This is a genomic window from Colwellia polaris, from assembly GCF_002104515.1.
In the GTDB taxonomy this organism is placed as follows: Bacteria; Pseudomonadota; Gammaproteobacteria; order Enterobacterales; family Alteromonadaceae; genus Cognaticolwellia; species Cognaticolwellia polaris.
This window is the reverse complement of the sequence record NZ_NBOE01000001.1, coordinates 1-57,671: the sequence shown is the minus strand read 5'-3', so window position 1 is coordinate 57,671 and position 57,671 is coordinate 1. Positions and strand designations below refer to the sequence as shown.

The following is a 57,671-nucleotide window of genomic DNA, read 5'->3' as shown; positions in this document are numbered from 1 at the left end:
AAACATGCCAAGAAAAGATGGCAGAGAAGCGCTAAAAGAGATTAAAGCAGATGAAGAATTGCGAAATATTCCCGTTGTTATACTCACTACTTCAGGGCAAGAAGAAGACAAAGTTAAAGGTTATAACTTAGGGGCTGCTTCGTACATTACTAAACCCGTTAATTTTGAAGGCTTAGTTGAACTCATGAAAGCATTAGGAAAATACTGGATAGAGTTTGTTGAATTACCGAATGAGTAAATTATAAAGCCAATAAATATGAACAAAAATCCTAAAGCAATTGCTCGTGTTTTACTTGTTGAAGATGACGAAGATGACTTCATTCTTACGAGTGAATACCTTAATCAGTTAACGTCCCATAGTTTTGAAATTGATTGGGTGACTAACCCCACAGAAGCACTTGAACAACTAAATTTAGGTAAGCATGATATTTGCCTACTAGATTATCAACTAGGTGCTTACAATGGCTTAACCGTATTAGAAAAGGCCTCAGAAGACGGCTGTTCAATACCCATTATTATGCTAACTGGACAATCAGACGAAGCGCTTGATCAATCTGCTTTAGCTGCTGGCGCTGTTGACTATCTTGTAAAAAGCGAAATGACCACAGCGAGGTTCGCTCGGGCTATAAGATATGCTTTGGCACGACAAGAAATAGAAAACGAGCGACTAGAACGCATAAACGCAGAAACACAAAACCAGTCAAAAGACCGGTTTCTTGCACATTTAAGTCATGAACTTCGAACACCATTAACCTCGATTCTGGGCTATACCGAAATATTACTAAACAGTAACAAAGCGCCACATGCAGAATCTGAACTTAACATTATTTTAAATAACGGCCAACACTTGCTCGGCCTATTAAATAATGTGCTCGACTTATCAAAAATTGCCGTGGGTAAACTCGAATATAATTTTTCTACTATCAATGTCGACAGCTTTATCGCCGATATTTTTTGTTTAATGCAAGTGCATGCCGCCGACAAAGGCTTGATATTAAAAATGCATGCAAAAAATGCCTTACCTTTGCAAATATATTCCGATCCTGTGCGCCTGCGCCAAGTGCTAATCAATTTAATTCATAACGGCATCAAATTTACCGAAACAGGTCAAATAACATTAACTATCTGGACTGAGTTTATCAATGAGCAAGAGCTAATAAAGTTTTCAGTTGCAGATACGGGCCAAGGTATTCCAGAGCAAATGTTAGGCAATATATTTAAACCCTTTGAGCAAGTTGAAGACTTTATATCAAGAAAAGAGCAGGGTGCTGGTTTAGGATTATCCATTTGTACTGAGCTAATTCAACATATGGGCGGCTCGATAACAGTTAACTCTGTGGTTAATCAAGGTAGCGAATTTATTTTTTCTATTGATCCTGGCGATATTGCTGATCAAGAACGTGTTCTACTGGCTTTTGAACAAGAGCATACAAGCCATGAGATTATCGCACTTACGCCACTACAAGGGCATGTGTTAGTCGTTGATGATATGGATGATATTAGGCAATTAATTGGTCAAATTTGTCAATCATTTGGCCTTAAGGTTAGCTATGCATCTAACGGCTTACAAGCAATAGAGCAATGTAAATCAGCCAAAGAAAACAATCATTGTTTTGATCTGATCTTGATGGATATTCATATGCCAACGCTTGATGGTAAACGTGCAATTAAAGAAATAAGAGCGTTAAAATTAGATAACGCTATTATTGCCGTTACCGCTGCAACCATGAAAGGTGTAAAGCAAGAGTTATTAGCTCTTGGCTTTAACCATATTGTTGCTAAACCAATCGACAAAAACGAACTTTACCAAGGCTTAGCTAATTACCTAAGCATAGAAAACCAGTCAAGTGCATTACAAAATAGTGTTCAGCGATTTTTAGTGGTTGAAGACGATGAAGATGCCGCAGATGTAACCGTGCTATTACTTGAATCTCTGGGTATTGAAGCTGTAAAAGCCCAAACGGCTCAAATATGCCAAGATCTACTTATCAAAGAGAATAATTGGACGACAATATTACTTGATCTGCACCTACCAGATGCAAGTGGCTTAGATTTAGCCCATTCGATAAAACAGTCCCACCCAAATATTAGGATAATATTAGTCAGTGGCGCCACGGTGGCTGAACCTTCCTTGAAACAAGCTGGCATTAATAAAGCGATACTTAAACCTATTAATCTAGAAATCTTAAAGAGCCTGATATAGCAAACGGCTTGTTAGGCTCATTCTCACAATCATAAAATAATTACTCACCGGCGTGTAAATATTGCTTCTTATTTAAAACAAATAAAATAGCCTACGATAAATACACCAAAAATTCACCCTAAAAACAACAACTTAACAATATTTACATTCTGGTATATATCTCGCTTATATCAAATCATTAATTTCTCCCTACTGTAAAAGTACAGTAGGCCTGTTAGATCACTTTACACAAAAAGCTAAGTTAATCACCGCGTTAGCAAAGCCTTGTTAAGTGATCTATTTAATAGTTTTTTGAGTATTAATAGTACTTAAAATAATGATGATAAAAGAGGGACACCATGGATATTTTTGCCGCACTAAGTAGTGATCATGAAAAACAACGTTTATTAATGAAAGCATTAGTAGAGACATCGGGTAACTCCGCAAGCCGAAGAGATTTTTTTATCGACCTAAAACACCAATTAAAACGTCATTCTGCTGCCGAAGAACGTCACTTTTACATGCCGCTAATGGAGCTTGATACAACCATAGAGCTTGCTCGACATGCTATTGCTGAACACCATGAGATAGATGAGTTTATTGCCAAGCTAGAAACAACCGATATGGATTCGCCTGTTTGGTTAAAAACCATGAAAGCATTACAACATAAAGTTACCCATCACTTAGCTGAAGAAGAAAGAGAATTTTTTCAACAAGCGGGTAAAAAACTAAGCGCTAGCCAAAAAATAGCCTTAGCAACTCAATATCAAGCAGAGATGTCAAATTGATTAAAATTTTAAAAAGTATTAAACCTTTACTAACAAGCGCTATTTTAATTATAAGCTTTAGCATGAGTGCAGAAGAAGTTTCTAATGACTTAGCTCAGCCTTCAATTTTAGACCAAAGATCGAAGGCTGTTAACAAAGCTATTGCTAACCCTTTTGCATTTTCACAGCATAGACTAAATTATATTTTGCCATTTTCCTATGCGAGTAATCCAAACACACTCAGCGCTACCGGTTTAAATACTGAAAATGTTGATAACATAGAAGCAAAATACCAAATTAGCGTTAAATTACCGTTATACCAAATGGAAAACAGCACATCTGGCTTATACATGGGTTTTACAGCTGTTTCATATTGGCAAGTATACAATGGTGAAGCTTCGAAGCCATTTAGAGAAACCAATTATGAACCTGAATTGTTTTACTCTTGGAGGAATGAACTCACTTTTGCTGGTTTCAAATTTAACCAAATTCGTCTTGGCGTAAGCCATCAGTCAAATGGTCAAAGTGGTTTACGCTCACGAAGCTGGAACAGAATTTTTGCTTCTGCCATGTTTAGTGATGAAGACTCATTTTATTACCTAAAAGCCTGGTATCGAATAAAGGAAGACCCAAAAGATGATCCTTTTGATTCTACTGGCGACGATAATCCTGATATCACCACATTTTTAGGCCATACAGAATTTGGCTATGGTACTAAACTTGGAAGTTTCAATCTCATTACCTTAATAAGAAACAACCTAAAAACCAGTGAAAATAAAGGCAGTGTTGAACTCAACCTTTCATATCCAATAAGTGAGAGATACGAGTTACTAATGCAATACTTTAATGGCTATGGCGACTCTTTAGTTGATTATAACCATCATCAACAACGAATTGGTTTTGGTATTCAATTAAAATTTATTTAAGCAACCCTACTTTAACTGACGTTGCTCAACTGAACTAACGATCTAAAATAGGAGAAAACTCATGTTTATCGTTAAATATTACCTTATAGCCGCTATTTTAGCTGTTGCAGTATTTCTATTGAGTAGCAGTTTGTTTATTAAGGTTATTTTCGCTTGGATTGGCTTGTCTTTAACACTTGTGAGTGTAGCCTATATTTTTGATTTACCTTGGATTTTCAGAAAAAAAAGTAATGGCAGCATACCTTTTTATATTAGGTGGCTTTTTATTCCTTTTTTATTAGGCTCTCAGCTATATAACGCATGGGCGAGAAAGTATGACAAGGTACCTGCTATTCAAAAAATTGAACATAATTTGTTTTTGGCCTGCCGACTTTTTCCGTCTGATATTCCTTACTTAAGACAACAAGGCGTTAGTGCAATATTAGACGTTACTGCTGAATTTGACGGCTTAGATTGGACAGCACAGAGCGAAGCATTAGATTATTACAATCTACCGGTATTAGATCATAAAAGCCCTAAAGCAGAAGAGTTACAAAAAGCGGTTCATTGGATTGAAAACCAACTTTCAAATACTCATGGTGTCGTTATCCATTGTGCTTTGGGGCGCGGCAGATCAGTTTTGGTGATGGCAGCATATTTATTAAGTAAAAATAAAAACTTAACCGTAGCTCAAGCTTTAGACAAAATAACCGGTATACGCACTACCGCAGGACTCAATAAAGCCCAACTACGCGCATTAGTGCAATTTAATAAAGATAGCCTTAGCTCGCAACAAAAGCATATATGGATCATTGCAAATCCGGTATCTGGTGGTGGCAAATGGTTAGAAAATAAAGCAGAAACTATTGAACGACTATCACCTTATTTTGTTTGCCATATTTTAGAAACAACTCAAACAACGTCAGCTAGAAGCTTAACCCAGCAAGCCATAAAAAACGGTGCAAAAACAATTATTGCCTGTGGGGGCGATGGTACATTAACTGAAGTTGCCACAGAACTCGTCAACACAGATATTACGATGGGAATTTTACCCATGGGCACAGCAAACGCCCTTGCGCATGTTCTTTACGGTATTAGCTCAAAATTTATTCCACTAAGTACAGCCTGTGACGTGATTATTGCCGGTAAAAAAACCAAAATTGACAGTGCAAAGTGTAACGACAACCTAATGCTACTGTTAGCAGGTTTAGGTTTTGAAAACAAAATGATTACTAGCGCTAACCGAGAAGAGAAGAATGCTGGTGGTCAATTCGCATACTTGCACGCTTTTTGGCAAGCCGTAAGCAGTAACGAAACATTACACTTGAAAGTAAAGCTAGATGAAGCGCCTGAACAAACCATTAAAACAACCAGCTTAGTTATCGCTAATGCCGCACCATTTACAACCATATTAGCGCAGGGAAAAGGAGCACCCAATATTAAAGATGGTTTACTTGATGTTACCTGGATACACCCTCAACAAGATATAACAAACAATGTGCTCAGCTTAGCTGAATTGGCTTTATCAGGGCTAACTCAACAAACACAGCCAATTCAAAGTAAGCATGCTTACGCTAAAAAAATCGTGATAAATGCAAATCATGAACTTAAATATGTCATCGATGGCGAGGTGTTTTCAAGCCAATGTTTAACTATAGAAGTGATGCAAAAATCATTAAATATATTTAGTAGCGAAGAATAAACACAATATTACGAGAAATAAACTCTGTTTTTATGCTGCTACCTCTGCACTTGCATGCTTAACAATTTACCCTGTAAAAATTACACAGTTACTTGCAACCATCTGCCAACAATAAAATATAAAACAATATTATCAAGTAGTTATGTAGTGGCATAACTCTTGATTATAAAAAGCCATTGTTAATTAAATTTTAAAGCGTACAGCATACAATGAGGTTGAAGATGAACAATATAACGATTCCGTTTGACTCTGATGACGACGACATTCAATAACACGGTCAAGTAACAATAAATAATGAGCACTAAAGCAAACAACATCAACATTAAGGAAAACAATGAAATTAATTGAGTTAGATAAATTCTGGCCACTTATCAACGAAAAGCTGCAACTTTGGTTAGAAACAGGCATTCAACACCTGCCCAACCTGGTTGTGGCAATTTTCATCGCCATTATATTTTCTATTATCGCCAGAATTGTCGGGAAAGTTACCCGCAAAGTGCTCAGAAAAGCACTCGACTCTATACAAATTGCCGACCTACTATCATCAATTATAAAAGTTGTGGTGTTACTTTCAGGTATTTTTGTCGCATTAGACTTTCTGGGTCTACAAGGCACTGTAACGTCTTTATTAGCCGGTGCAGGTATTATTGGCTTAGCCATAGGCTTTGCATTCCAAGACATGACAGAAAACCTGATTGCAGGTATTGCCATGGGCATTAGAAAACCATTTCAAATCGGTGACATTGTAGAAACAGAAGAAATTTTTGGTACCGTTAAAACCATTAATTTACGTAATACCTTGGTTGAAACCTTTTTCGGTCAATTAGAAGTAGTGCCAAACAAGATCATGTTTAGAAACGTACTGACCAACTACAGTATTAATGGTATTAGGCGCATAGAGGTTCCTGTAGGTATATCTTATGCAGACGATCCTGAAGTGGCTGCAGAGGTTATTGTAGAAACATTGAATAAATGTGACTTTGTTATCAAACAAGATGAAACCGCAGTTTTTGCTGAAAGTTTTGCTGATAGCAGTATCAATTTATTAGTTTGGTTTTGGATAGATTACCCAGGCGAAACTGGATTTATGCAAGCAAGGCATGAAGCGATAGTAAAAATAAAGTCATCGCTTGAACAAGCTGACATATTAATACCGTTTCCAATTCGAACGCTAGATTTTGGTGCTAAAGGTGGTGAAAAACTAAATACCATGTTGAGCCCAAAAGCGACTGAAAAAAGTGCAAATAAAGCGGAATCTAATGAAAGCAGTGCATAGCTCAGTTACTAGATAAAATAACAGCGAAAATATTTAATTACGCCATACTCAAATAACGAGAATAAATACGCAGCTTAATATTTATGATCATAAAAAGTTAACAACCTAGAAGGAAAGCAAAATGAAAGTTAAAACATACGTTTCAAATATCAAATCTATATTAACGGTATTGTTACTTAGCTGTGCTTTAGGTGCCTGTGCAACAATCGAAGGCGCCGGTAAAGACATAGAAAGCGCAGGTGAAGCGGTGCAAGATGCCGCTAACGGTTAACCGCTGATTAAAACAGTATTACACAATACAGAGCGCCACTTAACAACTGGCGCTTTTAATATTTTTAAATTATTTAACAACAATTTATCTGAAACTTTTTGCTACTTATATCGGTCTATACCTTAAGATTTAAAACGTTTAGTAAGCTATGTGCTCGCGTGAACTCATGTCTTCACATCAACTAATCACCAAAGATATTTATAGCAATTCACCCAAGGAAATTGAATATGAATGATAAAAAAACGGCTAGCGGAAAATGTCCTGTTATGCACGGTGGTGCAACCGAAAGTTCAATGACAAACATGCAATGGTGGCCAAAAGCATTAAATCTCGACATTCTTCATCAACATGACAGTAAAACGAACCCAATGGCTGCTGACTTTAATTATCGAGAAGCCGTTAAAAATCTTGATATTGCAGCACTAAACAAAGATTTACACGCATTAATGACTGACAGCCAAGACTGGTGGCCTGCCGACTGGGGTCATTATGGCGGTTTAATGATTCGTATGACTTGGCATGCAGCGGGTACCTATCGTATTGCTGATGGTCGCGGAGGCTCGGCTACCGGAAATCAACGCTTTACACCAATTAATTCTTGGCCAGACAATGCCAATTTAGATAAAGCACGTCGCTTACTTTGGCCAATAAAGAAAAAATACGGTAACCAACTTAGCTGGGCAGATTTAATTTCATATGCTGGCACTATTGCTTATCAATCTATGGGGTTAAAAACCTTTGGTTTCGCCTTCGGTCGTGAAGATATTTGGCACCCTGAAAAAGACACTTATTGGGGCGCAGAAAAAGAATGGCTTGCAACAAGTGACAGTGAAAACAGCCGTTATTCAGGTGAGCGTGATTTAGAAAATCCTTTAGCTTCAGTTATGATGGGGTTAATTTACGTTAATCCAGAAGGTGTTGACGGTAAGCCAGATCCTTTAAAAACAGCTCATGATATTCGAGTTACTTTTGAACGTATGGCCATGAACGATGAAGAAACCGTAGCGCTAACTGCTGGTGGCCACACCGTAGGTAAATGTCATGGTAATGGCGATGCATCAAAGCTTGGAAGAGAGCCAGAGGCTGCCGACATTTCAGAACAAGGCACAGGTTGGAACAATAAAACTAAGCGTGGTATTGGTCGTGATACCGTTACCAGTGGTATTGAAGGAGCATGGACTACAAACCCTACACAATGGGATAACGGCTACTTTTCAATGTTACTAGATCATGAATGGGCGCTTGAAAAAAGTCCTGCCGGCGCATGGCAGTGGCAACCAGTCGACATTAAAGAAGAAGATAAACCCGTTGATGTTGAAGACTCATCCATTCGCACTATGCCAATAATGACTGATGCAGATATGGCCATGAAGGTAGATCCTACTTACCGTGAAATATCAGAGCGTTTTGCTAAAGACCCTGAATATTTTTCAGATGTTTTCGCCCGTGCATGGTTCAAATTAACTCATCGAGATTTAGGACCAAAAGTACGCTATATCGGCTCAGAAGCACCACAAGCAGATCTTATTTGGCAAGATCCTGTACCTGCAGGTATGACAGATTATGATATTGAGTCTGTAAAAGAAAAAATCGCTGCCAGTGACTTAACTATTAGTGACATGGTTGCCACTGCTTGGGATAGCGCTAGAACTTATCGCGACTCTGACAAACGTGGTGGTGCTAACGGAGCACGCATTCGTCTTGCACCGCAAAAAGATTGGCAAGGTAATGAGCCATCGCGTTTGAGCAAGGTATTAAAAACACTTGAAGACATTGCAAGCAGCAGTGGTGTCAGTATTGCTGACGTTATTGTATTAGCGGGCAATGTCGGTATTGAACAAGCAGCAAAAGCTGCGGGTGTTGAAGTAAACGTGCCGTTCGCGCCTGGTCGTGGTGATACCACGGATGAACTCACTGATGTTGAATCATTCGAAGTGCTAGAACCTTTACATGACGCCTATCGTAATTGGCTCAAAGGCGATTATAAAGTTAGCGCTGAAGAGCTCATGCTTGACCGAACTCAATTAATGGGATTAACCGCTCATGAAATGACCGTTTTAATCGGTGGTATGCGTATGTTAGGTACTAACTTCGGAGGTACCAAACATGGGGTATTCACAGAAAACGAAGGTGCTTTAACAAACGACTATTTTGTCAACTTAACGGATATGAACTATAAGTGGCAGCCTGTAGGCGATAAGTTATATGAAATTCGTGAGCGAAAAACAGATAAAGTTAAGTGGACAGCAACTCGTGTTGACTTAATCTTTGGTTCTAACTCAATACTGCGTGCCTACAGCGAAGTGTATGCGCAGGATGATAATAAAGAAAAGTTTGTACACGATTTTGTTGCCGCTTGGGTAAAAGTGATGAACGCCGATCGCTTTGACTTAGCCTAATTAACGCCTGCATTTCCCCACATTAAATTAGCGAAGTGTGGGGGAGCGCAGTTAGTATCATCGTCATAAATTGCCTATAAAAAAGGCCTTAAAGGCCTTTTTTTATAACATTGTTAAAGAATTAACAATCTTCGTCTTCAGCATCTGCACTTTCTTTTGCTTTTTCACAAGCATCTTCAATAGCATTACCTGCATCAGTTTTCATATCACCAAATTTGTTGCTGATACTATCTTTCATATCGCCAATTTTATCGCCGGCTTTTTCCATTGCTTCGCCTGCATCATCTTTTAATGCCGATACTTTTTCGCCTGCGCTGTCTTTCATGTCACTAACTTTTTCGCCAGCACTTTCAAGGGCATCGCCAGCACTGTCTTTCATTTCGTTAACTTTTTCGCCAGCGGCTTCAAGTGCATTACCGGCACTGTCTTTCATTTTATCCATAGTGCTGCTGGCATCTTGTGCAACAGACTCAACTTTGTCACCCGCTTTTTCTGCTTCTTTTTCGCTACATGCTGTTAAACCAAACATAGCAACAGATAAAATAAGTGTGGTTGATAATTTTTTAATAAATGTCATTTTTATTCCCTAGATTTTTAGTTATTTTCCACGAATTGCATGCCCGATTAAAGACATAATCGGCAACCCTAAGAAAATAAAATATATTTTTATAATACCAATAACTGAATCAGCTATATCACTAAAACTAAATATTGCTGCAATAACTTAAAAATAAACCCTCTTCATTTAATGAATGATTTTCTCAGGTTAATTTTTTAGATATCTATAAACATAGTTTATTACTTATTTCATCTAAAAATCACTCATAACCTACTGAAAATTATTAATTAACGAGCGTTTATAAGTTTTATTATATATCAATAACAGCCAAAGCAAGTAAAATATTTACCGACTATACAAGAATAGCATTCATTTAAATAAACTAAAGGTTCACTAATATCAATACGCTTGCTTTTCAGGCAATAAAAAAGGCCTAGAAAGGCCTTTTTGTGTAACTACCAAGTGAGCACTTAAAAGTCTGTATCTTTCGCTTTATCACCATTTAATGCCGACAACCCTAATCAGGGTGTCTATGCGCAGCTTGTTATCTGCAGGTTTTAACACGTAGTTTTTAAGTGAATGATTTAACCGTTAATACGGCTTAAATTTTAAGAAAACCTACTATAATTTGACTTTAAAAACGCCCAACTTACATTGAGCATCTTGATTATAAATAAAACAATCTCGTGCTTCGTTATGATGTTGGTCTATTAATCATTATTGATTTAATATTAACGAATTCTTTTAAACCAAAACCACCATGCTCTCGACCATAACCACTGTTTTTCACTCCTCCAAAAGGTAGGTTTGGTTGCGATAAACCATAGCCATTTATGTTAACCATACCCGTGTTAAAGTGTTTCTGAGCAAGCTCAACAGCTCGTTCTTCGTTTTTAGAGAAAATACCACCGCCTAAGCCATAGCGAGAGTCATTAGCAATTCGCATTGCCTCTTCATCATCACTCGCCTTTATAAGCGCAGCAACAGGACCAAATAACTCATCATCATATGCCGGCATATTAGGTTTTACGTTTTCCAAAATAGATGCAGGGTAAAAGAAACCTTCTCCCTCAGGAATATCACAACCACAAACTACCGTTGCACCACGCTTAATAGATTCAGTAACTTGTTGGTGTAATTTTTCACGTAAGTCTTTTCTCGCCATTGGGCCTAAATCAGTTTCATCTGCCCAAGGATCGCCTAATCTTAGCTGCATCATCGCTTTTTTAAAGCCTTGTTTAAACTCATCATAGTTTTTTTCGGTGACAATAAAACGTTTTGCAGAAACACAGGTTTCACCATTATTAATAACTCGCCCTTTTACACAGGTTGCTATCGCTAGCGCAATATCTGCATCATCTAAAACCATATAGGCGTCATTGCTACCGAGTTCTAATACTGTCTTTTTACTATGTTTAGCTGCTTCTTCTGCTACCAACTTTCCAACTTCATCGCTACCGGTGAAAGTAACCCCTTGAATAGCATCATGACTAATTAACTTACTGGCAGTTTCACCATCAATAAGTAACGACTGGTAAACATACTTGGGAAATCCAGCTTGCTCATATAATGATTGAATTTTTTCTGCCATACCAAATACGTTAGAGGCATGTTTCATCACGGTAGTGTTACCGGCAACTACATTAGTAATGCTATATCTCATCACCTGATATAAAGGGAAGTTCCATGGCTGAATTCCTAAAATAACACCAATAGGTTGATAAGTGATCAGTGCTTTACCTTGTTCGTAATCGCGCTCTTCGTTAGCCAGTGCCTGTTCAGCAATGCTAGCCGTGTATTTACAGATTTCAACGCACAGCGCTACCTCTTGCTCACCTTGGGATTTAACTTTACCCATTTCGTCAACCATGAGTTGCACTAACTCGTGCTGATTGTCTTCTATCACTCGCGCTAGCGATAGCGCTAACTTTGCTCGCTCTGCAACGTCAACAAGCTTCCATTTATTGAAACTCTGATCGGCATTTTCTAAGGCAAGCTTAGCCTCGCCATGTGTCAGCAAGTTATACTCTTTAATCTTTTCCTCGGTAAAGGGGTTGATCGTCTCTATTGAATTACTCATTAGTTTTTTGACCTCTTTTCGCGTTAGATATACAGAGCATTGCAAGGCTAAAGCCACATTTAACATTAAAAAATACAGGTAAACCCTTGATTTAATGATAAATAAATATGGTTTATTTTGGCTTATTAATAAGTAAACCAATGAGCATGAAAAATATTCACGATGAAGTGTGAGATTTACAGGTTGGGATTGCACTAAAATTGCCAATAGGGCTAATGAGTCCCCATAACCTAAGCCCTAAATAGCAATAACGCGACTTTTTAGTCGCGTTATTGCTTAATGCTGATCTCAATCAATATAGCATCATAGTCATTTATATAAATTGAGCAGGGCTCAAAAATATTAAATGTCTATTTCATTACTTCATCAATGCTTTTACTACCATTAAATAGTTCTGTTACTGTGTTTGCTTTAGGTGAATTATTAACAATAAATAACAGTGCCTTAGCAACGTCATCTCGTGTAATAATTGCATCTTCTTTTTGCGCGGGCCTTGTTATTGTAAACTTTCCTTTAGCAGCATCATTGGTTAATGTGCCAGGACGAACAATAGAGTAGTGCAACCCGCTACGCATTAAATGTTCGTCAGCCATGTGTTTGGCAATTAAGTAAGGTTGCATACTTTCTGAGCCTTCTGACGGTGCATCAGCACCGATTGAACTGACTAATATAAAGTGCTCAATCGCATTAGCTTTTGCATAATCAGCCGCTCGGCATGCGGCCCATAAATCAATTAACATGGTTTTATCTGCTCCTGTATTACCACCAGATCCAGCGACAAAAACCACATTGGTACATTGCTTAAATGCCTTACCAAAATCTTTAGTGAGATCGGCTTCAACAATCGTTAAATTTTCATTATTAATAGCTGATAATTTACTTTTATCACGAACAAGCGCAACAACATGATTACCATCATCAAGCATAAGTTGGGTAAATTTTTTACCAATTTGGCCACTGGCACCAATAATTAATGTTTTTTTCATATTATCTGTTTCCTTATAGTATTTAAGATTTCTATTCGATTATGTAAATGAATAAAAAATTTAAAATGCAATTAACCTTAGTCCAATCATTACCAACATGGTGATATTGGCAACTACACCAATTAAAAAGAAATAAGTACGTGGGCTTGGGTTTTTCTCGGTTGCAATAGCATAGTACAACGCCATATGGATAATTCTCGCGGCAAGATAAACCCATACGCAAACAGCAAAAATAGGGCTTTGAAGGTTAAGAGCAAAAGCAAAAAGAACCGTGCCTACATATAGCGCACTGTTTTCTAGCGTGTTTTCAAAAGTGCGGTGTGATCTAAATACAAAACTATCGTGGGATAAATTTTCGTCAATTTTGCCAGGAATAGCATTGGGTTGCTTAGCTTTACTAAAAGTTGCTACTGCCCACTGAACAAGTACCATCAATAAGTATAAGTAAAATCCCAAATAGGCTGAGTTGCTTACTGTAATCATTATTACTTCCTTTTTATCTATTGTGAGCATTAAGTAGCAAGTATCGAGCCTAATTTAAGTTGTTGATATTTAGCCATTTAACTTTAAAAAATATCAATGGTGTATAGAAAGTACAAAGGCTATTGTAAAGGTTACTTATGCCAAGGTTGAATTTTCATTCAATGAAGATAACGCTTCAAGTTAAGTGCGGATCTGTAATTGATGCTTATTACCTGAATGTTAGTCGGTAGTAAAAGTTGAAAGATATTGCCAATGTTTTTATCGCTAACTTTATAAATTCGATGAAAAACAGTCACAAAAAAAGGCCTAGAAAGGCCTTTTTATTTCTTAACTGTAGATTAACAGTCTGTATCGTCAGCTTTTACACCTTCTTTTACATTTTCACAAGCGTCTTCAACAGCATTACCAGCATCAGTTGCCATGTCACTTACTTTATCACCGGCATCTTCCATAGCATTTCCGGCATCATGTACCATGTCATCTACTTTCTCACCAGCGGTTTCTGCTTTATCGCCACTACATGCCGCTAAACCTAATACTGCTACAAGTGTGATCATTGTTGTTGATAATTTTTTAATAAAAGTCATAATTTTTTCCTTAAAGTTTTGGTGATTTACCACGAATGGCATTAGCGATTAATGAAATAACCAATAATACAACGAAGATGAAAAATATAATTTTAGCAATACCAGCTGCTGCGCCTGCAATACCACCAAAGCCAAATATTGCCGCAACGATAGCAACAACTAAAAATGTAAGTGCCCAGTTCAACATAGTATTCCCCTTTAATTAATTTAGTTTCGAACTACGAGTAACTTAATGCTTTAATCGTGCCAGATAGAAAATAAAACATAAGAACTTGTTATGTAACGATTTAAATTAGTCACACCTAAATTACTTTACAAATTTCATATTAATTAATTGAAATTTTTACAGACAGGTTTGTATAAGTTGCAGAGCAATGAAGAGAATTTAGTAAATTTATAAAACAGTGGTGTTATACAATAAACAACGACAACTAGTTGTATATTTCTCCCTAGATAAGCAATATAGCGATAAAATTGTACCAATTTATAAAATTTAGCAAACTACAGGAAAAGGACGATAAATGATTAACAAAATGTTTATGGTTGTCATGATAACCATATTAGCTAACTTACCGATGAAATCAGCTTCAGCATTAGGGCCTAATGGCCATCGTATAGTGGCAAAAATCGCTGAAGATAACTTAGACCCTGACGTTAAAAAGGTACTGATGGAAATAACTAATGGTGATCCATTAGCAAAATTAGCAAACTGGCCCGACACTATTCGTTCAGATAAACATTGGGACCATGCCAAGCCTTGGCACTATATCTCAGTAGATGATGATGAGTCATTTACCGGACTTAGTAGAAGTGAATCAGGTGATGTACTAAAAGCCTTGTCTGATTTTGAAAAACAGCTTCGCGATAACACCATAAGTAAGGAAGAGAAGTGGCAAGCATTAGCCTTTTACATACATTTTGTTGGAGATATACACCAACCATTACATGTTGGCCGCAGAGATGATCGTGGCGGCAATGATATAAAAGTAACATGGTTTGGAAAGTCCAAAAATCTTCATGCAGTATGGGATTCTGCTATTATCGAAAATCAAAAGCTGTCTTACACAGAGTATGCTAATTTTTTAAATAATTACTCTGCAGATACCATTAAATTATGGCAAAGCGCTAAATATCTTGATTGGGCAAAAGACTCCAAAGCTATAAGAGCCAACGTATATAACTTTCCTGAAGATAAAGAATTAAGCTATCAATACGTATTTAAAAATACACCATTGTTAAATCAACAAATGTCTAAAGCAGGTGTACGTCTTGCTGGAATGTTAAATAAAATTTTTAAAGTGTAAGAAGGGTTTAAACTATTTTAAGCTGTTGATAAAGCCATAGCTTGTCATGAATTTTAGCTTTATAAACTTTGGGGTTTATCGTTTTAATTTGGTACCAAAATGAGGTATTTGGTACCAAATTAATTAACTATTAAAGCGGCTGTAAACTAACAATAAAGTATCATACTTTTGTGTCTATAAGACTCCCTATTATAGGACGTTAAAAGATAAGTATGTTTATTAAAGTATCATACTTTAAAAATTAAATTTGTAGCGGAGCTGCAAACAACAAACAATAAAGTATCACACTATCTACTTATGCTATTTGTTGAGTCAACTTTAGCATTCATTTATCCCTAGCAACCCCCCTCACACATAATCATCAAGATGAAGTTGAGTTTATCTAGCAAAATAAACTATTAGTTAACCCAATTAAATTGAAGACCACCCATAGATTTTAACATTATGAGTACATTTAATTAAACATCTAAAATCATATGCAACTTTGCCAGTAAATTACATTCACTTTTCCATGTGAAAATGACAATAATTCGCTATAAACTGACTTAAATATAATTGCTAAATATTTGTTAGAAATTAATTCTAGCTGTGGTCATACCTATGCCCAACACCTTAAATAACAGCTAACATTAGAGTGTATACCCTAACTCGCTTTCGCCCCCATTGTGAGTTAGAAGCTATAAATTAATGGCCAAAACAACTTGCATAGTTAACCTCTTAACCAGGCTTCAATTGCTTCTCTGTGTGGAATTGAACCACTATGCACATTTATTTCATCAACAATTACCGCAGGTGTATTCATTACACCGTACCCCATAATTATCTCAGGTTCTGTTTCTTTAATTACTTGTACGTCTATATTTAATTCATTCGCTATTTTTGAAATAGCTTCAACGGTTTTTTTACATTTAACACAACCAGTACCTAGTACTTTTATTTCTTTCATCATAATGTCCTTAAATTATTTCTTTAAATAAATGGGGTTAAATAATTAAAAATCCAACCAATTAATGTAAATGCGACGAGTAGGAGTACAAAGAGCACCGCCAATAATCGCCATTGCATCACTTGCTTTAACAAAATAAATTCAGGGAAACTCGCAGCTACAGTACTCATACAAAAGGCGAGTGTTGTACCAATAGGGAGCCCTTGTTTAATTAAACTTTCCATCACAGGAATTACCCCTGTAGCATTTGAATATAAAGGTATTCCAAGTAACACGGCAGAAGGAACTGACCACCATTGATCATTACCCAAGTTTTCTTGTATCCAACCCTCTGGTACAAAGCCATGTAGAGCAGCTCCTAGACCTACACCAATAATGACCCATTTCCATACTCGTCCAAATATTTCTAACACCATGTCAGTGCACCCTATAAATACTTAAGCCTTACAAAGGATAAATTTAGAAAGTACAAAAATATAACCCTCTTCAATCAGTCAACAAACTAATAAACATCTTCACGATAGCGTCCTTGGGCTTTGAGCGTTAGTACGTCCATGCCCAGAGGTGCGATTACTTCGTTCAATGCCACCATAACGCTGTTTGCCATGTCTCGTCCTCCACAGACCAAAATCTGTGCTCCCTTCTCTATTAATTCGCGTAACTCTAAGCTATCAACACCGATTTTTTCTTGCACATAAGAGCACTCGTTGGTACGGGAGAATACGGCGTTCAGTTCTGTCAGCCGCTTATCCTTAAGATAAGTTTTGAGCTCAGGTTCGTAGAGGAAGTCTGACTGTGGATTACGTCCTCCCCAATAGAGATGTATGGGGTGATGTGATTTATTATTGCGGATAAAACCGACCAAGGGTCCAATCCCCGTACCTGCGCCAATCAGCACTATCGGTGCTTTACCTGAAGCGGGTCGGAAACTCGGATTGGGCCTAATAAAAGCCTCGATACTGTCGCCTACCGATAACGAATGGAGAAAACTCGAACACAGCCCGCCGGAATGATGACGTATGCAGATCTCCAACATGCCATCCTTCGATGCCGATGCGAGGGAGTAAAATCGAGCCACCTTAGTGCCTGGCGCTAAAACACCTACTAAGTCACCTGCCTCAAAATGGGGTAGGCCTTTATCGTTAACATCAGGTTGTTTGAAACGTAATACCGCAGTTGGGGCTTGCACTTCAACGCCGTAATCGACTCGCTCGATGAGCGATAGTGTCGTACAGCGAGGATGACTCGGAGTGTGAACTAGCGACAACTTGGTATTGATAACCCTACCCACAGTGTTGCCCCAACGGGAGAACTCCTGTGGCGACTGCCTGTTGATGGTATCGAGTGGCAGTAATTGTGACCAACCTTTGGCAGTCAGTGCCGCTTCGACATCTTTTGCGTACTGACAAAAATCAGGAAATTGTCGATCGCCAAAGCCCAGTACTGCAACGGGAAACTCTGGTATTTTGGTCATTTTATCTAACTGAGTGAGGAAATGACTGGCCGAAGCAGGTGTATCGCCATCACCATAGGTCGCAGTCAGGATAAATAGCCGCTTCGTATTCGGATAGTGACTCTCAGAATTATTCGCAAAGCTGTTCATTGATATTGTGTGAACCTGATGGCCAGCTAAGTTAAGTGCATCATGAAAGGTTTTGGCAAAGCCCCAAGTACTATTTCCTTCGCTGCCAACCAATATTAAGGTATCAGCACTCTTAGGGGCTGCATTGTTATTGATTGTCGCGGTAGAGCGTTTACGACGCCACCAAATTTGAATGCCTGTCCACGACATTAGTGGCACTGTGAGTGCACCTAAACCTAATAGTAGTCCTAGCCACCAAAGTCCTTCGCCCGTATGAAGCATATAGATAAATTCATGCAACTTTTGCTTGTTGTTGAACGCTTGAAATGACAGTAATTGTCCTGTTGATTGGTCGATAAACCCGCTGCCTTGATGCGTAGTGATTGAATAAACATCATTGTGATCATCCTTATAGGGATAAACTATTTCTCTAAGTTCGCTCAAAGGGATCGATTTTAAGGCGGTAAGCGTATCTATTGATGCAGGAAAGTCACCTTTTACGTTTTCTGGAAAAGCGGGTTCTGATGATTGATAATCAGGAAGTAATTCAAAGGTTACTGCAGACATATACAGCCCGGTTGTGGCCGATAGCATCAACGCAATAACGGCTACTCGACCTACCTGACAGTGTAAACGCTGTCTAAAAGTGCCTTGAATAGGTCGTAAAATTTGACGCCAACCACCAAGGCGTTTTGCCAGCATGATGGCACCTGAAATGGTTAATATCAGCATAAGAAAAGTTGCAATGCCTGCGCCAACACGTCCGGGTGTGTCAAGTAAGTAAGACCGATGCAAATTTTTCACCCAAACCATAACGGGTGAGTTTGAATAAGCCCCGATAGTTTCACCGGTTATTGGGTTGATTAAATCAGCCCCAGTTTGTCCATCTTTGGTGTAATAGACGATAATACTGCCTGAGGGGCTACGCTGTATTTGCTCCGCACCTGGGTGGCTAGAAGCTAGCTTGCCCGCTAACTCGGCTACGCTAATTGAAGACGTGCCTGCTACCTTGGCTTGTGCAAATTCCATAACGGGATTGATTGATAGAACCGCTCCGGTGACAGAGAGCATCACAACCAACAACGTTGCCATTAATCCAGACCAAGAGTGAAATTTACGTAACATACTAACTCCTAAGTAACCCGTTTATAGTACGTAAGTGAAGGCTTTTATGTAGCCTCGTCCAGCGGAAGGTTTACCGGCACCTGCGGTGGTTAATGGCACAACAACATCATTGCGATTGTCACGTTGGTCTTCAACAGAGGTATCTATTTTGAGCTGAAAACCTGAGTCAATATAACTATCAGCCAGATCAAGTGTTACCGTTAATGTCTTGCCGCGGGTAACGCTAGCGCCAGTCAGCCCATCGTATTCACTGGTGCGCATTCGACTTCCACGCGCCCAACCAGTCAAATGTTTATAATATTTTGACTTCTGTCCCGCAATCCACAGTGTTTCCTGATATTGACCTTTTGCATTGGTTAAATAAATAGCCAGATAAGCGCCGTCACCACTGTAGTTTTGTAGCTCGGTGGTAAGGGTTATTTTGCGTGCTGAAGTCTGGTTGCTCATTACAAAGAAGCAAAAAAAGCACAGTGTCATGGTTAAATATTTCATTGTCTTTTCTCCTTTTTACTCAATCGATGGTGACTTTAGGTTTGTTTTTTTGTTTATTTTGTGAAGGATTACTTTCTGATTGCATTGACGTCATCGGTGTACCTAAATCTAAGTAATCGCTGGCATCACCTGACATATCAAACTTAATTTTAAGCTCTCTAATTTTCAATGACGCGGGTGAAAATGTCGCTTTGATTCGGTTTCCCTTTCGATCGACCCCTTTAACTTCGTAACAACCATCATCCACTTTGATACGATTAACCTTCCAACCCTGATCTTCCATTATCTGTCTCAGTTGCTCTCGAGGTTGCCACTCTGATACCGGATCAGTGCAATCATCATCATCGGCCAATGCTGCGCCACTGATAAAGAAAGAGCTTATTAAAAGCATAGCGAGTTTATTTTTCGTGATTTTTGCTTCTGTTTTATTTATTGCATTTTTCATGGTGAGTCTCCTGTTGATTTACGATTATTATAAACGGCGTTCCTGACATTAAGCTGAAAGCAATACCGTTATCGTTTTAAGTTAGGTTTTAGTTTTCGCTTTATCTCAGTTCAAATGCTTCCCTATGAAAAAGTAATGAACCCTGTAATTTTTCTCGTAATTCATTTTCTAATATTCTGGCCCAGCCTGTAGGCCCACAAAACCATACCTCCATCATTGCTTTTTTTGAATAGTGAGTTAGCAGTTGGTCTGTTGTCAGTTTTTTACCTTCACTGCTGTCATGTATGTGCAGTTGAATAAGGGGTAAGTCGATACAAGCCTCTTGTAAACGCTTAACAAAAGGATCTGTTGCGCTATCACTACTGGAGTAATGCAGTTGAGCTAATGGTGATTGTTCTGACTTATTTTTCAGCTCTTCAAGCCTTGCTAAAAAGGGTGTTACACCAATACCGCCAGCGATCCATATTTGTTCAGTAGTGGCGTTTTTAGGTTTGAAATTAAATCGACCATAAGGACCTTCTACTGTGACTGATTGACCAATTTTCAGTTTATGATCTAAACGTTTGGTATAATCGCCTAGCGCCTTAATCTGAAAAGTAACTTGGCCGTCTCCGCGATCCGAACTCGCTATGGTAAAAGGATGAGCACCTTCAGTTTGATTAAACGTAACGAAAGCAAACTGTCCTGCACTATGCCCTTGCCACTTATTCTCTAGCTGACACTCAACTTCAATAATACCCGCTGACGTCGTTGAAATGGCATGGATGGCTCCCTGCGCTTTTCGTGACTGTCCTATTGTTCCCCTTAGTGAGACGATGCTGGCTACGCTTCCCCCTGTTAGCAACAACACCATTAACAAACCTACGGGTTGCTGCCACCAGACCAGTGGAGCTAACAATACAGAGTGAAAAACTAGTAATAAATAAAGTATCGGCATTACACGGTGCACATAGCGCCATAGGTTGTAAGGGAAGCGTTTCCAAAGCGTTAGCACAAGCATGGCAAAAACAAGATATACAGCCCACTCGCCAACGTCTTCAGCAGCGTCTCTCATCATCTCAATAAACCCTGAAAAATCTAGTTCAGGAGCACGCCCGCTTCGTCCAAAGAGAGACTTAATTACGTCATCGCCCATTTCTATCAGCCAATGCAGGGCTGCAAATACTACCGCTAAAATCCCCATCCATTTATGAAGGCGATATATTTTATCAAGACCATTGAATGGTGTTTCTAACCAAGCAGGGCGCGTAGCCAACATCATGGTCACAGACATTAAAGCAATGGCCATAAAACCACTAAGATACAGGCTATTATCATAAATTTCCCACGGTAACGAAGACATTGCTGCGGTATTCATCGTAAAGCTCCACCCCCAGATAATGAAAATGCAAACAGTTATTAGCGTGAGAGTTATACTTAGTTTATGTTGTTTCATCTTAACCTCATTGATATTCCCGCTGAATCATGCATCTTCAAATGGAACGAGTATTTATTGAATACTCACTGTACTCTTCGATCCTGACAATAAGCTTAAAACGAGAAATGAGGTTTAATTTATGAGGGGTAATGCATAAGGTGATTGATATTAAATTATATTTTCAGCTTATTGTCAGGAACCTGGGTTATTATCAACGTACTGATAAGGTCTTGAGGTAAAAAATGCGTATATTATTGGTAGAAGATACCGAAGGGTTAGGTGAAGTGATACAGGATCAAATTGCTGATGAAGGTCATGCAGTTGATTGGGTAAAATGTATTTCCAATGCCGAAGCCAGCCTCAGTACAACCCATTATGATTTGCTGCTTCTTGATTTAATGCTGCCCGATGGCAGTGGCATCGATTTATTAAAGAAAATTCGTAAAGCAGGCGAAGCAACACCTGTGATTATATTAACGGCAAGAGATCAAATTTCTGACCGTATAAATGGATTAAATGCTGGCGCGGATGACTACCTTGTAAAGCCCTTTGATCTATCTGAACTATCCGCTCGCATAGCCGCCGTTTCCAGACGTTATGCCGGCAATCCAAATCCAAAAGTTTACATAGGAACATTGGAGATTGATCTGACTAAACATATCATTTCTCGCGATGGTGTTGTGGTCAATTTAACTGCTCGGGAATGGGCATTGCTTGAAGCGTTTATCCAAAGACCAGGCACCTTGCTCTCGAAATCACAATTAGAGGATCACTTGTATGCTTTTGGCTCAGAAATAGAAAGTAATACCATTGAAGTTTATATCAGTCGTTTGCGTAAAAAACTGGGTAAAGATCAGTTAGAAACAGTCCGCGGTATGGGCTATCGCATGGGATTATCAGGACCGGGCAGCACATGACTTTAACACAAACAAAGAAACCACAAAGCCTTCAAAAAACGCTAGGCATTGGCTTAACTCTTGCTGTGACTTTACTGTGGATATTTGCACTGTCAGGTGCTGTGTATGTGTCGAAAAACAAACTTAATGAACTATTCGATAGCTCACTGGCAGAAACGGCTCAACGTATTATGCCACTTGCCGTTGTTGAAATAATTAACAGAGAAGATCCAGGACAAGCGCAACAAATAATGTCATTTAAAGCGCATGATGAGCACCTTGTTTATCTTGTTCGTAATAACCTAGGCCAGATTTTATTACAGTCTCATAATGCTGATCCTGCCATCTTTAATCAAACGCTGCTTATAGGGTTTAATTCGTCAACGACACATCGATTTTATGGCATATCAGCAGTACAAAATACATTGCACATAGAGATTGCAGAGCCTCTTACGCAAAGGCGAGCAGCAATCACTGAAATGGCTATCTCGCTATTGTGGCCATTAATATTACTTATCCCGCTTTGTTTTATTGGTAGCTGGGTATTTGTTCGGTATAGTTTGCGTCATATTTTGGCTTACAGAAATGAAATTGAATCCCGCGGCGGTGGTGACCTTACCACAGTCAAAGTGGAGGGCCTGCCAACTGAAATTATTCCTATCGCCGAATCGGTTAATAGTTTATTGGATCGCTTGCAACGCGCACTTGAATCAGAAAGGTCATTCACGGCGAACAGTGCCCATGAATTACGAACACCTATTGCAACAGCTTTAGCTCAAATACAGCGTTTACAGCAAAAGGTTTCTGCGGGTTCTATTCAAGATGACATGGGCAAAATTGAAACTACTTTACGAGGTTTATCGAGCTTATCAGAAAAACTTATGCAACTCGCTAAAGCTGAAGGTGGAGGGCTTTTGTCTGCTGAACCACACAACCTTATTAGCCTATTGCAACTAATTGTCGATGATTCACAACGGTCACACCCTGCAAAAATAATTACGCTTACACTGCCAAATAACCGAGAATATATGTCTGCCATAGACCCAGACGCTTTTGCTATTTTGATTCGAAACTTATTAGATAATGCCATCAAACATGGAGTTTACGCTCAACCGGTTGAGATCAGCTTTTCTTCCAAAGGTATATTGAATATTGTCAATGCCGCGAGTGTTATACCAACCGAGACACTCTTGCAATTACGGCGACGTTTTGTTCGGTCAAATATTTCTGTTCAAGGCATGGGACTTGGATTAGCAATTGCCGATGCAATAGTGTCAGGCGTAGGTGCTACTATGACGTTTAACTCCCCAGCGACTGGACAAAAGGATGGATTTGAAGTGAGCGTAGATTTTTCGACAATTAAAGATTGAACCTGGATTATACTCCATGCAGCCATAGAAGGATGAAGTAAATGTCCGCTGTATGATCACAACAGCCCTCGTTGCATCTAATTATTTATGCTATCAAGAACAAATTAATTATTAAAATAGAGTTTTATTAATGCACACTTTCGTATCGAGTGACCATATATGGAAACCCTACTTATGACCGCTTTAGCCTGTAGATTCAGTTTTTCCTAATTAGGGTCCCTTACTGTCCCAAAACGTTAGCAATTGACGTCAATTTAACTGTGAAGTTTATTTATCAAATGTACGATAAGCAGACATTAGAACACTCTTTCTCACAGGCAGTTAGTTAGTAGTGCACTACTAACTAACTGCCGATAACATTAATAAAATACTCTCTGACTCAATTAAACCTAAAGTAGCCACCGTTCCAGTTTATTTGAAATGTTTTTTATAGCCTTCAAGATAGCCTTTTAGCTTAATTGCAGATCTTCTTGCCATATCCAAATTTTTTGCTTTGGCAAGATCCTGCACGGTTGGAATATAGTCAGTCAAAAATAAATGCAGCTGGTTATGCGCTTCGCCGTCCATTGTACACCCAGCAATCAGCTCGTTAAGTTGTTTTTCTAGCTTGATACCTAAAAAGTTTAAGCTAGCTAGAGTTGAATGGTCAGAATTAAAAAACGTATCATTCATTTTTACTGACATTATTCTCGTATGTTTATCCATTTCCCATCGTTTTCCATGGTTTAGGCTAAGCCCATCAATTGCTTTTTCCTCGCTATTTGCGCTGTGTTGGTGGTTATGCTCTTGCTGAGCTGCATATAGCTGCTGAGAGCCACCAAAGATGAAAGATGAGGCTAGAATGAATAAAGATAATTTTTTCATGATTTGTATTCCTGATCGTTATTTGTTCGGTTAATTGAAATAGATTAATTTAAACAAAGCAAATTTTTGCTGCGTTTGAGTATAACAACGTGGCAGCGAACTATTTTGTGACAAATGCTATAATCTTTTTTTCTTATGGGAAATGTCCAGGTATCTTGGATATTTAATCTTAACCAATCAATATTGAATTTTTATGTCACAAAAAACCTTGTTAAACCGTATTAGTAGTAAGAGGTTAACTGAATGACAGATGAGGAACTGATGCAAGCATACATCCAAGGTGACATGGAGGCTTTTCGAATGCTTTATCAACGGCATAAGGGTAGAGTTATGAGTTACCTTATCGCACGACTAAAATCACAGGATGAAGCTGAAGACGTTTTTCAGGAGGTTTTCAGTAAGCTGCATACTTATCGATTAAAATACAAAGTCAGTATCCCTTTTATTGCATGGCTTTTTACCATTGCAAAAAACACTTTAATTGACCACGTTAGAAAACAGACAACGCAGAACAAGTATTTCCAGTTAGATCATGAAAAAGCAGCTAATGCGCCTGACGCGAAAGTTAACAGTCTATCTATTGCAGAAGCTTTCTCAGAGTTATCAACCCTTAATGAAAAACAGCGCCAAGCACTGGAACTTAGATTTAATGACGACCTCTCTTTTTCCGATATTGCAGCACGTATGGATACTTCCCCATCCAATATAAGGCAAGTAATAAGTCGTGCGACAAGGCTGTTACGTGGATTGATGTCAGATAAGGAGATAAAATGATGAATTCCAATCAACCTGAAACTGAAAATCAGTTACTAAAAGAATTTTGTAATTTTGTTGATGCTAAACAGGTAGCACCATCGGCTAGCGTTGAACCCAAAATCATGCAAATGGTCGAGCATGATCTCTACCCTTCGCAATGGCTTGTTTTTATAAAATTATTCTTTATAGAATCCTTTGCAGGTGGTGCTACATTGTTTGTCTGCCCACAATTTGGTTTTGGGTTCGGCGAACATAACACGCTTATTCACGCTCTTCATGAAGCGCTAACGCCTTTCTTATTTTACATAACTTGTGGTTTCTTTTTTGTATTTTTGGGGGCGGCATTGAGTGGGTTATTGCTCAGTTATGATGAAATTCGTTCGATTAAAAGAAGTAAATATATATACTACGTGCTCTATTCGCTTATTGCATCTTTAATATTTTTTACCTTGGGCGCTGAAATATTGCTGCTTAGTACAACGGCATGGGTATTAGGCTCAATTATGGGCAACTCATGTGGTTTTGAGCTGGTATCACGGATAAGGATTGTATTATTCGTCCCCCATTGAAGCTTAGGTAATTATTATTCTTAACTAGAAAGACCGAATTGGTGTCCGCAATAGGCTCACAAAGTTAACATCAAATGCTGGAAGGTCAATGGCAGCTTTCAGGCGACATTGATATATAACCTCTCATTGATTTTTTGATAATGAAATGAGTCTCAATACCGATTTTAGGAACGTCCGCTAAGCCGAGAATTATCAAGTTAGCTGTCGACCTGTTTAGGACAACTAACGGGTGTACAGTTGACCTCGACAAACAATCACAATTTCAAAACATTACTTCTTCTTAGCGCACCAAACGGTCCAAAAATTGTCAAAACTTGTAACTCGTTAAGTGCCCCAAACCGCCATAGAAACTTACATTTGTATTTCAAAAAAACATGTAAATCAAATGTCATATCTGGGTATTTCAGGTGGGTATTGATTTTCCAAGTTTATTTAATTTTTCATGGACGATTATCTATTTCATTATTTAGCCAATTTAATGTGAGCTAACCTCTTGCCACAAACTTTGTTTATCCGCAGGTAATTCTTCTTTAGTCATGAATACTCGTATTTTAATAGTTTCACCATCTTTTTTCGAGCATTCACAAACCATAAGACCTAAAGTATCCATTGAAGCTGTTTTCCAATTCATAAAAGTGCCATGGGACTTCTTCTTTCTCGTTAATCGTTTATCATCCGCTCTTAGTTTTATCATTTGTAAAGCCAAATCAAAACTTACATCACAGACCTTTGCAAGGCGGTCAATCCGAGTGTAATAAGCTTTATTTTTCCTAAGTGTTTTTTTCATATTCTTTAATTTTTTGTTTTATTCATTTAGTAATAGTTAACTATTCATCGCCATGAGAACTGACTAATTTTTTCTGTCAATACGTCATCTTCAATATAAAATAGTTCAGGGGAGGACTGCTGAAAGCTCAACGCATTCATTAATAACTGCCCCAATCGTAATTCAGGATGTTTATGCATTGCATTAGCAATACTTTCCAGCAAATATTGTTTAGTTTCATCTAGGGCGTTATCAACCAATACAGAATCTCTTGATGACTCATCATCAACCTCGGTATTTATAAGTATGCTTGATAACATACCACTGGCAGTTTTATCTTCATCAAAAGTGCACTTAGGTTTAAAGTTTAATCTGCCGGGCATAAAATCATCATCAGCTAATGGGTCTTCTTCAAAAAAACTGTCCCAATCTTTTTTCTCATAGGCGCAAATTAAATCTGCAAGTTGATGAAGCTCATTACCCTCAGCCGATTGATATTGCGCATCCCAAAGTTGTTCTACACGTTTCATGGCTGCTTGAAGCTCATTTGGGCTAGATATTTGATTGGCTGATAATATATCGCGAGCAGTAATTCTAATATCACTACCTTGCTTTAGCTCATTAACTTCATGTTTTGATCTTGTAATGGCCTGAAAAATATTTTGATACTCTAACTTATCTACATTGGAGCTAGAAATTTTCTCATCTAAAGGGTCAACTATTGTTAGCGAATCACTGCACATGTCGGCAAAGCAGTGCTGACACAAGTCTATTGATAGTTTCTTGCCATCACCATGAATAGTTCCATAACCGCACTTATGTTCAATCGAGATAAACTCGCTGAATTCATAACCCTTATGAACATGCGCCTCAAGACCACAACCATCACAAACTAATTCAGTTACATCTTGTTGTATAACGGTTTTATATTTTTTCATATATACTCCTTGGCAAATTGCGGTAGAGATACATAATAAACCAAGATATTTCTATCTAGCAGAAGACTTTTCTTTTCATCTTTAATTAATTCACCAGAGTTAATCTGCCTAATTACCCATTCCTTAATTTCAGGTAAATACCTTTCAATAGGCATACTAATCGTATTTCCCATACCGCCATTGCCAACAATATATAATTGGTTTGCATTGTTAACTTCAACTGCTACATGTAGCCAATCCGAACGATTAGACCGCTCTAACCGTTCCTTGAAATTCTCAACAGTAAGCATAATTACCTCAATTAAATTACTTTTTAACTTTTATTAAGCAGCCTACTTAGTTTCAAACACCTTCAGTGTTTACAGAAATAAAGCCTCGACTGATAATGCATTGAATTAAAATAATTAACCCTGTCATTTGTAACAGCTCTATTTCTGGGAGTGCAAAGATATCAGGAACAATCCAATTCCAAAGGAAATAGGCAGGAATAACGGAAATGATCAAATTAAAAATTTTAACCGGTATCGTTAATATAATTACTTCATATAGCTTCATTCAAACCTCTAATTCTTAACATACAGCATAACTACCTCAACTCACTCAGTCCTAAGGCGATAGATTCTTGCTGAAACCGCCCAAAAATATTGACTACTTTTTCATATGAACTTGTTAAAAAATGCTCATCAACAATGTCACTAGTTTCTTCAAAGGCTTTATGACCAATAACAGTATCAAATCCACCAAGTTTCAATTTTTCTTTATTGCTAATGTTTGATGCCTTGTCGAATAAAACAGTATCTGAAGTCTCACAATCTACACCCTCTTTAACACTAGTTTTCATCTTTTCAAACTTAACAACATCAGCCTCAAAAGGTACGTCTTGCTTAACTCGATAAGCATATTCCAACAACTTAGGCTCAGCAGGCATGTACATAATAGCCTCTTGATTCTTTGAAGCTGTCATTCTAAGTATTCGCCCTAAAACCTGCCTAAAATGCATTTCCGTTTTTATATTGGTGAGATGGCAACAAACCTGTAAACGAGGGATATTAGTTCCCTCACTTATCATCCCTACGGAAATGATCCATTTAGTTTGTGCATGTCTAAACTGTTGAATAATACTTGTTGGCTCACTTGCTCTGTAAGTAACAACAGCGGCATCCTCGTTAAAGCAGGCTTTCATTAACGTTGAGATCTGTCTTGCATGCTCGACAGAAGATGCAACAATTAACCCCGCGGCGTCAGCGTTTTTATCTCTAATTGAATTAAGCTTTTTCTGTGCAGAAGAAATTACGTATTTAATGACCTTTTCATTTTCAATAATTTCCTGATACGGAATGATTGATTGCGATAATAAACATTTAAAGCTAGTAAATGTTTTCGTTTCATCATCTTCAACAACAGAAATATAATTGTTATCTACAGCAATTATTTGAGGTACACGGCAAACATCGTCTGTAATAGACTCGGCAAGACCATAAACATAATCACATACTATTTTGTTGCTAGGATGCATATAATTTGAAAGAACAATTGGAGCAGCATCTGAGCGCCAAGGCGTTCCCGTTAAAGCTAATGTAAATTTCGCCTTATCTTGAATGTTCAGTATTATTTGTTCACCCCATGCATTAGCATTGTCAATATTCGACCCTGCACAATGGTGGATCTCATCGAATATTACGAACACTCGAAACCGTTCAAATAATTGCCAAAAATTATCATCGAGATACTGCAAACTTTGATAGGTCACAGAATGTCCTTTAGCCCCCAGTAATCCATCGAATCGTTCATTAATTCTTAACTGCAAACTTTGGCTAAAATCTTGAGAAACAATCGAAGAGGGTGAAAAACAAATGATTAAATCGATCAAATTATTTTTTAATAATTGATCTGCCAATTCAGATGCCATTAAGGTTTTACCTGCACCTGGTGTTGCTAAAGCTAAAAAATGGTTATTACCACTTGAGTATTGTTTTAAGGCTTTATTTATACAACTAGCTTGCCATTTTCTTAATTTCATATTTACTCTGTTGGTTTACCTTGATTAAGCAAGCCTTCAATGGCTCTGATCTTCCCTAAGATTTTCGTTGTATTGTCTCTAGCTTTATTGTATTGGGGGTTCTAGGGATTTTCCCCTCTAAAGTAACATAAATCGCCATACTCACCATATTTAAAGGCATACAAAGGTGGGTTACTTCTCCAAAGTATGGCAAATTATGAGGTTAACAACCCCTTAAACTTAATTTAATTCCTATGGCTATAAAAAACGAACTATCAATTCTTACCAAAGCTGAGCAGCTTGATCTATATTCTCCGCCGCTATTATCACTTGAACAACAACGATTGTATTTTACGCCAAACGAGATCGAGTTAACAGAGTTGAAAAGTATTCGCCTAAGGAACCACCGATGCTATTTCATTGCGTTATTAGGGTATTTTAAGTCTAAGCCTGTGATTCTTTCACCTAGCTTTAACCTCATCTTTGACGATATGCAGTTTATTTCAACGCAAGTTCAAGGAGGCAAAGGGATCAGGCCTTTCAGCATTAATAAGATGCAGCGTGACCGTATATATCAAAGAATACTGAGGTTATTAAACTATCAGAAATGGGACGAAAGTCTGCACTTTGCGCCGCTGTACGAACATCTTGTTATGGTCGGCAAAGCTTGGCTTGAGCCTCGTTATCTATTCGATGCAGCCGCTGAATATCTAGCAACGCATAGAATTGCCATCCCTAAATATACTGTCTTACAAAAGCTTATCAGTCGTGTTATCCAACAGGTCAAGAAGGCGTTAAATAATAAGCTTCGTATTCATGTTTCATCTGAACTACACGGATTTCTAAATACTATTATCGATGACAAAGATGGGCTCTCCTTAAGCCAGCTTCGAGCCGGTGCAAAAAGCGTTATGGTGACAGAGCTAAAAAAAGAACTGACGGTGTATCATCAGTTACAGCCTTATACAAGACAGATTGATAATGCTGTTAAGGGCTTAGCCTTATCGTCTAAAAACCAACAACACTTCGGTGAAATGGTGGATTATTATGGCAGTAAACTAAAACGCTTTAAGCGTCCACAGCAACACCTATGGTTGCTGTGTTTTCTGACTCAACGCATACGGCAAAGCCTAGAGCGATTGGCTGATGGGTTTATTCATCATATCCGTAAACAACAAGAAGCTGCGCATGCGTTTGCCCAACAGGCAGTGTTTGACTCATGGAGGTCAGCTGCAGACAATGTCACCAAAGCCGCAGAATTACTGCATCTGTTTGTTGATGACAGTATCGACGATAATCAACCATTTGCAACGGTTAGGCAACAAGCATTAAGTGTAATGAATAACCAAGATATAGAAACGCTATGCCTGTACTTAAAAAAGCAAAAACGCACGGTAGAAGAATATCAATGGCAATATTATGATGATCAAAACGGGTTAATTGAGCAGTTATTAAGGCCCGTGTTTCTATGTCTTGAATGCCAAGCAGGTAAAGGCTCAGAAGCATTAGTGACCCAGCTCAAAACCACAAAAACAGAACTATTAGCAGGTAATACATTGCAAACAATGGATAGTACACTTATCCAACAAAAACATCGTCCATGGTTAATTAACAAGGATGTTGTTCATCCACAGCGATACGAATGGTTGCTTTACCGTCAACTGGCTTCTCGGCTTAATGGTCGAATTTACTTATAAAAGTCACTAAATATCGTGCGCTAGAAGACGACTTAATTGCATCGTCAATACAGCCTGATCTATTGGCATCATCAACATTGGAAAAGCTAAAGCAGCCGATTCAGAAGCTACTGCAAGTAAAACAAATACGCTTAACAACATCCCTAGAAGATGTTGCTCGTCACATTGATAATGGTGATAACCGCAATGTGATCATGAAGAGCCGAAGTGGCACACGATGGCGACTGCCAGTTAAAGGCTCCCAATCACTTGTCAACAACCCTTTCTTTAAACAAATGATCCCCGTCAGTATTGCTGATGTGTTGCGTTATGTTGAACAAGAAACCAACTTTATGCAATGCTTCGCACACGTGCTGCCAATACAAAAACAAGTAGGCGCCAATCAGGATGATTTATTGGCTATTCTAATTGCGAATGCGACACATCGCGGCGTATATGGGATGGCACAAATATCTGATCGCAGTTATGAGCATCTAAGCACTATACAAGCTAATTATATTAGGCCTGAAACCTTGCAAGAGGCTAGTGATATCATCAATAACGCAGTAGCGGCACTCCCTATTTTCCGCCACTATCACATCCAAGAAGACGTCCTGCACGCCAGTACCGATGGGCAAAAATTTGAAACTCACCTTGAGACTTTTAAAACTCGCTACTCCTCGAAATACTTCGGCACCAACAAAGGTATTACGGCCATGACGTTAGTTGCCAATCATAGTGCGTTAAATGCCCGTATCATAGGATCTAATGAGCATGAGTCCCATTATATTTACGACTTACTACAATCTAATACTAGTGATCTTAAGCCAGATGTCCTCTCAACCGACACCCATGGTGTTAATCATGTTAATTATGCCTTATTGGATTTATGCGGTTATAGTTTTGCGCCTAGGTATGCTCAGTTCACCAGTGTGATCAATGACCTATTTAACGTAACTGAAAGCGACGACGGAAACACGCATCTGGCGCTGAAAAAGCCGATAAAAATGAATGTGATTGAAGAAGGCTGGCAGGATATTCAGCGTATTGTGTTATCCCTTCAAGAAAAACGCACAACACAGGCATTGCTAGTACGCAAATTATCTGGTTATCCATCTAGACACCCTATATTACAAGCATTAACGGAATATAATAGGCTCATCAAAGCCCAATATTTACTTGATTATATTGATGATGCAAGTCTGCGCCAATATGTTCAACGAGCACTGAACCGAGGCGAAGCCTGGCATTTCCTCAGGCGAGCTATTGCATCGGTCAATCGTGACCAGTTCCGTGGAAAAAACGAATCAGAAATAGTCGTCTGGAACGAGTGTGCCCGTTTGACGGCAAATGCTATTATCTACTTTAACTCGATGATCCTAAGTCATCTATTACTGCACTTTGAAGAAGTTGGTGACGAGGAAAAAGCAGCAATAACTCGACAAGTATCACCCGTTGCATGGCAGAACATTAATCTGAGCGGCACTTATCAGTTCGCTAGTAACCGCAAACTACCTGATTTACAGGAAATAACTAGGCCTATTGTTGAAAATGAAGTCTAAAATGAAAGGTAACCCAGCTCCACAAGCCATTAACTGCGAGGGTTGTGGCGATTTATGTTACTTTAGAGGGGAAAATCCCTAGAACCCCAAGTAGAAAGAAATACCCTAGTCAGCGCTTAAACAGCCCAGAAGTTAATTATAAATCCTCAATATAAATACATTTTAGTTCAAGATAATCATCAACTCCATATTGAGAACCTTCTCTGCTGAGGCCTGACTCTTTAACGCCACCTAAAGGTATGACTTCACTGATGATAGCGACCTCATAAGCCGAGCAGTCAAGAACTAAGCCAGAAATCCTATCTCGGTTTGTGCCCCGATATAACTTCAATTGTCTACATAATAGTCAATACTACAACTGTAGACATGCACTCATTTTGTACGAATATCGCCCCCAAAACGAGATATACAAATTAAAACTGTTTTTCTTTAGTCAACTGTTGATTTACGAATACAACCTAATGTTGCACACATGAAGGTGGCAACTTTTGTAACTATCAGTATTTTCTAATCCCAATACTGGGAGTTACTTACTATTTTCCTGACGGTAACACTGTGGATTTTTACCTGACCATTTATTAAAACTATGAATAAAAGATGACGCATCACACAAATTTAGTTTATAGGCGATTTCTTCAACCATTAAATCTGTTGTCGTTAAATAATGAGCGGCTAACTTATAACGATAATCATCTTTAAGCTGTTGAAAACACGTACCTTCCAAAATCAGTTTTCTATGTAGTGTACGTATTGAAAGGTTAAGTTTTTTCGCTACTTCCTCTTTACTTGGCAACTCATTCATTGACATTGACATAAACAGATATTGCACTTTTCCTGCATAAGTGACGCTGTCAGCTAAATGGAGTTTGATAAGTTGCAATGGATTTTGAAAATATTGTGCAACCTGATCATATTTAGCTTTTATCGATGCGTGTAGATGAAGTTCATCAAATTCAAAGCCTATAAAATCAGAATTAAAGACTAACTTGTTGTTATAAAGCAGTTTGTATTCCTCGCCATAGGAAGGTTTGGCATGGGGGACAAACATTTTGTAAATATGGATACGTTTATTGATTAACATACAGATCAGTCGATAAAACACCATAAGATAAACTTCTGCGATAATCACTTGCTTTATCGCGGGGTTAAAGTCGATATAAATACAGAGCTGTACCTTGTTCGCTTTTCGTTTTAAACGAATTTTTAATGGTCCAAGTGTTAAATCATAGAACTCTTCAATAGTACAGAGTGCGCTCAGCAAATTTTTCGCCTGACAACCCAACTTGCAGGCAAATAATGTTGTGCCCTTAGCCAAAGGGGTTAATGCAGTATGCAGTAATTCGTCATTAGTGGATTCATACAAAAAAGAAAAGGCATCCTCAAGGTACTTCAAGGCCACCCTTGAGCTCTGCTCTCGTTTTTTATTAGGCAAACCAATATGACTATGCAATGTTTGCACGGATATGTCGTGATAAGCCGCTATTTTTTCAAACTCCACCAGAGTTTGAAAAGGCATAGTAATTTCTTTTTGCATAAACAAATCAGAATTATTGGTTAATTTAATATTCATTGTGGCACATTTATTTGTAGTTATGTTGATAAAATAACAGGAGCAATCTAGGTTTTAAAAATAACGATTGTTCAAGAATCTACTTGTCTCATTAGAAGTACGGTGGTCTGCTTTAGTCCATTCGCTGGTACTGATTGTTAGCAAAGTTCTTTCCACTACACCGAACTTCTATTTAAGCTCATGCGGATAGATGATCTTCCAATCTTTCTTCATATCGGCAATTGTCCAACCTTTCGCTTGTGCTTCGTCTAATCCTTTATCTAGATGGCCGACACTTGACATGCGATCGTATGCCCATTCGCGTTCGTTATCGGTATGGTGTACGTAGAGCGCAAATCGTCGTCCCGTTCCTGCAGTGGTCCATTGCAACATCTGAAGATCTCCGTCTGAATTACCGAATGCTGCGATGGGACGGCGGCCGATATGTAAGTTGATGCTGATGACTTTACCTTTTTTATCGGTGATAAAATTGGGCTCAGGCAGCCTCATCAGTACGGGCTTTTCGTTTATTATTTCAAACTCTGTTTTGATACTACTACCCACAACTTGCTCGGGTGGGATGCCATAGACTTCTTCTGCCCATGCACGCATAAATTCGACTCCTCCGCCAGAAACTATGAAGGTCTTAAAGTTGTTAGCTCGAAGATAGGTAAGCAATTCAAGCATTGGTTGATAAATCATGTCCTTGTAAAGACGCTTGGTCGTCGGATGTTTTGCGGTAGTGATCCAGCTTTTTACTAGCACTTCAAACTCTGCCTCGGTCATACCTGCATGAGTTGCTTTTAGTATCTCGAACATTGACTTTTTTCCGCCAGCAAGTGCGGCTTTTAGATCACCTTTGAGAACAGAAGCAAACGGTTCTTTGTTTTTCCACTCAGGATGCTGCGGAGCAAGCTTAATTAAACGGTCTATTGCGAAAAAAAGTTGAAAATACATCGGTTGCTCTGGCCATAGCGTACCGTCGTTGTCGAACACAGCGATGCGCTCAGCAGGTGGCACAAAACTGGGCGAGCCATTCTTCGTTACGTCTGCCACAAATTCGATGATGGATTGCTTAGTTTTACCTTCTTTCCAAGAAGAAAGAGGAAGGATGCTTTGAGCCACTGCTAGCCCACCAAGCGCCACGGTAAATGTTAGGCTGAGTACAAATAACTGCATTCGTTTAAAGGTCATAACTTTTTCCTTCTATTATTCTATTTTGTCTTTAATACACTGAACTTAATTTCTCAATCCTTTAAACTATCAAACGAAATGCTGATAATCATCTTGGGTTTTCCAGCTTCGCTGGGTAAAAAACATAAGATTAAAAAAAGCCTGCTTGTTTACACAAGCAGGCTTTTGTGAGTTAAAAACTGTAACCAAACTCAAGGTTAATCCTACGAGCCTTTTGATGCATACCATTGGCATAGGCCCCTGTGTTCAGCGGGATCTTAGTGATGTATATTTCATAATCTTTATCAAGGAGGTTAGTGACCGTTAGTGCTACATGCCAGTCACTGTCTTCTGGTGTCAGTTTTAAACGGTAATCAACTAGGGCATAACCATCTTGAAGAAAACCCTGTTCGTTACTAGAGTCTATTGTATGTTCAGACTTGTAATTCACAATTAACGTGTTAGACATTTCATAGTTACCCATAATTTCAGTCAGATGCTCTGCTGCCATAAAAACCGAAAATTTTGGTATCCAAGGTAGATTGTCTCCAGACCAGTCACACAAGCCATCTTCGTTCGCTTCACCTTTGTATACTTCAGTTAAACTACAGGCAGCGCCCTCAAACTTGTCATAGTAAAAATCTAAATACTCAGCATTGGCTGTAATGCTTAGGTCATCGGTAGCTTGCCAAATAAACTCTACATCAATACCTTTTTGTATAGCCTTACCCGCATTACCAACGTTGAATCCGATAGAACCATTGAAAATGGAGGTCTGCAAGTCATCATAAGTGCCATAGAACACGCCAACATTCAAACGCATATCATCCCAGTCAGACTTAAAGCCGATTTCGTACGCGGTAACCTGTTCATCTTCAAATTGGGTATCTTCCGGTGTCCCGGCACTTGGACCAGGCGAAGTACCCAGCGGTGATGCAGATGAAGGACCTTCATACAGAGTATCGAAACCACCAGCCTTGGCACCGTCAGCAAAATTAACATAGCCCATAAAGGTATCTGTGAAGAAGTAACTTGCGCTGGCTTGTACCATAGTGTGACTTTCTTCGCGCTTCATGTTCTCAAACTCATGCGGCGCACCTACCGATTTCAAAGCGCCCCAATAACTCAGCAAAGCTGGAGTCAAGCCCGCATAAGGGTGACCATCAGGGAAAGCAGGACGAGTATCTACCGTTCCATCGATATTAAGAAGAGTTAACCCTTGTGTAGCGGTTTTTTCGATATCGCTATACCGCACACCTAAGGTCAATGAAAGTTTGTCTGTTGCCTGATAGTCTACTTGAGCAAAAATCGCGCTTTGTTCTGTTTTTTGTTCAAGATAATTTGAACGAGTAAAGTTTGGCACACCTAGTTGAGTTAAATGAAAATCAGAATCGAAGCCGGTATTAAAATCAGCATCTTGATAATAGAATCCCGCCATCAAATTAATTTGGTCATTGACAACAATATCAATGCGCAGTTCTTGAGAAAATTGTTCATAATCTTCAGGTACACTTGTTGATATTAAATCAGAGGGCGTCATATCAACATCAAGTGTATGGAAGTAGTCATAATTACTTTGAGCTGTAATAGAGGTAATAGACGTATTCTCACTGATATTCCATACTATTTCTAACATGGTTTCTTCGTTTTCGTTTTTATTACCAGAAGGACCATTATTAAAAATAGCATCGTCATTACCCGTATTCATTTCGCCAGTGCCAATTCCAAATGGCGCCAATGGCGAGTTTTCAAATTCAGTGAAATCCGGATTAACATGACGATAAATGGCCAGTGTCTCACCAAACTTCTCAAATGTTCCTTGCTCATGACGTAAGTATAGGCTCAGATCATCCCGTGGCTGCCACACTGCGCCGATGCGAAAAGCATAATCTTTGAAGTAGGGTTCATATTGGTCTGTGTAGTTGTTGAACGCCGCACCTTTGTTCTGATCACGCCACTTACCAGCAATACGCAGAGCAAACTCATCCGTTACCGGGATATTAATACCACCCAAGATCTGAGCTTCTTCATATTCAGACTCATATTTAACCGTAAACTCACCATTTAAATCATCACCAACATCAGGTCGATTAGTAATCATACTGATTGCGCCACCAACCGAACTGTTACCATATAACGTTACCTGCGGTCCTTTTAGTACCTCAACACGTTGCATATCAAAGATACCTGAACGCTGCTGGTTCATTCGGCCACGATACACACCATCGACATAAGTACCAACAGATTGCTCAAATGACTGGTTATCGCCTGACGATACACCACGCAGTGAGAGTCGACTGTGGTTAGCCAGTTGCGGCTGTTCCAAACCAGGTACGTATTTAGATAAGTCTTCAACAGTGTGCACCCCCATAGCTTGAATGTTCTCACCGGTAACAGCATTTATGCTACTTGGCACTGTCTGGACAGATTCAATACGCTTACGTGCTGTGACTTCAATAACTTCAAGTGCAGAACCTTTTGCCTTAACATCCTTTGCTTCTTCTTGAGCTAAACTGGCAAATGAAGTCGATCCCAACACTATGCACAATACCTTGGCGATTGGTGTTTTTGGAAAATCTTTAATGTTCATAATGTATTACCTACTTTAAATTCGTTATATTGGACTAAAAAATTAGTTACAATTTATAATTATTGTCATTACAAGTTAGCAAATATTGATAAATACAATAGTGTTAATATAGGCCATCATGTGAACAATTAAGGCCCAATTTTACATGTAGGATTTTGAATGGTTTTTCACAAAGACATCAACTGATCTAAAGCTAAATAGTCTAATAGCACGAGCAGTTTCGAGTGTTCACGGTTTGTTTACTATAAGAAAAATTGGTAATTATTCCAGCTTCAAGAAATTTCTTAAATTAGCAGCAATCATCTTGTACTTCTTTTATTTATCTCAAAATAATCTACAAAATAGAACTGTGATAACCAATAAGCACTCCTAATTTAAAACAACGAGTGATTATTTAAATATGCTCAGTTCATTAGTTTATAAACTTCAGACCGTAAAATTGACACTTTATAGTTGTAATTTTAAGCCAAACTATCGAATCCATTGACACATTACCCCATGAGATTATTTAAATTGAGATGCTAGCCTTTTAGCAAGTCAAAATTAAGGGTCACTTGGAATGTCAAATATATATATAGTCGGTGTCGGAATGACACCATTTGGTCGTCATATCGAACGCAGTATGGAAAGTCTATGTGATGAAGCATTAGACGCAGCGATAAAAGATGCTGGTTGTGAAAAATCAGATATCGGTACCGCTTTTTATTCAGGAACCACTCAAGGTCATCTTCAAGGACAAACCTTTATCCCTGGTCAAGTCTATCTAAGCAAAATTGGTATACAAGGCATTCCTGTATTTAATGTTGAGAATGGCTGTACCGCTGGCTCTTCTGGTTTTCATCTCGCTGTTCAAATGTTAAAAGCGGGAAGCTGTGATGTGGCATTAGCCATTGGCGCTGAAAAAATGAACATTACTGATAAAGCAAGAATGTTTTCTGTTTTTGACGGCGCTTGGGATTTATCTGAACCCGATGCAAATTTAGCAAGGTTGTTAGCTCCTGCAAAAGATTTTGTTGTGCCAGAAGGTCATGAGTCTGACCGTCCTTATAGCGTATTTATGTCTGTATATGCCGCATTTGCTCGTGCTCATATGCATAAGTATGGTACCACTCAACGCCAAATAGCGGCTGTTTCAGCAAAAAACCACCAACATTCTACGCACAATCCTCTGTCTCAATTTCAACAAGCCTATTCGATTGAAGAAGTATTGAATGCGCCACCTATTACTTACCCACTGACATTACCCATGTGTGCGCCAATTTCTGATGGTGCAGCTGCAGTAATCGTTTGTAACGAAGATGGGCTTAAACGCATTGGCTCTGACAAAAATCGCGCCATCAAAGTGTTAGCGACAGTTACTCGAAGTGCAACTGATCGCTCTTATTCAAATCCTGAGTTACATTGCGCTCATTTATGTGCAATGGAAGCCTATGAGCAAGCAGGCGTTGGTCCTCAAGATATGGATGTCTCGGAAGTACACGATGCAACAGCTATGGGTGAAATACTGCATGCAGAAAATCTTGGACTAGTGCCTTTCGGTGAAGCAGGTCCAGCAGCTGAGCGAGGTGACTTTAGCATTGGTGGACGTATACCAATCAACACGTCTGGTGGTCTTGAATCTAAGGGACATCCGTTAGGTGCTACCGGTTTAGGTCAACTTCACGAGTTGGTCACTCAATTACGCGGTGAAGCTGGTGTCCGTCAAGTTGAAGGAGCAAGACACGCTGTTCATGAAAACAGTGGTGGTCTAGTTGGTATAGAAGAAGGTGCCGTAGCAGTCAATATACTCGCAAAATAAGTACGGAACTAAATAAAAAATAAAATTGAGGAGAAGACAGTGAGCTTTTTAATGACAGAAGAACAAAAAATGGCTACCGAAGGCCTGCGTAAATTTCTTAACAAAGAAATCAAGCCACAGCTTGAAGCACATGGTGAAGGTCATTTCAGCAAAGAACAGCTGCAAGGCTGGCACCAAAGTTTAGCCGAATTCGGTTTGGTTTGTGCGCCACACCCTGAAGAGTTTGGCGGCCTAGGCATGGATTGGGTAACACATTTATTGTTATGGGAAGAAGTTGCTGTCGTTTCCTTAGATTTGGCTATGCCAGCCCTCATTAATGTAGTCGGTGCCGATTTGTTGATTAATAACGCTCCCGAACATATTCGTGATGAATATGTTCCTGGATTATTGAGTGGCGAAAAATTTATCGCCGTTGGTATATCTGAGCCAGATGTTGGCTCCGACGTTGCAGCTGTGAAAACACGTGCGGTACGAGACGGCAATGATTGGGTACTTAATGGTGAGAAAACCTGGATTTCCAATGGTGAACACATGGATCTATTCGTTTGTACCTGTAAAACAGGTGAAGGGGAATTGACCCATATAGCGATCCCTGCAGGAACACCGGGAATGGAGGTACGTGGCATTCCTAAAATGGCGCTCAACAGCCAGTCTACTTCGCAAATTTTTCTGGCAGATGTGCGTGTGCCTATCGCTAACACCGTGGGAAGTATTGGCGATGGTTTAAAAAACACACTGGTAACTTTTGAACGCGCTCGTTGTCATATGGCAGCGTGGGGTTACTCATTGGGTCGTCGAGCATTAGAAGAGTCAATTAAATATTCACAAGAGCGTACTCAACACGGTAAACAAATAGCTGGACATCAATTAATTGCTGAAAAAATTGCCACTATGGCAACCCAAATCGATGCAGCAAGGCTATTAACATTGCGTGCCGGCGATATGATCGATAAAGGTATTCGTTGTGACGTAGAGTGTTCAATGGCCAAATGGTACGGCACGGAAATTGGTGTTAACACCACACGTCAAGCGGTGCAAATACATGGCGGTAACGGTGTTACTAAAGAGTTTGTTGTGGAACGTTTAGCTCGTGAAGCCATTATTGGCCCTATTCCTGATGGCACGACTGAAATTCAGAAGCTACTGATTGCACGTATGCTGACAGGGGTTCAAGCCTTTAGATAATTGATTAACATTAAAAAAGGCTAGAGTTTTACTCTTACTTTAACAAATATCGAAGAGAATATATAAATGAATTTACAAAATAAAGTTGTCGTGATCACAGGTGGTGCATCTGGTTTAGGCCGTGCAACGGCAGAATATATGGTGACTGAAAAAGGTGCGAAAGTAGCTTTATTAGATTTAAACGCTGAAGCCGGTGCCGAAGTTATAACATTGCTCGGTGAAAATAATGCAATATTTTGTCAAACCGATGTCACCAGCGAAAAAAGTATCGATGCAGCCGTTGCCGATATCGTGGCTAAATTTGATGCTATCCATGTAAACATTAACGCCGCAGGTGTGCCATTGCCATGTAAAATTTTGGATAAGGAAGGCAAAGCAAGCAGCCTTAAAAAATACGCCATGGTACTTAACGTAAACCTTAATGGCGTATTTAATGTCATGGCAAAATGTGCCGAGCAAATGGCGAAAAACGAACCCGATGAAAAAGGTGAGCGAGGTGTTGTTATCAACATTTCTTCTGGTGCTGCCTTTGAAGGTCAAATTGGCCAATCAGCTTATTCTAGTTCTAAAGCAGGAGTAAATGGCATGAATATACCCGCTGCTCGTGAATTAGGTAAGTATGGTATTCGCGTCAATTCTATCGCTCCAGGCCTATTTGGCACACCTATGATTAAATCACTAGACGAGAAAGTACAAGTCGCACTCACTGCTATGTGCCAAGCCCCACAACGTATGGGTGACATGGCAGAATTTGCCCACACATGTGCTTATCTTGCGGAAAATGCCTATGTAAATGGTCGTTGTTTACGTCTTGATGCTGCAACAGTCATGCAGGCACGCTAAGAGGAGAACAACATGTCAGAATTATTAGTAGAAAAGAAAGGTCAAGCAGGCTGGTTAATACTTAATCGACCAAAGGCGTTTAACTCACTCACACGCACTATTTTGGAAGAATTAGCAATCGCTTTAACCGATTTTGAACAAGACGATAACATTCGCGTTGTAGTACTCGCAGCTACCGACTGCCCTGCTTTTTGTGCAGGAGCTGATTTAAAGCAAGTACTTGAAAAAGCAGAGCCAGGTGAAAAAGATTTTTTAATGCAATGCCGTACTAGTTTTGGGGCCCTACGCAACTGCTCGAAACCCGTAATAGCCGCAATAAACGGCATGACCATGGCTGGCGGTTTAGAACTTACTATGTGTTGTGACATTGTCATTGCATCAAACAAGGCAACATTGGGTGACGCCCACTCAAATTTTGGTGTATTCCCCGGTGCTGGTGGCGCGGCAATATTGCCTAAATTAGTACCTGTCAACGTCGCTAAATATTTATTATTTACCGGAAAATCATTACCTGCAAGCGACATGAAGCAATACGGACTGGTTAACGAAATTGTAGAGCATGAGCAACTGTACTCTCGTGTTCAAGAACTTTGTGACGACCTAGCAGAAAAAAGCCCATTAGTGCTGCAACGTATGAAAAAAATAGCGAATCAAGCGCAGGATCAAACTCGACAATCAGCGCTAGATTCTGAACTCCTCGAATTACGTGAACATTTCTTATCTGCTGACATTCAAGAAGGGTTAGCGGCATTTTCAGAAAAACGCAAACCTGTATTTATTGGTAATTAGTAGCAATGTTTAAGCTGAATTTAAAAAAAGTAAATTTCAGACTTTTAAAAAAATAATAGGTTAAAGATTATGAGTGCATTGCAAGGTATTAAAGTAATAGAAATAGCCGGCATAGGTCCAGGACCTATCGCTAGCATGATGCTAGCAGACTTGGGTGCTGAAGTGATTTTAATTGAACGTAAAACCGATAACCCAAATGCTGCTGGCCTTTTTAACTCAAACAAAACAGAGTTTTTTAAACGAGGAAAACAATCAATTGCTCTTGATTTAAAACAACCAGAAGCAATCCAACTAGTGTTATCACTCGTTGAACAAGCCGATATGTTTATTGAAGGTTTTCGTCCTGGCGTAATAGAGCGCTTAGGTTTGGGACCAGAAGTGTGTTTAGCACGTAATAAAAAAATGATCTATGGTCGAATGACTGGTTGGGGACAGCATGGCCCCTTAGCTCAAGCCGCAGGCCACGACATAAATTATGCCTCCATTTCTGGTGTATTAGCTTACAGCGGTTTTGCTAACGATAAACCATTCCCTCCTGCCACTATTATTGGTGATGTTGGCGGCGGTTCGTTGCATTTAGTCATGGGCATGCTAGCTGCCTATATTCATGTACTTAGCACCGGTGAAGGACAAGTGATAGACGCTGCAATTTGCGATGGCAATGTGTACATGCAGACTTTACTAACCAGTTTGTATGCCAATGGCTTAGTCGGAGAACAACGTGGCGGTGATTTTTTAACTGGTGCCTCTCCTTGGGCTAATACCTACCAATGTGCTGATGATAAATATATAACGGTTCAGGCTCTAGAGCCTAATTTTTACAAAGAATTTATTACGCTTGCTGGATTTGCTGATGATCTTAATTTTTCAATGCAATACGATAAATCATTATGGCCTTTAGCAATAACCAAATTAACGAAATACTTTAAATCTCAACCACAAGTGCATTGGAATAATATTTTTGAAGGTACTGATGCATGTTATGCCCCAGTAATGTCGCTCAAAGAAGCGGTTGAACATCCACATAATGTGGCTCGACATAATTTTGTCGTCGAGAATGATTTAATTCAACCTGCACCAGCACCGAAATTGAATAAGACGCCATCACAAGTAGGGAAAATACCAAAATTTGGTGAACATACAGAGCAGATTTTAGCTCAGTTGAACTTATCTGATGAACAATACGCTAAACTTAAGGCTATGGCGGTTGTTTAAATTACATACAAATATTAATTACTAAAACAGAGGTGGAAGCTATGTCTTTACAACAAGAACTCCATTATGGCCATTTTATCGATGGGCAAGATTATTTAGGGCATACGCCTGAATCAATTGACGTAATCAACCCAGCAAATGGTGAAGTTTATGCAACCATGTCTATGGGGGACAAGGGTGATGTCGATGCTGCAGTAGCTGCAGCAAAGCGGGCATTTAATCAACCTTCATGGCGTGAAATGAGTAACAATGACCGTGGAGACTTGTTATTCAAATGTGGTCAGGTGATTGGGGCTCATGCTGAAGAGTTAATGTTTATCGAATCACGAGATTCTGGCGGTACCATCCGCCGTGCAGCTGGTATGGACATCCCTATTGTAATCGATTTAATCGGCTACTATGCTGATTTAATAAAAACGACTAATAATATAGTTGATTTACCCACTAAGCCTCTACCTGAAGCGGGCCACGCACAAGTTTGGCAAGAACCCATCGGTGTCTGTGCATTAATTACGCCTTGGAACTTTCCTATTTTTATTGCTGTAGCAAAAATAATACCAGCCCTTGCCGCAGGAAACACCGTTGTAATTAAACCTTCTGAATATACACCAGCAAGCACAACTCATTTGGTGCAACTACTGTCAGACGTTTTACCTAAAGGTGTTCTAAATGTAGTAAATGGTGACGGTGCTAGTGTAGGTGAAGCGCTTACTACTCACCCAGACGTTGGAAAAGTATCTTTTACTGGCTCTACCTGTGTTGGCAAACATATTCAAAAAATGGCTACTGAAAGTTGCAAACTTGTGGGTTTGGAGTTGGGTGGCAAAGGCCCAGCAATAGTTATGAAAGATGCAGATCTCGACCTTGCAGCATATGGTATAACCTTTGGCGGCTTATTTAATTCAGGCCAAGCGTGTGAATCTGGTACACGCATTTTAGTTCACGAAGCCATTCATGATCAATTAATGGAAAAACTTGCAGCAGTATGTGACACCTTAGTGGTAGGTAACCCGTTAGATCCAGCAACATCTTATGGCCCGATTGCCAATAAAAATCAATACGACCGCATCATGGGGTATATTGACGGAGCCAAGCAACAAGGTTTAACTTTTGTTTGTGGTGGTGAGCCGATTAAGCCCAAGGGATTTGAGGGGGGGTATTATGTTCAACCAACCATAATCACAGATGTTAAAAATGATATGGACATTGCTCAGCAAGAAATATTTGGCCCAGTGCTTAGTGTAATTAAATTTAGTGATGAACAACAGGCGATTGAAATTGCCAATGAAACCTCATATGGCTTATCGGCAGGAGTATGGAGTGATGATTTAGTTCATGCTCAAAAAATTGCCAAGCAATTACAAGCAGGATCAATCTGGATAAACGACTGGCACATGCTGCGCTCAGATGCACCTTTTGGTGGTTACAAGAATAGTGGTATAGGTCGTGAATTTGGTATCGCTGGCTTACAAGCTTTTATGCAAACCAAGACGATTGGCGTATCACTTGAACGTGATCCACGTAATAAAATGATGTGGTCTTTACTACATACTTCACCGCAACAGTAATCATAAAATAAGAGAGACTCATCATGTCAACTTCAGGATATTTTACTTATAACATGCGTACCGTTGTTCATAGCGGTGCAGACAGTATCATCAAAGTGCCAAGTCTATTTCGCGGGTTAGGCGGAAAAAGAGTATTACTTGTTAGCGATGAAGGCTTGGAAAAAGCTGGATTAGTTAATCGAGTGAAAGACGTCTTTACTTTAAATAATGGGCCAGATATGCAATTAGTGGGAGTATATGCCAAAGTCACTCCCGACGCTGGCTCAGAATCAATCAACGACTTAGTTGCCTATGCTCGCTCTGTAGCCGCCGATAGTATTTTAGCATTAGGTGGGGGTAGTGTTTTAGATGCTGCTAAAGGGTTAAAATATTGCTTACACCATCACTTAACTGACATTTGTGATATTTTAAAATTAGGCCTAAAATTGGAAACTTGGCCAGAGGCAAAGCCGAGCATGATCCCGCACATTGCCATCCCAACCACTGCAGGTACAGGTGCTGAAGTAACAAACGGAGCGGTAATCCACAACCAAGTACTTAATATAAAGTCATTAGTACTAGCCCCCTATTTAGATGCTGACATGGCAGTACTAGATGCTAAGTTGACCCTTGGCTTACCTAAGTCAATTACCGTTGCCACTGCGTTTGATGCTTTAACTCATGCAATAGAAAGCATTGCATCACCAAAAGCGAACCTATTTTCAGATGCTCATGCCATAACAGCAGCAAAAGTCATAAATGAAAATATGCCCAAGGTGGCAAAAGAACCAACAAATGTCGATTGTCGGTCAAAGTTACTACAAGCAAGTACTATGGCTTGTAACGCAGTGGTTAACGCTTTCTCCGCATTTCCTGTACACAACTTTTCTCATGCCTTAGGTGCCACTTTTCATATACCACACGGTGATGCTAACGGAATAATGCTACCCGTTGTAATTGAAACGCTGGCGGATTTTTACCTACCTAATGCACAGCGAATGGCAGATGCTCTGTCACTTGATAGCAAAGGACTAAATGCAGAGCAAACACTCGCTAAAGTAGTAGCCCATATAAGAGGGATTCAACGAGCCTGTGACTTCGATGGCTCTTTAAAACGATTTGGTGTAACCGAAATTAATCTAAAGGAAGCTATTGCCAGTGTAAAACACGACGTACTCTATATTTTATATCCAGTACCTGAGCCTGTAATAGAAATGATCCTACGAAAAGCCCTATAAACTAGAAGTGGAGGAGTAATTACCATGAGATTTTCAGACTATTTTGATGCTGCAGCATCACGTTGTCCTAATAACCTTGTCTTAATTGATGACAACGACAGCTATACCTATAAAGAGGCTAAGCCTTATGTCCATAAAATTGCAAACACACTACGAACAAAATGTGGTTTACTAGCTGGGCAAAAAGTTGCAGTGTATAGCCCTAATAAAGCAAAAGCTTTTTTATCAGTATTAGGCACAAACAGGGCTGACTTAGTTTGGTTTCCAGTAAACGCCGGTAATGCCATAGAAACCAACATCGAACTATTTAATTTTTTTGAAATTGACTGCTTAATATTTGATAGCAGCTTAGATGAAAATGTGGCTAAAGTTCGTCAACAATGCCCGACAATCAAACACTTTATATGCCTTGATAGGAGCACTGAAGAATCAGCTTTTATGGACGACTTAGTTGTAGATGCTGCAGATGAGTACGTTTCAGAAAAAGTTGACCCTATGGCGATGGCTATTGTTATGGCTACAGGTGGAACTACCGGCCCTTCTAAAGGGGTTGTACATAACCATAAAAACTTTGAATGTTTCATATCAAACATTATGCTGTCGTTACCCGTTGATGAAAATGACACAAACTTAGTTGTTGCTCCCATGACACACGCGGCAGGCATGTTTGGTTTGGGCTGTATTGCAGCCGGCGGTTGTTTACGCATGTTACCAGGCTTTATTCCAGACAGTGTAATAGAAGCGATTGATATTCATAAAATACAATCCATATTTTTACCGCCAGCGGCACTTTATGGGCTGTTAGCTCACCCTCGTATTAAAGACATTGATACTTCTTCTTTAAAGGCAATAGTCATAGGCGCATCCCCTGTCTCACCTGAGCGTTATTCAGAAGCAACAGCAGTGTTTGGGCCTGTAATGTACGAAGTATATGGCCAAACAGAAAATCTTTTCCCTGTTATTGTTAAAAGTCCAAAAGACTACATTAACGAAGACGGCAGTTTAAACATGGATGTATTGCGTTCAGCAGGCCGTGCAACTAAGCATGCCCATATAGAGATAATGGATCCACAAGGAAATATTTTACCTTCTGGTGAAAAAGGTGAAATTGTTGTTCGCTGTGGTTCAGTAATGAACTGCTATTACAATAACCCAGAAGCTACTGCAGAAGTTTCTAAATTTGGCTGGCACCATACTACTGACGTTGGAATTAAAGACGAACGTGGTTTTATCACTATCGTTGATAGACTAAAAGACATGATTATATCAGGTGGTTTTAATGTTTATCCGGTCGAAATTGAAAATTTAATCAATGGTATTGACGAAGTGATGGTGTCAACGGTAATTGGTACTCCACATGAAAAATGGGGTGAGCAAATTACTGCAGTCATTGAATTAAAACCTGGCAAAACCATTGAACCGGAAAAAATAAGAGTGCTATGTAAAGAAACTTTAGGGAGCATAAAAGCACCTAAAGAAGTGATATTCTGGGATAAAATACCCTTATCTCCCGTTGGAAAAGTGCTTAAAAGAGAAGTGCGTGAAACATTTTGGAAGGATCAGGATCGTCAGGTTTAATCCAATTAAAATAAACGCATAATTTAATATGCCTGTAGCTCAGTACAATTAATTTGCTGAGCTTTTTACCCTAAATATGGAGACGCTATGGACATTTTACCTAAAAGCGTATTTAAATGCTGCTTATCAACAGCAATAATACTTACCTTCCTTATAACCTCATCTGTTTATGGCGCCGACAAACCAAATATATTGGTACTATGGGGTGATGATATCGGCATGTCTAATGTCAGTGCCTATAGTCACGGCATGATGGGTTATAAAACACCTAACATTGACCGAATAGCAAAAGAAGGCGGCATGTTCACCGACTATTATGGTGAAAATTCATGTACTGCTGGGCGCTCAGCTTTTATTACCGGTCAACATCCCGTGCGTACAGGCTTGACCAAAGTTGGCTTACCAGGTGTAGATAAAGGTCTTCGAAAAGAGGATCCTACCATTGCCGAGCTCCTTAAACCACTGGGCTATATGACGGGTCAATTTGGTAAAAATCATTTAGGCGATAAAGATGAGTTTTTGCCAACAGAGCATGGCTTCGACGAATTTTTCGGTAATCTTTATCATTTAAATGCAGAGGAAGAACCAGAACTTGCTGATTATCCCAAAAACCCACAAGTTAAGAAGTTATTTGGCCCCCGAGGTGTTATCCATTCATATGCCGATGGAAAAATTGAAGATACAGGCCCTCTAACTAAAAAACGTATGGAAACAGTTGACGACGAAATAACGGCAGCTGCGATTAAGTTTATGGACAAAGCCGTTAAACAAGACAAACCCTTTTTTGTCTGGTGGACGGCAACCCGTATGCATGTTTGGACTCACTTGAAAGAAGAAAGTCAGGGGTTATCAAAACGAGGTGGGCTATATGGCGATGGTTTGTTAGAGCACGATGGTCACGTTGGTCAATTACTTGACTTCTTAGATGAGAAAAAAATAGCTGGTAATACCATTGTTTTATACTCAACTGATAATGGCGCAGAAATGTTTACTTGGCCTGACGGTGGTATGATCCCCTTTCGTGGTGAGAAAAACACCACATGGGAAGGAGGCTTTCGAGTTCCTTCAATGGTTCGTTGGCCTAGTACGGTTAAGCCAGGCTCTATATTTAATGAATTAGCCGCTCACAACGATTGGCTTCCTACATTGCTTGCTGCTGCCGGCGAGCCTAACATTAAAAATAAGTTGCTAGATGGCCATCAGATTAACGGTACCAAATTTAATGTTCATTTAGATGGTTTTGACTTAACTGATTACCTGTCTGGAAAATCAGTTACCTCACCTAGAGAGAACTTTTTCTACTTTACTGATGACGGAGAATATTCAGCGATACGCATGGGTGATTGGAAAGTCATGTACTCAATACAAGAAGCCACTGGCGTCGACGTATGGCATAAACCATATACTCAACTCCGATTACCACTTATTTTTAATTTGCGTCAAGATCCTTTCGAACGTGCACAACTTGAAGCAGGTGCCTATAGTCGATGGATGTTTGAGCGTTTACCTTATCTGTATCAATCAATATTGGTCTCTCAGCAATTCTTAAAAACGTTTATTAAGTACCCTCCCCGACAAGATCCAGCCAGTTTTAATGTTGAGGCTATAACTGAAAAGGTAATGAAATTAAAACCTCGTCAATATGACTAAAATGTAAAATTACAAAATAAACCTACTATTGAGTATTCTAAATCAATAGTGGGCGCAGTCCAATGCGCCAACGCTAAACGCGACGGTATAGCATTTATATTGAAACGAATAACAAAGCCCTTTATGGCAGGATCATAAGATGACAGATATCACTTACCCTTTTTCTAAACAGCCTGAATTCAATGTGATACAGGAAATATCACCTCGTATTTATTGGCTGCGTCTGGCAATGCCCTTCAGTTTAGATCACATCAATTTATGGCTTATCGAAGAAGATAGCGATTGGACATTAATTGATACAGGACCAAACACTCCATCATCAAAAAACAGTTGGTTGGAAATAATTTCGAGCCAACTAAAGAACAAACCTATTGGTCGGGTTATTTGCACCCATGCTCACCCCGATCATATCGGTCTTGTCGGCTGGATATCTAAGCAGCAAAGCGCGCAATTACTGATGTCAAAAGGTGAATTTGAATTTTATCATCAATTATTTGCCAAAAAGGTACAAGCACCGTTTAGCCAAATAGAGCAATTTTATCAACTCGCTGGCGCAGGTGATAAAGAAGCTCAACGTTATTTAAAGCATATTAAAATTTTCAGCGACCTTATTTACCCAGTACCAAGTATTTATCAGCAATTGAAGCATGAAGACTGCGTTACATTGGGAAAATATTTGTGGCAAGTGCATGTAGGTACCGGTCATTCTCCAGAGCATATCTGTTTATTCTGTGAAAAATTAAACCTATTTATTTCCGGCGATCAATTACTTCCCACTATCTCATCAAATGTAAGCGTTTGGCCAACAAGGCCAGATGTCAATCCAATGGCTGATTTTTTATCTTCCTGTCATTATCTTAATAAAACAATTAATAACAAAACCTTAGTGCTGCCTTCTCATGGACTCCCTTTTAACGGTGGAAATGTTCGCTTGAATAAGTTGATTGAAGAGATGGAAAAAAACATCAATAACTTATATGATTTTTGTCAACAACCAAGAACCGTTACAGACGTTTTACCTATACTCTTTAAAGGTAAGTTAAATGACAGCAATTTGATGTTTGCTTATGGAGAAGCTTTGGCAAGTCTTAATTATTTATGTGCTCAAGGTAAAGTAGAAGTGATTCAGGGAACAAATAATATTCATTTTTACCAAAAAAATAATATTCAATGCTGATAATAAATTTATTTTATTCATTCCTAATTGAGCGAAAAATAGTTTTGTCGATTTGGGTTTATACTTTACTAAAGGGTTCACAATTAGAATCAAGGTACACATTTGATTGAATTACCATTTAATACAATAAAATACCGAACCTTGGGATTCTGGACTGTTCATATTATTTGCATGCTTGTATGTATCTCAGCAACGAATGCAACGTCAATGAGCAGTTTAAATAACTACCTTGGCTCTGAGCAATGTCAAAGCTGCCATGAAAAACAATTCCAAGCTTGGCAAGGCTCGCATCATGATATGGCGATGCGGCACGCAAAACCAGACGCAGTACTAGCTGATTTTAACAATGCTGAACTAGAATTCAACAGCAAACAAAATAGTTTCTTCAAAAAAGACGAACAATATTGGGGTTCTAGGGATTTTCCCCTCTAAAGTAACATAAATCGCCATACTCACCATATTTAAAGGCATACAAAGGTGGGTTACTTCTCCAAAGTATGGCAAATTATGAGGTTAACAACCCCTTAAACTTAATTTAATTCCTATGGCTATAAAAAACGAACTATCAATTCTTACCAAAGCTGAGCAGCTTGATCTATATTCTCCGCCGCTATTATCACTTGAACAACAACGATTGTATTTTACGCCAAACGAGATCGAGTTAACAGAGTTGAAAAGTATTCGCCTAAGGAACCACCGATGCTATTTCATTGCGTTATTAGGGTATTTTAAGTCTAAGCCTGTGATTCTTTCACCTAGCTTTAACCTCATCTTTGACGATATGCAGTTTATTTCAACGCAAGTTCAAGGAGGCAAAGGGATCAGGCCTTTCAGCATTAATAAGATGCAGCGTGACCGTATATATCAAAGAATACTGAGGTTATTAAACTATCAGAAATGGGACGAAAGTCTGCACTTTGCGCCGCTGTACGAACATCTTGTTATGGTCGGCAAAGCTTGGCTTGAGCCTCGTTATCTATTCGATGCAGCCGCTGAATATCTAGCAACGCATAGAATTGCCATCCCTAAATATACTGTCTTACAAAAGCTTATCAGTCGTGTTATCCAACAGGTCAAGAAGGCGTTAAATAATAAGCTTCGTATTCATGTTTCATCTGAACTACACGGATTTCTAAATACTATTATCGATGACAAAGATGGGCTCTCCTTAAGCCAGCTTCGAGCCGGTGCAAAAAGCGTTATGGTGACAGAGCTAAAAAAAGAACTGACGGTGTATCATCAGTTACAGCCTTATACAAGACAGATTGATAATGCTGTTAAGGGCTTAGCCTTATCGTCTAAAAACCAACAACACTTCGGTGAAATGGTGGATTATTATGGCAGTAAACTAAAACGCTTTAAGCGTCCACAGCAACACCTATGGTTGCTGTGTTTTCTGACTCAACGCATACGGCAAAGCCTAGAGCGATTGGCTGATGGGTTTATTCATCATATCCGTAAACAACAAGAAGCTGCGCATGCGTTTGCCCAACAGGCAGTGTTTGACTCATGGAGGTCAGCTGCAGACAATGTCACCAAAGCCGCAGAATTACTGCATCTGTTTGTTGATGACAGTATCGACGATAATCAACCATTTGCAACGGTTAGGCAACAAGCATTAAGTGTAATGAATAACCAAGATATAGAAACGCTATGCCTGTACTTAAAAAAGCAAAAACGCACGGTAGAAGAATATCAATGGCAATATTATGATGATCAAAACGGGTTAATTGAGCAGTTATTAAGGCCCGTGTTTCTATGTCTTGAATGCCAAGCAGGTAAAGGCTCAGAAGCATTAGTGACCCAGCTCAAAACCACAAAAACAGAACTATTAGCAGGTAATACATTGCAAACAATGGATAGTACACTTATCCAACAAAAACATCGTCCATGGTTAATTAACAAGGATGTTGTTCATCCACAGCGATACGAATGGTTGCTTTACCGTCAACTGGCTTCTCGGCTTAATGGTCGAATTTACTTATAAAAGTCACTAAATATCGTGCGCTAGAAGACGACTTAATTGCATCGTCAATACAGCCTGATCTATTGGCATCATCAACATTGGAAAAGCTAAAGCAGCCGATTCAGAAGCTACTGCAAGTAAAACAAATACGCTTAACAACATCCCTAGAAGATGTTGCTCGTCACATTGATAATGGTGATAACCGCAATGTGATCATGAAGAGCCGAAGTGGCACACGATGGCGACTGCCAGTTAAAGGCTCCCAATCACTTGTCAACAACCCTTTCTTTAAACAAATGATCCCCGTCAGTATTGCTGATGTGTTGCGTTATGTTGAACAAGAAACCAACTTTATGCAATGCTTCGCACACGTGCTGCCAATACAAAAACAAGTAGGCGCCAATCAGGATGATTTATTGGCTATTCTAATTGCGAATGCGACACATCGCGGCGTATATGGGATGGCACAAATATCTGATCGCAGTTATGAGCATCTAAGCACTATACAAGCTAATTATATTAGGCCTGAAACCTTGCAAGAGGCTAGTGATATCATCAATAACGCAGTAGCGGCACTCCCTATTTTCCGCCACTATCACATCCAAGAAGACGTCCTGCACGCCAGTACCGATGGGCAAAAATTTGAAACTCACCTTGAGACTTTTAAAACTCGCTACTCCTCGAAATACTTCGGCACCAACAAAGGTATTACGGCCATGACGTTAGTTGCCAATCATAGTGCGTTAAATGCCCGTATCATAGGATCTAATGAGCATGAGTCCCATTATATTTACGACTTACTACAATCTAATACTAGTGATCTTAAGCCAGATGTCCTCTCAACCGACACCCATGGTGTTAATCATGTTAATTATGCCTTATTGGATTTATGCGGTTATAGTTTTGCGCCTAGGTATGCTCAGTTCACCAGTGTGATCAATGACCTATTTAACGTAACTGAAAGCGACGACGGAAACACGCATCTGGCGCTGAAAAAGCCGATAAAAATGAATGTGATTGAAGAAGGCTGGCAGGATATTCAGCGTATTGTGTTATCCCTTCAAGAAAAACGCACAACACAGGCATTGCTAGTACGCAAATTATCTGGTTATCCATCTAGACACCCTATATTACAAGCATTAACGGAATATAATAGGCTCATCAAAGCCCAATATTTACTTGATTATATTGATGATGCAAGTCTGCGCCAATATGTTCAACGAGCACTGAACCGAGGCGAAGCCTGGCATTTCCTCAGGCGAGCTATTGCATCGGTCAATCGTGACCAGTTCCGTGGAAAAAACGAATCAGAAATAGTCGTCTGGAACGAGTGTGCCCGTTTGACGGCAAATGCTATTATCTACTTTAACTCGATGATCCTAAGTCATCTATTACTGCACTTTGAAGAAGTTGGTGACGAGGAAAAAGCAGCAATAACTCGACAAGTATCACCCGTTGCATGGCAGAACATTAATCTGAGCGGCACTTATCAGTTCGCTAGTAACCGCAAACTACCTGATTTACAGGAAATAACTAGGCCTATTGTTGAAAATGAAGTCTAAAATGAAAGGTAACCCAGCTCCACAAGCCATTAACTGCGAGGGTTGTGGCGATTTATGTTACTTTAGAGGGGAAAATCCCTAGAACCCCTTAAAGGAATAATAAGTGAGTGATTTAGTCAAAGAATTTGGTGAAATGTTACGCTTGAAACGCAAGGCTAAGGGATATTCTCAAGAGGCTTTTGCCGCGTATGTTGGTATAGAAAGAGGTAATTACGGCAAAATGGAAAGAGGTACCGTTAATATTAAATTAGAAACACTATACAAATTAGCTAATGCGTTAAATTGTGAATTTACAGATATAATGCCTTCAAGACTTAAACATAAAATCAATATTGATTAAGTTAATATCCCTCTACGATCAAAACAAATTTTTATGGAAAATAGAAATTTAACTAAATAATAGAAAATCCTATTCCTTCAAGTTGAATTTTATCGATAGGTTTTAATTTTTTTACTGCCCATATTAGGTACTCTTTTGGTCTTGATGATGCAACATAAGCAAACCTGGCATCCTCACTATTGGGATTTTTTATCCAATTTGACCAATGAGAGTCATTTCCAGCACGTGCTGATGAAATCAAAATAGTAACATCATGAGTCTCGCCTTTAGCTCCATGAATAGTTGATTTTTTGAATGATAGTGTGGATTTAGTTACCGCACCCAATGAGCTAGCTACTTCTTGCTTAGCCAAACCTGAGGGAGATGTTAAATTTACCTCGTTCAGTGGGGCTAATATATTAGCAACAGCGTCGGAACAAAACCGTTGATTTGGAAGATCTCGAATCAACGTTTTCGCACTTTTTGTCCAAGTTGACCAAGTAACGCCTATATTATGCAGTTCTTTGTTATGTAAATACTTTAACGACTCACACAAGAACTTACGCCACGTGAGGTTTGAGTCTATTGATTGGGGGCAATTGAAGCTGTTTGGTTTAAAACTTTCTTTAAGGTGATGACGAATAAATTCGGAAAAATATTGTAAAGAATGACTTAACCCTTCCATATCATCAGGGTTATAGCTCTTAACAGCGAGAGCCAATTTTTGGATATTATTTAATTCAGCTAGAGAAGTTTGAAATTTTCTAAGTATTGAATGCCCACGTGATAGAACAACATTATTGCCAAACCCATTACATTTTTCCTCGAAAGTACTAATTAACTCCGTAGGACAGCTAGTATATTGAAGAACCAAGCACCTTGATTCTAACCAAGAAACATTTCCGATAATATTTCCTCGACCTGTTAGTTTAGCGCAAAGATCAACGATATTTTGGCAGCTTCGAAAATTTCTTGTTAGCTGTAAACTAGTAAAATTATTATCTACAACGAACTGTTTTACCTTAGCAGGATCAACATCTCGAAAACTATAAATAGCTTGATGAAGATCACCAACAAAATGTAATTTTACTCCTTTGTCAGCTAGGGCTTTAAGAATAGTTAACTGCTCTACAGATAAGTCTTGGCATTCATCTATGATGAAAAGCGGGTAGCGCTTTACAAGTAGCTTAACAAAATGATCATATTTTGCGTCTGTTAGAGCTTCAAGGGCTAAACATTCGATATCTCTGTAAGTTGCAAAACCTCCCTTTAGCATTCTTTTCTTGGTATCTATAAAATCGTTAACCCCCCAGTCTTCGAGTGCAATGGAATTTAAAGTTCTATTTAATGCTGGATCCCCTATTTCAAAAATGACACTGTCATTTATTAGATCGAAAGAGTAATGATGAGCACTTACTTGTCCTCGCTTTGCATAGTTATATTTTGTTCTATAGCCTATGTGCGAGCTGGGTTCGATGATACGAATTGATGAATCACCGTCTTCGCCAATATACCCCGTGAGCTCTATTGAGATTGGGGAGACAATGTTTTTATAGATGAAACTATCAAACGTGCCTAAGAAGTGAGGGAACATACTTCGACCATGAGGAAGGTACTTTGATATTCTGATTTTAAGCTCGTCAGTGGCACTATTAGCAAAAGATAGGGTGACTAAACCACCAGGACTTCCTTTCCAATTTGAGATTTCTTTACTGACTTTGGCCGCAACAACTTCAGTTTTACCACTACCAGGACAGGCTTCTAAGAATGTATGCACGGCTATACTTGAGTTTACGTAATGAAGTTGCTCTTGGGTAAACTCAACGGTCATTACTCTTCCTCTGCAACTTCTAGCGATGAAGCCCACAAAATTGCATTTTTAATGTACTCAGGAACAGTAAAAATAAAGCCTTCACTCTGAATTTTATCGGTCATAACCTGAGCGAACATTCCTTTGCCTATATTGTCATCATCAATTCGCTTAAGAATTTTATGAGCAGCTTCGGCAACTTCCTTTGGTGACTTTTCAGTCCAATCAATTTTCGACATTGCGGTAAACTCTTTAATTACGGGGCTTTCATTTTCTTTAGGCGTAGGCCATAGGGAAGCAATTATTCCAGACATTAATGCAGCATTATTGCCTTCCATCGCTAAGTCGTACTCCAATGTCTTGTACTTGCTTACAAACAATCGAGCATCAGTTGATTTACTAATTGAATCAACAAGCTTAAGAGCATGATTAGTCCCATTTTTCATGTTGCCTTCGTAAGGAATAAAATCGTCACTGACTTCTTTTGTTTCTCCTGCATTTTCGGGATCAGGAATTTCTTTCTTTATTTTTTTGGGAGGATCTAAATCGGTCAATCCTGCACACCTTACTGGAATATTCTGACCAACATCTTTTTCTTTGGGATCATCAGTAGTTTTGATGTTGCAATAAAGTTGCATAAAGTGCTTAAAGTAACCTGAATTCTGGATAAGAATGGAACTATTTGCCCACCTAGCGATCAGATCTTTCGACTAAAAACGATTTGAAAGCAAACAAGGTGGGCAAGTGGATAAACTAATAGATATTTTTTGTGATGTCG

Annotated in this window: 46 protein-coding genes and 3 pseudogenes (1 of these 49 running past the window's edge); 27 read left to right on the top strand and 22 right to left on the bottom strand. The window is 39.1% G+C overall.

What is annotated here, in order from left to right:
* The 8 genes from B6A32_RS00255 to katG form a co-directional block, all read left to right on the top strand.
* Positions 1-238: the 3' portion of a response regulator gene (locus B6A32_RS00255; RefSeq protein ID WP_085300765.1), read on the top strand. The gene continues 215 nt to the left of window position 1, outside the view; only the last 238 of its 453 coding nucleotides appear in the window; the start codon falls outside the window, past its left edge; it ends in the stop codon at positions 236-238.
* A gap of 18 nt (positions 239-256) precedes the next feature.
* Complete coding sequence (locus B6A32_RS00250; protein ID WP_085300764.1) at positions 257-2,203, top strand: hybrid sensor histidine kinase/response regulator; 1,947 nt, start codon at positions 257-259, stop codon at positions 2,201-2,203.
* A 338-nt stretch (positions 2,204-2,541) separates the two neighbouring features.
* On the top strand, positions 2,542-2,970 hold the full coding sequence (locus B6A32_RS00245) for a hemerythrin domain-containing protein (RefSeq protein WP_085300763.1): 429 nt from the start codon (positions 2,542-2,544) through the stop codon (positions 2,968-2,970).
* A 62-nt stretch (positions 2,971-3,032) separates the two neighbouring features.
* Positions 3,033-3,875, top strand: a complete 843-nt coding sequence (locus B6A32_RS00240) for a phospholipase A (protein ID WP_085301497.1) — start codon at positions 3,033-3,035, stop codon at positions 3,873-3,875.
* Between the two features lie 61 nt (positions 3,876-3,936).
* Positions 3,937-5,556 carry a diacylglycerol kinase family protein gene (locus tag B6A32_RS00235; RefSeq protein WP_085300762.1) on the top strand — a complete coding sequence of 540 codons (1,620 nt, stop codon included), beginning with the start codon at positions 3,937-3,939 and terminating at the stop codon, positions 5,554-5,556.
* 334 nt (positions 5,557-5,890) lie between these two features.
* On the top strand, positions 5,891-6,832 hold the full coding sequence (locus tag B6A32_RS00230; RefSeq protein ID WP_085300761.1) for a mechanosensitive ion channel family protein: 942 nt from the start codon (positions 5,891-5,893) through the stop codon (positions 6,830-6,832).
* Between the two features lie 121 nt (positions 6,833-6,953).
* A complete protein-coding gene (locus B6A32_RS00225; RefSeq protein WP_085300760.1) occupies positions 6,954-7,103 on the top strand; it encodes an entericidin A/B family lipoprotein in 150 nt (49 codons plus the stop codon).
* Positions 7,104-7,330: 227 nt separating this feature from the next.
* Positions 7,331-9,502, top strand: a complete 2,172-nt coding sequence (katG, locus tag B6A32_RS00220) for a catalase/peroxidase HPI (RefSeq protein WP_085300759.1) — start codon at positions 7,331-7,333, stop codon at positions 9,500-9,502.
* A 121-nt stretch (positions 9,503-9,623) separates the two neighbouring features.
* On the opposite strand, the gene B6A32_RS00215 is transcribed toward katG, so the two are convergent.
* The 6 genes from B6A32_RS00215 to B6A32_RS00190 form a co-directional block, all read right to left on the bottom strand.
* Positions 9,624-10,079, bottom strand: coding sequence for a hypothetical protein (locus B6A32_RS00215; RefSeq protein ID WP_085300758.1), 456 nt, complete (start codon positions 10,077-10,079; stop codon positions 9,624-9,626).
* Between the two features lie 676 nt (positions 10,080-10,755).
* Positions 10,756-12,141, bottom strand: coding sequence for an NAD-dependent succinate-semialdehyde dehydrogenase (locus tag B6A32_RS00210; protein ID WP_085301496.1), 1,386 nt, complete (start codon positions 12,139-12,141; stop codon positions 10,756-10,758).
* Between the two features lie 350 nt (positions 12,142-12,491).
* The gene (locus B6A32_RS00205) at positions 12,492-13,127 is read right to left on the bottom strand and encodes an SDR family oxidoreductase (protein ID WP_085300757.1); all 636 of its coding nucleotides are present in this window, start codon (positions 13,125-13,127) and stop codon (positions 12,492-12,494) included.
* A gap of 60 nt (positions 13,128-13,187) precedes the next feature.
* Positions 13,188-13,610: an MAPEG family protein gene (locus B6A32_RS00200; protein WP_085300756.1), complete on the bottom strand. Its 423-nt coding sequence runs from the start codon at positions 13,608-13,610 to the stop codon at positions 13,188-13,190.
* 338 nt (positions 13,611-13,948) lie between these two features.
* The gene (locus B6A32_RS00195) at positions 13,949-14,197 is read right to left on the bottom strand and encodes a hypothetical protein (RefSeq protein WP_085300755.1); all 249 of its coding nucleotides are present in this window, start codon (positions 14,195-14,197) and stop codon (positions 13,949-13,951) included.
* A gap of 10 nt (positions 14,198-14,207) precedes the next feature.
* Positions 14,208-14,384, bottom strand: coding sequence for a DUF1328 family protein (locus B6A32_RS00190; protein ID WP_085300754.1), 177 nt, complete (start codon positions 14,382-14,384; stop codon positions 14,208-14,210).
* Between the two features lie 334 nt (positions 14,385-14,718).
* Here B6A32_RS00190 and B6A32_RS00185 point away from each other — a divergent pair, with 334 nt between their 5' ends.
* On the top strand, positions 14,719-15,501 hold the full coding sequence (locus B6A32_RS00185; RefSeq protein WP_085300753.1) for a S1/P1 nuclease: 783 nt from the start codon (positions 14,719-14,721) through the stop codon (positions 15,499-15,501).
* Positions 15,502-16,210: 709 nt separating this feature from the next.
* Here the strand turns inward: B6A32_RS00185 and B6A32_RS00180 are convergent.
* The 6 genes and pseudogenes from B6A32_RS00180 to B6A32_RS00155 all read right to left on the bottom strand — a co-directional run bounded on the left by B6A32_RS00180 (position 16,211) and on the right by B6A32_RS00155 (position 21,448).
* Positions 16,211-16,447, bottom strand: a complete 237-nt coding sequence (locus B6A32_RS00180; RefSeq protein WP_085300752.1) for a thioredoxin family protein — start codon at positions 16,445-16,447, stop codon at positions 16,211-16,213.
* A 23-nt stretch (positions 16,448-16,470) separates the two neighbouring features.
* Positions 16,471-16,857, bottom strand: a pseudogene (locus B6A32_RS00175) (permease); the annotation flags it as partial.
* A gap of 92 nt (positions 16,858-16,949) precedes the next feature.
* On the bottom strand, positions 16,950-19,154 hold the full coding sequence (locus tag B6A32_RS00170; protein ID WP_085300751.1) for a PepSY domain-containing protein: 2,205 nt from the start codon (positions 19,152-19,154) through the stop codon (positions 16,950-16,952).
* A gap of 21 nt (positions 19,155-19,175) precedes the next feature.
* A complete protein-coding gene (locus B6A32_RS00165; RefSeq protein WP_085300750.1) occupies positions 19,176-19,646 on the bottom strand; it encodes a DUF2271 domain-containing protein in 471 nt (156 codons plus the stop codon).
* Between the two features lie 19 nt (positions 19,647-19,665).
* Positions 19,666-20,091 (bottom strand): PepSY domain-containing protein, encoded by a 426-nt coding sequence (locus B6A32_RS00160; protein ID WP_233131278.1) that lies wholly within the window; start codon positions 20,089-20,091, stop codon positions 19,666-19,668.
* A gap of 100 nt (positions 20,092-20,191) precedes the next feature.
* Positions 20,192-21,448 (bottom strand): ferredoxin reductase family protein, encoded by a 1,257-nt coding sequence (locus tag B6A32_RS00155; RefSeq protein WP_198946856.1) that lies wholly within the window; start codon positions 21,446-21,448, stop codon positions 20,192-20,194.
* A gap of 302 nt (positions 21,449-21,750) precedes the next feature.
* On the opposite strand from B6A32_RS00155, the gene B6A32_RS00150 reads away from it, so the two are divergent.
* Both B6A32_RS00150 and B6A32_RS00145 read left to right on the top strand, forming a co-directional pair.
* Entirely contained in the window at positions 21,751-22,425 is a 675-nt protein-coding gene (locus tag B6A32_RS00150; protein WP_085300748.1) for a response regulator, read from the top strand.
* Positions 22,422-23,774: a sensor histidine kinase gene (locus B6A32_RS00145; RefSeq protein WP_085300747.1), complete on the top strand. Its 1,353-nt coding sequence runs from the start codon at positions 22,422-22,424 to the stop codon at positions 23,772-23,774. Before B6A32_RS00150 ends, B6A32_RS00145 begins: the two co-directional genes overlap by 4 nt.
* 411 nt (positions 23,775-24,185) lie before the next feature.
* Here B6A32_RS00145 and B6A32_RS00140 read toward each other — a convergent pair whose 3' ends face one another.
* Positions 24,186-24,638, bottom strand: coding sequence for a hypothetical protein (locus tag B6A32_RS00140; protein ID WP_085300746.1), 453 nt, complete (start codon positions 24,636-24,638; stop codon positions 24,186-24,188).
* Positions 24,639-24,881: 243 nt separating this feature from the next.
* Here B6A32_RS00140 and B6A32_RS00135 point away from each other — a divergent pair, with 243 nt between their 5' ends.
* Both B6A32_RS00135 and B6A32_RS00130 read left to right on the top strand, forming a co-directional pair.
* Positions 24,882-25,412: an RNA polymerase sigma factor gene (locus B6A32_RS00135; protein WP_085300745.1), complete on the top strand. Its 531-nt coding sequence runs from the start codon at positions 24,882-24,884 to the stop codon at positions 25,410-25,412.
* Complete coding sequence (locus B6A32_RS00130) at positions 25,409-25,963, top strand: hypothetical protein (protein WP_085300744.1); 555 nt, start codon at positions 25,409-25,411, stop codon at positions 25,961-25,963. Before B6A32_RS00135 ends, B6A32_RS00130 begins: the two co-directional genes overlap by 4 nt.
* 475 nt (positions 25,964-26,438) lie before the next feature.
* On the opposite strand, the gene B6A32_RS19235 is transcribed toward B6A32_RS00130, so the two are convergent.
* The 4 genes from B6A32_RS19235 to B6A32_RS00105 form a co-directional block, all read right to left on the bottom strand.
* Positions 26,439-26,594, bottom strand: coding sequence for a hypothetical protein (locus tag B6A32_RS19235; RefSeq protein ID WP_158088431.1), 156 nt, complete (start codon positions 26,592-26,594; stop codon positions 26,439-26,441).
* 200 nt (positions 26,595-26,794) lie between these two features.
* Positions 26,795-27,667 (bottom strand): hypothetical protein, encoded by an 873-nt coding sequence (locus B6A32_RS00120; RefSeq protein ID WP_085300742.1) that lies wholly within the window; start codon positions 27,665-27,667, stop codon positions 26,795-26,797.
* The gene (locus B6A32_RS00115) at positions 27,664-27,957 is read right to left on the bottom strand and encodes a hypothetical protein (protein ID WP_085300741.1); all 294 of its coding nucleotides are present in this window, start codon (positions 27,955-27,957) and stop codon (positions 27,664-27,666) included. The genes B6A32_RS00120 and B6A32_RS00115 overlap by 4 nt, the downstream gene beginning before the upstream one ends.
* A 296-nt stretch (positions 27,958-28,253) precedes the next feature.
* Positions 28,254-29,687: a DEAD/DEAH box helicase gene (locus tag B6A32_RS00105; RefSeq protein WP_085300739.1), complete on the bottom strand. Its 1,434-nt coding sequence runs from the start codon at positions 29,685-29,687 to the stop codon at positions 28,254-28,256.
* Between the two features lie 233 nt (positions 29,688-29,920).
* Between B6A32_RS00105 and B6A32_RS00100 the strand changes: the two are divergent.
* Positions 29,921-32,904 (top strand): annotated as a pseudogene (locus B6A32_RS00100) (Tn3-like element ISKox2 family transposase).
* Between the two features lie 526 nt (positions 32,905-33,430).
* Here B6A32_RS00100 and B6A32_RS00090 read toward each other — a convergent pair.
* The 3 genes from B6A32_RS00090 to B6A32_RS00080 form a co-directional block, all read right to left on the bottom strand.
* Positions 33,431-34,474, bottom strand: coding sequence for an AraC family transcriptional regulator (locus B6A32_RS00090; protein ID WP_085300737.1), 1,044 nt, complete (start codon positions 34,472-34,474; stop codon positions 33,431-33,433).
* Between the two features lie 168 nt (positions 34,475-34,642).
* On the bottom strand, positions 34,643-35,647 hold the full coding sequence (locus tag B6A32_RS00085; protein WP_085300736.1) for an HAD family hydrolase: 1,005 nt from the start codon (positions 35,645-35,647) through the stop codon (positions 34,643-34,645).
* A 172-nt stretch (positions 35,648-35,819) separates the two neighbouring features.
* The gene (locus B6A32_RS00080; protein ID WP_158088430.1) at positions 35,820-38,165 is read right to left on the bottom strand and encodes a TonB-dependent receptor; all 2,346 of its coding nucleotides are present in this window, start codon (positions 38,163-38,165) and stop codon (positions 35,820-35,822) included.
* A 610-nt stretch (positions 38,166-38,775) separates the two neighbouring features.
* Here B6A32_RS00080 and B6A32_RS00075 point away from each other — a divergent pair.
* From B6A32_RS00075 to B6A32_RS00015, 13 genes and pseudogenes are all read left to right on the top strand, one after another.
* Positions 38,776-40,014, top strand: a complete 1,239-nt coding sequence (locus B6A32_RS00075) for a thiolase family protein (protein WP_085300734.1) — start codon at positions 38,776-38,778, stop codon at positions 40,012-40,014.
* A gap of 39 nt (positions 40,015-40,053) precedes the next feature.
* Positions 40,054-41,199, top strand: a complete 1,146-nt coding sequence (locus B6A32_RS00070) for an acyl-CoA dehydrogenase family protein (RefSeq protein ID WP_085300733.1) — start codon at positions 40,054-40,056, stop codon at positions 41,197-41,199.
* A gap of 66 nt (positions 41,200-41,265) precedes the next feature.
* Positions 41,266-42,042 carry an SDR family NAD(P)-dependent oxidoreductase gene (locus B6A32_RS00065; RefSeq protein WP_085300732.1) on the top strand — a complete coding sequence of 259 codons (777 nt, stop codon included), beginning with the start codon at positions 41,266-41,268 and terminating at the stop codon, positions 42,040-42,042.
* A gap of 12 nt (positions 42,043-42,054) precedes the next feature.
* Positions 42,055-42,831: an enoyl-CoA hydratase/isomerase family protein gene (locus B6A32_RS00060; RefSeq protein ID WP_085300731.1), complete on the top strand. Its 777-nt coding sequence runs from the start codon at positions 42,055-42,057 to the stop codon at positions 42,829-42,831.
* Between the two features lie 69 nt (positions 42,832-42,900).
* Positions 42,901-44,046, top strand: coding sequence for a CaiB/BaiF CoA transferase family protein (locus B6A32_RS00055; RefSeq protein WP_085300730.1), 1,146 nt, complete (start codon positions 42,901-42,903; stop codon positions 44,044-44,046).
* 41 nt (positions 44,047-44,087) lie between these two features.
* Entirely contained in the window at positions 44,088-45,614 is a 1,527-nt protein-coding gene (locus B6A32_RS00050; RefSeq protein WP_085300729.1) for an aldehyde dehydrogenase family protein, read from the top strand.
* A 23-nt stretch (positions 45,615-45,637) separates the two neighbouring features.
* Positions 45,638-46,831, top strand: coding sequence for an iron-containing alcohol dehydrogenase (locus B6A32_RS00045; RefSeq protein WP_085300728.1), 1,194 nt, complete (start codon positions 45,638-45,640; stop codon positions 46,829-46,831).
* Between the two features lie 24 nt (positions 46,832-46,855).
* Positions 46,856-48,409 carry a class I adenylate-forming enzyme family protein gene (locus B6A32_RS00040; protein WP_085300727.1) on the top strand — a complete coding sequence of 518 codons (1,554 nt, stop codon included), beginning with the start codon at positions 46,856-46,858 and terminating at the stop codon, positions 48,407-48,409.
* Positions 48,410-48,496: 87 nt separating this feature from the next.
* Positions 48,497-50,059 carry an arylsulfatase gene (locus B6A32_RS00035; RefSeq protein WP_085300726.1) on the top strand — a complete coding sequence of 521 codons (1,563 nt, stop codon included), beginning with the start codon at positions 48,497-48,499 and terminating at the stop codon, positions 50,057-50,059.
* Between the two features lie 139 nt (positions 50,060-50,198).
* Entirely contained in the window at positions 50,199-51,236 is a 1,038-nt protein-coding gene (locus B6A32_RS00030) for an MBL fold metallo-hydrolase (RefSeq protein ID WP_085300725.1), read from the top strand.
* A 207-nt stretch (positions 51,237-51,443) separates the two neighbouring features.
* Positions 51,444-51,668: a multiheme c-type cytochrome gene (locus B6A32_RS00025; protein ID WP_158088429.1), complete on the top strand. Its 225-nt coding sequence runs from the start codon at positions 51,444-51,446 to the stop codon at positions 51,666-51,668.
* A gap of 112 nt (positions 51,669-51,780) precedes the next feature.
* Positions 51,781-54,764: pseudogene (locus tag B6A32_RS00020) on the top strand (Tn3-like element ISKox2 family transposase).
* 103 nt (positions 54,765-54,867) lie between these two features.
* A complete protein-coding gene (locus B6A32_RS00015) occupies positions 54,868-55,104 on the top strand; it encodes a helix-turn-helix domain-containing protein (RefSeq protein ID WP_085300723.1) in 237 nt (78 codons plus the stop codon).
* Between the two features lie 52 nt (positions 55,105-55,156).
* Here the strand turns inward: B6A32_RS00015 and B6A32_RS00010 are convergent, their stop codons facing one another.
* The gene (locus B6A32_RS00010; RefSeq protein ID WP_085300722.1) at positions 55,157-56,914 is read right to left on the bottom strand and encodes a UvrD-helicase domain-containing protein; all 1,758 of its coding nucleotides are present in this window, start codon (positions 56,912-56,914) and stop codon (positions 55,157-55,159) included.
* A complete protein-coding gene (locus B6A32_RS00005) occupies positions 56,914-57,531 on the bottom strand; it encodes a hypothetical protein (protein WP_198946855.1) in 618 nt (205 codons plus the stop codon). The genes B6A32_RS00010 and B6A32_RS00005 overlap by 1 nt, the downstream gene beginning before the upstream one ends.
* Positions 57,532-57,671 lie beyond the last annotated feature (140 nt).

Coding starts and splice junctions, on each gene's coding strand:
- B6A32_RS00005 (WP_198946855.1), bottom strand. CDS start 57,531: ATGCAACTTTATTGCAACATCAAAACTACTGATGATCCCAAAGAAAAA.
- B6A32_RS19235 (WP_158088431.1), bottom strand. CDS start 26,594: ATGAATTGGAAAACAGCTTCAATGGATACTTTAGGTCTTATGGTTTGT.
- B6A32_RS00150 (WP_085300748.1), top strand. CDS start 21,751: ATGCGTATATTATTGGTAGAAGATACCGAAGGGTTAGGTGAAGTGATA.
- B6A32_RS00240 (WP_085301497.1), top strand. CDS start 3,033: ATGAGTGCAGAAGAAGTTTCTAATGACTTAGCTCAGCCTTCAATTTTA.
- B6A32_RS00165 (WP_085300750.1), bottom strand. CDS start 19,646: ATGAAATATTTAACCATGACACTGTGCTTTTTTTGCTTCTTTGTAATG.
- B6A32_RS00055 (WP_085300730.1), top strand. CDS start 42,901: ATGAGTGCATTGCAAGGTATTAAAGTAATAGAAATAGCCGGCATAGGT.
- B6A32_RS00245 (WP_085300763.1), top strand. CDS start 2,542: ATGGATATTTTTGCCGCACTAAGTAGTGATCATGAAAAACAACGTTTA.
- B6A32_RS00090 (WP_085300737.1), bottom strand. CDS start 34,474: ATGAATATTAAATTAACCAATAATTCTGATTTGTTTATGCAAAAAGAA.
- B6A32_RS00060 (WP_085300731.1), top strand. CDS start 42,055: ATGTCAGAATTATTAGTAGAAAAGAAAGGTCAAGCAGGCTGGTTAATA.
- B6A32_RS00025 (WP_158088429.1), top strand. CDS start 51,444: ATGAGCAGTTTAAATAACTACCTTGGCTCTGAGCAATGTCAAAGCTGC.
- B6A32_RS00235 (WP_085300762.1), top strand. CDS start 3,937: ATGTTTATCGTTAAATATTACCTTATAGCCGCTATTTTAGCTGTTGCA.
- B6A32_RS00170 (WP_085300751.1), bottom strand. CDS start 19,154: ATGTTACGTAAATTTCACTCTTGGTCTGGATTAATGGCAACGTTGTTG.
- B6A32_RS00200 (WP_085300756.1), bottom strand. CDS start 13,610: ATGATTACAGTAAGCAACTCAGCCTATTTGGGATTTTACTTATACTTA.
- B6A32_RS00140 (WP_085300746.1), bottom strand. CDS start 24,638: ATGAAAAAATTATCTTTATTCATTCTAGCCTCATCTTTCATCTTTGGT.
- B6A32_RS00210 (WP_085301496.1), bottom strand. CDS start 12,141: ATGAGTAATTCAATAGAGACGATCAACCCCTTTACCGAGGAAAAGATT.
- B6A32_RS00045 (WP_085300728.1), top strand. CDS start 45,638: ATGTCAACTTCAGGATATTTTACTTATAACATGCGTACCGTTGTTCAT.
- B6A32_RS00030 (WP_085300725.1), top strand. CDS start 50,199: ATGACAGATATCACTTACCCTTTTTCTAAACAGCCTGAATTCAATGTG.
- B6A32_RS00010 (WP_085300722.1), bottom strand. CDS start 56,914: ATGACCGTTGAGTTTACCCAAGAGCAACTTCATTACGTAAACTCAAGT.
- B6A32_RS00115 (WP_085300741.1), bottom strand. CDS start 27,957: ATGCTTACTGTTGAGAATTTCAAGGAACGGTTAGAGCGGTCTAATCGT.
- B6A32_RS00180 (WP_085300752.1), bottom strand. CDS start 16,447: ATGAAAGAAATAAAAGTACTAGGTACTGGTTGTGTTAAATGTAAAAAA.
- B6A32_RS00185 (WP_085300753.1), top strand. CDS start 14,719: ATGATTAACAAAATGTTTATGGTTGTCATGATAACCATATTAGCTAAC.
- B6A32_RS00145 (WP_085300747.1), top strand. CDS start 22,422: ATGACTTTAACACAAACAAAGAAACCACAAAGCCTTCAAAAAACGCTA.
- B6A32_RS00065 (WP_085300732.1), top strand. CDS start 41,266: ATGAATTTACAAAATAAAGTTGTCGTGATCACAGGTGGTGCATCTGGT.
- B6A32_RS00040 (WP_085300727.1), top strand. CDS start 46,856: ATGAGATTTTCAGACTATTTTGATGCTGCAGCATCACGTTGTCCTAAT.
- B6A32_RS00160 (WP_233131278.1), bottom strand. CDS start 20,091: ATGAAAAATGCAATAAATAAAACAGAAGCAAAAATCACGAAAAATAAA.
- B6A32_RS00205 (WP_085300757.1), bottom strand. CDS start 13,127: ATGAAAAAAACATTAATTATTGGTGCCAGTGGCCAAATTGGTAAAAAA.
- B6A32_RS00190 (WP_085300754.1), bottom strand. CDS start 14,384: ATGTTGAACTGGGCACTTACATTTTTAGTTGTTGCTATCGTTGCGGCA.
- B6A32_RS00135 (WP_085300745.1), top strand. CDS start 24,882: ATGACAGATGAGGAACTGATGCAAGCATACATCCAAGGTGACATGGAG.
- B6A32_RS00120 (WP_085300742.1), bottom strand. CDS start 27,667: ATGAAAAAATATAAAACCGTTATACAACAAGATGTAACTGAATTAGTT.
- B6A32_RS00195 (WP_085300755.1), bottom strand. CDS start 14,197: ATGACTTTTATTAAAAAATTATCAACAACAATGATCACACTTGTAGCA.
- B6A32_RS00250 (WP_085300764.1), top strand. CDS start 257: ATGAACAAAAATCCTAAAGCAATTGCTCGTGTTTTACTTGTTGAAGAT.
- B6A32_RS00155 (WP_198946856.1), bottom strand. CDS start 21,448: ATGAATACCGCAGCAATGTCTTCGTTACCGTGGGAAATTTATGATAAT.
- B6A32_RS00105 (WP_085300739.1), bottom strand. CDS start 29,687: ATGAAATTAAGAAAATGGCAAGCTAGTTGTATAAATAAAGCCTTAAAA.
- B6A32_RS00215 (WP_085300758.1), bottom strand. CDS start 10,079: ATGACATTTATTAAAAAATTATCAACCACACTTATTTTATCTGTTGCT.
- B6A32_RS00225 (WP_085300760.1), top strand. CDS start 6,954: ATGAAAGTTAAAACATACGTTTCAAATATCAAATCTATATTAACGGTA.
- B6A32_RS00130 (WP_085300744.1), top strand. CDS start 25,409: ATGATGAATTCCAATCAACCTGAAACTGAAAATCAGTTACTAAAAGAA.
- B6A32_RS00085 (WP_085300736.1), bottom strand. CDS start 35,647: ATGACCTTTAAACGAATGCAGTTATTTGTACTCAGCCTAACATTTACC.
- B6A32_RS00230 (WP_085300761.1), top strand. CDS start 5,891: ATGAAATTAATTGAGTTAGATAAATTCTGGCCACTTATCAACGAAAAG.
- B6A32_RS00050 (WP_085300729.1), top strand. CDS start 44,088: ATGTCTTTACAACAAGAACTCCATTATGGCCATTTTATCGATGGGCAA.
- B6A32_RS00035 (WP_085300726.1), top strand. CDS start 48,497: ATGGACATTTTACCTAAAAGCGTATTTAAATGCTGCTTATCAACAGCA.
- B6A32_RS00075 (WP_085300734.1), top strand. CDS start 38,776: ATGTCAAATATATATATAGTCGGTGTCGGAATGACACCATTTGGTCGT.
- katG (WP_085300759.1), top strand. CDS start 7,331: ATGAATGATAAAAAAACGGCTAGCGGAAAATGTCCTGTTATGCACGGT.